At 44.8% G+C, this 57,671-nt stretch carries 50 protein-coding genes, 2 tRNA genes and 1 pseudogene (1 of these 53 running past the window's edge); 34 read left to right on the top strand and 19 right to left on the bottom strand.

What is annotated here, in order from left to right; translation table 11 throughout:
* Positions 1-149: 149 nt before the first annotated feature.
* Entirely contained in the window at positions 150-4,556 is a 4,407-nt protein-coding gene (locus CIK98_RS09150; protein ID WP_094383936.1) for a GLUG motif-containing protein, read from the bottom strand.
* 492 nt (positions 4,557-5,048) lie between these two features.
* On the opposite strand from CIK98_RS09150, the gene CIK98_RS09155 reads away from it, so the two are divergent.
* The 13 genes and pseudogenes from CIK98_RS09155 to CIK98_RS18160 all read left to right on the top strand — a co-directional run bounded on the left by CIK98_RS09155 (position 5,049) and on the right by CIK98_RS18160 (position 14,577).
* Positions 5,049-5,390 carry a hypothetical protein gene (locus CIK98_RS09155; protein ID WP_094383937.1) on the top strand — a complete coding sequence of 114 codons (342 nt, stop codon included), beginning with the start codon at positions 5,049-5,051 and terminating at the stop codon, positions 5,388-5,390.
* A gap of 13 nt (positions 5,391-5,403) precedes the next feature.
* Positions 5,404-5,559, top strand: a complete 156-nt coding sequence (locus CIK98_RS18145) for a hypothetical protein (protein WP_172409885.1) — start codon at positions 5,404-5,406, stop codon at positions 5,557-5,559.
* A 114-nt stretch (positions 5,560-5,673) separates the two neighbouring features.
* Positions 5,674-6,957, top strand: coding sequence for an ATP-binding protein (locus CIK98_RS09160; protein WP_094383938.1), 1,284 nt, complete (start codon positions 5,674-5,676; stop codon positions 6,955-6,957).
* A 391-nt stretch (positions 6,958-7,348) separates the two neighbouring features.
* A complete protein-coding gene (locus CIK98_RS18150; protein WP_172409886.1) occupies positions 7,349-7,507 on the top strand; it encodes a hypothetical protein in 159 nt (52 codons plus the stop codon).
* Positions 7,508-7,620: 113 nt separating this feature from the next.
* Positions 7,621-7,728 (top strand): annotated as a pseudogene (locus CIK98_RS18705) (transcriptional regulator); the annotation flags it as partial.
* Positions 7,729-7,939: 211 nt separating this feature from the next.
* On the top strand, positions 7,940-10,078 hold the full coding sequence (locus CIK98_RS09170) for a rhamnogalacturonan lyase (protein WP_141210489.1): 2,139 nt from the start codon (positions 7,940-7,942) through the stop codon (positions 10,076-10,078).
* Between the two features lie 190 nt (positions 10,079-10,268).
* Positions 10,269-10,427: a DUF3791 domain-containing protein gene (locus tag CIK98_RS09175; protein ID WP_094383940.1), complete on the top strand. Its 159-nt coding sequence runs from the start codon at positions 10,269-10,271 to the stop codon at positions 10,425-10,427.
* Positions 10,428-10,664: 237 nt separating this feature from the next.
* Positions 10,665-11,513 (top strand): Rpn family recombination-promoting nuclease/putative transposase, encoded by an 849-nt coding sequence (locus tag CIK98_RS09180; protein WP_094383941.1) that lies wholly within the window; start codon positions 10,665-10,667, stop codon positions 11,511-11,513.
* 343 nt (positions 11,514-11,856) lie between these two features.
* The gene (locus tag CIK98_RS09185) at positions 11,857-12,072 is read left to right on the top strand and encodes a hypothetical protein (protein WP_141210490.1); all 216 of its coding nucleotides are present in this window, start codon (positions 11,857-11,859) and stop codon (positions 12,070-12,072) included.
* Positions 12,073-12,154: 82 nt separating this feature from the next.
* Positions 12,155-12,331, top strand: a complete 177-nt coding sequence (locus CIK98_RS18155; RefSeq protein ID WP_172409887.1) for a hypothetical protein — start codon at positions 12,155-12,157, stop codon at positions 12,329-12,331.
* Positions 12,332-12,522: 191 nt separating this feature from the next.
* On the top strand, positions 12,523-14,010 hold the full coding sequence (locus tag CIK98_RS09190; protein ID WP_094383943.1) for a hypothetical protein: 1,488 nt from the start codon (positions 12,523-12,525) through the stop codon (positions 14,008-14,010).
* Between the two features lie 165 nt (positions 14,011-14,175).
* Entirely contained in the window at positions 14,176-14,373 is a 198-nt protein-coding gene (locus CIK98_RS17680) for a hypothetical protein (protein ID WP_141210491.1), read from the top strand.
* 42 nt (positions 14,374-14,415) lie between these two features.
* On the top strand, positions 14,416-14,577 hold the full coding sequence (locus CIK98_RS18160) for a hypothetical protein (protein ID WP_172409888.1): 162 nt from the start codon (positions 14,416-14,418) through the stop codon (positions 14,575-14,577).
* Between the two features lie 78 nt (positions 14,578-14,655).
* On the opposite strand, the gene CIK98_RS09200 is transcribed toward CIK98_RS18160, so the two are convergent.
* The 6 genes from CIK98_RS09200 to CIK98_RS09225 form a co-directional block, all read right to left on the bottom strand.
* The gene (locus CIK98_RS09200; protein ID WP_094383945.1) at positions 14,656-15,420 is read right to left on the bottom strand and encodes an Abi family protein; all 765 of its coding nucleotides are present in this window, start codon (positions 15,418-15,420) and stop codon (positions 14,656-14,658) included.
* A gap of 63 nt (positions 15,421-15,483) precedes the next feature.
* Positions 15,484-15,678, bottom strand: coding sequence for a type II toxin-antitoxin system YafQ family toxin (locus CIK98_RS09205; protein WP_253249695.1), 195 nt, complete (start codon positions 15,676-15,678; stop codon positions 15,484-15,486).
* A gap of 237 nt (positions 15,679-15,915) precedes the next feature.
* Positions 15,916-16,914 carry an aminotransferase class I/II-fold pyridoxal phosphate-dependent enzyme gene (locus CIK98_RS09210; RefSeq protein ID WP_094383947.1) on the bottom strand — a complete coding sequence of 333 codons (999 nt, stop codon included), beginning with the start codon at positions 16,912-16,914 and terminating at the stop codon, positions 15,916-15,918.
* 50 nt (positions 16,915-16,964) lie between these two features.
* Positions 16,965-18,449: a cobyric acid synthase gene (locus tag CIK98_RS09215; protein WP_094383948.1), complete on the bottom strand. Its 1,485-nt coding sequence runs from the start codon at positions 18,447-18,449 to the stop codon at positions 16,965-16,967.
* Between the two features lie 30 nt (positions 18,450-18,479).
* A complete protein-coding gene (hisB, locus tag CIK98_RS09220; protein WP_094383949.1) occupies positions 18,480-19,550 on the bottom strand; it encodes a bifunctional histidinol-phosphatase/imidazoleglycerol-phosphate dehydratase HisB in 1,071 nt (356 codons plus the stop codon).
* A 20-nt stretch (positions 19,551-19,570) separates the two neighbouring features.
* A complete protein-coding gene (locus CIK98_RS09225; RefSeq protein WP_141210492.1) occupies positions 19,571-20,548 on the bottom strand; it encodes a hypothetical protein in 978 nt (325 codons plus the stop codon).
* 80 nt (positions 20,549-20,628) lie between these two features.
* Here CIK98_RS09225 and CIK98_RS09230 point away from each other — a divergent pair, with 80 nt between their 5' ends.
* The 12 genes from CIK98_RS09230 (at position 20,629) to CIK98_RS09285 (ending at position 29,436) form a co-directional block, all read left to right on the top strand.
* Positions 20,629-21,612, top strand: a complete 984-nt coding sequence (locus CIK98_RS09230) for a Gfo/Idh/MocA family protein (protein WP_094383951.1) — start codon at positions 20,629-20,631, stop codon at positions 21,610-21,612.
* A gap of 24 nt (positions 21,613-21,636) precedes the next feature.
* Positions 21,637-22,755: a DUF4421 domain-containing protein gene (locus CIK98_RS09235; protein WP_253249681.1), complete on the top strand. Its 1,119-nt coding sequence runs from the start codon at positions 21,637-21,639 to the stop codon at positions 22,753-22,755.
* Between the two features lie 28 nt (positions 22,756-22,783).
* Positions 22,784-23,641, top strand: coding sequence for an N-acetylmuramoyl-L-alanine amidase-like domain-containing protein (locus CIK98_RS09240; protein ID WP_172409889.1), 858 nt, complete (start codon positions 22,784-22,786; stop codon positions 23,639-23,641).
* 13 nt (positions 23,642-23,654) lie between these two features.
* The gene (locus CIK98_RS09245) at positions 23,655-24,038 is read left to right on the top strand and encodes a YkvA family protein (protein WP_094383954.1); all 384 of its coding nucleotides are present in this window, start codon (positions 23,655-23,657) and stop codon (positions 24,036-24,038) included.
* Between the two features lie 2 nt (positions 24,039-24,040).
* Positions 24,041-24,652, top strand: coding sequence for a ribosome biogenesis GTP-binding protein YihA/YsxC (yihA, locus tag CIK98_RS09250; RefSeq protein ID WP_094383955.1), 612 nt, complete (start codon positions 24,041-24,043; stop codon positions 24,650-24,652).
* Between the two features lie 2 nt (positions 24,653-24,654).
* On the top strand, positions 24,655-26,439 hold the full coding sequence (locus tag CIK98_RS09255) for an ABC-F family ATP-binding cassette domain-containing protein (protein WP_094383956.1): 1,785 nt from the start codon (positions 24,655-24,657) through the stop codon (positions 26,437-26,439).
* 4 nt (positions 26,440-26,443) lie between these two features.
* Positions 26,444-27,052 (top strand): recombination mediator RecR, encoded by a 609-nt coding sequence (recR, locus tag CIK98_RS09260; RefSeq protein WP_094383957.1) that lies wholly within the window; start codon positions 26,444-26,446, stop codon positions 27,050-27,052.
* A 21-nt stretch (positions 27,053-27,073) separates the two neighbouring features.
* A complete protein-coding gene (locus tag CIK98_RS09265) occupies positions 27,074-27,499 on the top strand; it encodes a hypothetical protein (protein WP_094383958.1) in 426 nt (141 codons plus the stop codon).
* Positions 27,496-28,692, top strand: coding sequence for a glycosyltransferase family 2 protein (locus tag CIK98_RS09270; RefSeq protein ID WP_094383959.1), 1,197 nt, complete (start codon positions 27,496-27,498; stop codon positions 28,690-28,692). Before CIK98_RS09265 ends, CIK98_RS09270 begins: the two co-directional genes overlap by 4 nt.
* A complete protein-coding gene (locus CIK98_RS09275) occupies positions 28,689-29,192 on the top strand; it encodes a GNAT family N-acetyltransferase (RefSeq protein ID WP_094383960.1) in 504 nt (167 codons plus the stop codon). The genes CIK98_RS09270 and CIK98_RS09275 overlap by 4 nt, the downstream gene beginning before the upstream one ends.
* 72 nt (positions 29,193-29,264) lie before the next feature.
* Positions 29,265-29,338, top strand: a tRNA-Asp gene (locus CIK98_RS09280).
* A gap of 24 nt (positions 29,339-29,362) precedes the next feature.
* Positions 29,363-29,436 (top strand) — tRNA-Asp (locus CIK98_RS09285).
* Between the two features lie 70 nt (positions 29,437-29,506).
* Here the strand turns inward: CIK98_RS09285 and CIK98_RS09290 are convergent.
* From CIK98_RS09290 to proS, 9 genes are all read right to left on the bottom strand, one after another.
* A complete protein-coding gene (locus CIK98_RS09290) occupies positions 29,507-30,217 on the bottom strand; it encodes a LytTR family DNA-binding domain-containing protein (protein ID WP_094383961.1) in 711 nt (236 codons plus the stop codon).
* Positions 30,192-31,256 (bottom strand): sensor histidine kinase, encoded by a 1,065-nt coding sequence (locus CIK98_RS09295; protein ID WP_094383962.1) that lies wholly within the window; start codon positions 31,254-31,256, stop codon positions 30,192-30,194. The genes CIK98_RS09290 and CIK98_RS09295 overlap by 26 nt, the downstream gene beginning before the upstream one ends.
* A complete protein-coding gene (locus tag CIK98_RS09300) occupies positions 31,249-32,487 on the bottom strand; it encodes an ABC transporter permease (RefSeq protein WP_094383963.1) in 1,239 nt (412 codons plus the stop codon). Before CIK98_RS09300 ends, CIK98_RS09295 begins: the two co-directional genes overlap by 8 nt.
* 2 nt (positions 32,488-32,489) lie before the next feature.
* The gene (locus tag CIK98_RS09305; RefSeq protein WP_094383964.1) at positions 32,490-33,242 is read right to left on the bottom strand and encodes an ABC transporter ATP-binding protein; all 753 of its coding nucleotides are present in this window, start codon (positions 33,240-33,242) and stop codon (positions 32,490-32,492) included.
* 24 nt (positions 33,243-33,266) lie between these two features.
* The gene (locus CIK98_RS09310; RefSeq protein ID WP_094383965.1) at positions 33,267-34,442 is read right to left on the bottom strand and encodes an efflux RND transporter periplasmic adaptor subunit; all 1,176 of its coding nucleotides are present in this window, start codon (positions 34,440-34,442) and stop codon (positions 33,267-33,269) included.
* Between the two features lie 40 nt (positions 34,443-34,482).
* Positions 34,483-35,862 (bottom strand): TolC family protein, encoded by a 1,380-nt coding sequence (locus CIK98_RS09315; RefSeq protein ID WP_253249682.1) that lies wholly within the window; start codon positions 35,860-35,862, stop codon positions 34,483-34,485.
* 138 nt (positions 35,863-36,000) lie between these two features.
* Positions 36,001-36,603 (bottom strand): riboflavin synthase, encoded by a 603-nt coding sequence (locus tag CIK98_RS09320; protein ID WP_094383966.1) that lies wholly within the window; start codon positions 36,601-36,603, stop codon positions 36,001-36,003.
* 286 nt (positions 36,604-36,889) lie between these two features.
* On the bottom strand, positions 36,890-39,505 hold the full coding sequence (locus tag CIK98_RS09325) for a two-component regulator propeller domain-containing protein (RefSeq protein WP_094383967.1): 2,616 nt from the start codon (positions 39,503-39,505) through the stop codon (positions 36,890-36,892).
* 74 nt (positions 39,506-39,579) lie between these two features.
* Positions 39,580-41,061: a proline--tRNA ligase gene (proS, locus tag CIK98_RS09330; protein WP_094383968.1), complete on the bottom strand. Its 1,482-nt coding sequence runs from the start codon at positions 41,059-41,061 to the stop codon at positions 39,580-39,582.
* A 223-nt stretch (positions 41,062-41,284) separates the two neighbouring features.
* Here proS and CIK98_RS09335 point away from each other — a divergent pair, with 223 nt between their 5' ends.
* From CIK98_RS09335 to CIK98_RS09380, 9 genes are all read left to right on the top strand, one after another.
* The gene (locus tag CIK98_RS09335; protein WP_094383969.1) at positions 41,285-41,983 is read left to right on the top strand and encodes an OmpA family protein; all 699 of its coding nucleotides are present in this window, start codon (positions 41,285-41,287) and stop codon (positions 41,981-41,983) included.
* A 13-nt stretch (positions 41,984-41,996) separates the two neighbouring features.
* Positions 41,997-42,716 (top strand): monofunctional biosynthetic peptidoglycan transglycosylase, encoded by a 720-nt coding sequence (mtgA, locus tag CIK98_RS09340; RefSeq protein WP_094383970.1) that lies wholly within the window; start codon positions 41,997-41,999, stop codon positions 42,714-42,716.
* A 354-nt stretch (positions 42,717-43,070) separates the two neighbouring features.
* Positions 43,071-43,580, top strand: coding sequence for a sigma-70 family RNA polymerase sigma factor (locus CIK98_RS09350; RefSeq protein WP_253249683.1), 510 nt, complete (start codon positions 43,071-43,073; stop codon positions 43,578-43,580).
* Between the two features lie 43 nt (positions 43,581-43,623).
* Positions 43,624-44,766 carry a FecR family protein gene (locus CIK98_RS09355; RefSeq protein ID WP_094383972.1) on the top strand — a complete coding sequence of 381 codons (1,143 nt, stop codon included), beginning with the start codon at positions 43,624-43,626 and terminating at the stop codon, positions 44,764-44,766.
* A gap of 139 nt (positions 44,767-44,905) precedes the next feature.
* Positions 44,906-48,436, top strand: coding sequence for a SusC/RagA family TonB-linked outer membrane protein (locus CIK98_RS09360; RefSeq protein WP_253249684.1), 3,531 nt, complete (start codon positions 44,906-44,908; stop codon positions 48,434-48,436).
* 45 nt (positions 48,437-48,481) lie between these two features.
* Positions 48,482-49,888, top strand: coding sequence for a RagB/SusD family nutrient uptake outer membrane protein (locus CIK98_RS09365; protein WP_172409890.1), 1,407 nt, complete (start codon positions 48,482-48,484; stop codon positions 49,886-49,888).
* Between the two features lie 21 nt (positions 49,889-49,909).
* The gene (locus CIK98_RS09370) at positions 49,910-50,794 is read left to right on the top strand and encodes a hypothetical protein (RefSeq protein ID WP_094383975.1); all 885 of its coding nucleotides are present in this window, start codon (positions 49,910-49,912) and stop codon (positions 50,792-50,794) included.
* A 26-nt stretch (positions 50,795-50,820) separates the two neighbouring features.
* Positions 50,821-53,445, top strand: a complete 2,625-nt coding sequence (locus CIK98_RS09375) for a zinc-dependent metalloprotease (protein ID WP_094383976.1) — start codon at positions 50,821-50,823, stop codon at positions 53,443-53,445.
* Between the two features lie 499 nt (positions 53,446-53,944).
* Positions 53,945-54,298, top strand: coding sequence for a hypothetical protein (locus CIK98_RS09380; protein ID WP_094383977.1), 354 nt, complete (start codon positions 53,945-53,947; stop codon positions 54,296-54,298).
* A gap of 477 nt (positions 54,299-54,775) precedes the next feature.
* On the opposite strand, the gene CIK98_RS09385 is transcribed toward CIK98_RS09380, so the two are convergent.
* From CIK98_RS09385 to CIK98_RS09395, 3 genes are all read right to left on the bottom strand, one after another.
* A complete protein-coding gene (locus CIK98_RS09385; protein ID WP_094383978.1) occupies positions 54,776-55,276 on the bottom strand; it encodes a hypothetical protein in 501 nt (166 codons plus the stop codon).
* 495 nt (positions 55,277-55,771) lie between these two features.
* Positions 55,772-57,511 (bottom strand): VapE domain-containing protein, encoded by a 1,740-nt coding sequence (locus CIK98_RS09390; RefSeq protein ID WP_094383979.1) that lies wholly within the window; start codon positions 57,509-57,511, stop codon positions 55,772-55,774.
* A gap of 3 nt (positions 57,512-57,514) precedes the next feature.
* Positions 57,515-57,671, bottom strand: partial view of a BT4734/BF3469 family protein gene (locus CIK98_RS09395; RefSeq protein ID WP_172409891.1) — the 3' portion only. Its footprint extends 503 nt past the window's final position; the window shows 157 of its 660 coding nt (coding positions 504-660); its start codon lies off the right edge, out of view; the stop codon is at positions 57,515-57,517.

Genomic DNA, 57,671 nt, shown 5'->3' on the forward strand with positions numbered 1-57,671 from the left:
GAAATACTGGAATGCGACGAGGAGACTGTACTCAAACAAGTCATTGCTGACAGTCGCAGAATGGCATTACTAAGCCAACTTGCACAGACGGCATAGAGTACTGAATTTTTACTTCCGAAACTTGAGTGAATTAAATTTTCAATTGATTATTACTTCACCAGTTTCACACCATTTTTAATATATATGCCCTTCTGAGGCTCGCGGCTCAACTTGCGACCCTGTAGGTCGTAGATAGCGGAGTTAGAATCAGCGTCGGCACATGACTCTGTGTTGACATATATTTCCTCTATGCCCGTTGTATCGCCGTCGCCTATCACGCCGATAGAGATGCTGCGCACCTTGGCATTGGAAGCGATGCTGCCGTTAGAGATGAGGGAGGTTGACAGATACCAACGCTGCGGAAGAAGATGGGTGTTAATACCGCCCCTATACAATATGCCGTTACTCAGCACATAGTCAGTGGCTTCATTAAATCCGTCCTTGCTTTCCAGCGTGCCAAGGAATTTATAATAGCTTGTCATACTTGCGCAGTCGATGTACTTTTGGGCTGCCGGCTCAAATGCGACATTTGTGAAGGTCAGGGTCTTTGAGGTTTCTGCCTCAGGCGCTGTCTTCATGCGGATGAGACATGGAGTGAGGGCCGGTATCGTGCCGCCGCGGGTCACACGCTTCACTTCCAGCACCACTTTATATGAACCGTCTTCCTGCTCGTATTCGTGGAAGTTGTTGATTACCGCCATCTCATACTCATCATCCAATATGTCGCAGTCGATGACAAACGGCACATAGACTGCCATCCATTTGTTGTCGGAGAATTTGCGGGTATAATTCAGTGTATCGACAGTGAACCTTGCCTTGCTGGTGTATGCCGTGGCATCGGTAATGTCAGCCTTCTCCACTACATATCCAGTGTTATTATCCCTATAAACAGCCGGCATGGTTCCGTCACTTTGACCGTAATAACCTCTATGTCCGCAGCCTGTTCTCCTGCAAGCGTTGGAGTATATCTTAGACGACTCAAAGAATTCAATTTTTGTCAAATCATGCCCGAGGGCAGGAGTGATGACCTGTTTATAGGTATCGGTGAAAGTTGCGCCTGTAAATGAGTATGAGGTTGTGTAGGTGTTCTGGGCATCTTTTGTACAAGTTGCCGTTGCATTGCTGTGTTCGGAGTCCGGCACAGCAGTCACCACCGGAGTTGATTCTTGATTACATACCTGGCAAGTGAATCGTGCCGTAACGGAAGCAGAGGTTTTTTCCGCATTGTCCGTCCACACAAATTTAGCCTCATAACTCTTGTCGTGATTGCCGCTTGCCTCATCTTCCGCAGTGGGGTCGTAGCCATGGGCATGAGGATGGGCGGTTGGGATTTTGCTATCATTATCGCAATAAAGCGTTGTCCCGCCATGGTCATATCCGCCATACACGGTATTGGTCTCTGTGCGTGTATACACAGGATAAGCATCGCCACCTTCAGCCGAGAGGTTCTGATACCAGATAAGAGGATTCTCTGCGGTTCCTGCTGACCTGTAGCCGTTAAGCATATAGCATACCTCGCCGTCGGCAAACTGCTCTTCAGTCTTGCTCTCTGTTTTTACGCCATCATTTTCGAAACCTATACCGCTATTGGCGGTACCGCTGAGGTAATAACAGTTTTTGATATTTCCTTCACTGTCCAGTCCGCAAATGCCGCCGACATTGGAAACGCCGCTGACCTGTCCTCTGTTAAAGCTGTAGGTGATGGTGCCGTAATAGTTATTTCCACACAAGCCGCCGACATAATTATCGGTTCCGCTCACCGCTCCTGCGTTATAGCAGTTAGTGACGGTTCCTCCGTATGATTCCGAGCACACTCCGCCGACATTATTTCCTCCACCGCAGACCGTGCCTTCGTTATAGCAATTGCTGATGGTGCCGTACATATTATATGCGCACACGCCAGCCACATGTTCATTTCCTTTGATATAGGAATCAACAACACCTACATTCTTTATTGTACCGCGACTGTATGCGAAAAAGCCAACAAAGCCAGTTTCCGTATCATTGATATAGAGTCCGCTGACGCTGTGGCCTGCCCCGTCGAATATTCCTCTGAAGTCGCTGGAAGAGTTTCCTATAGGTGTCCATACGGTGTAAGAAGTGCCGGCGTTCAGCTCTCCTTGTCCGTTCAGCACGTTGGCATTCACAATGATATCATTCATGAGCCTTGCATTGGCTGATCCGTCTGCCTCCGTCACGCCTTCAAAACCGGTGTCGCCATTCACAAGAGCCGCAAACCAATAAAGCTGACCGACGTTGGATATTTCATAGACGTTGTCGTTGGTGCCGTCGTTGTCGATGTCATACTTGTCTGTGGTCAGTGTAGCCGGCTTGTATGCGTGGCACGTGTTGCAGATGCCATTCTCACTATAGTCATGAGACGTGGGAGTTGTGCTTAGTTTGCTGTTTGAATATTGCTTAATGCAGGCTTCATATCCTTCATATACCTTTGCTCCGCCAAAGACAGGATAAGGCTCTGAACCTATGGTCTGTCCCCATACAGCTTCGCTTTGGTTTCCTTGCAGCAGATATGCCACCTCGCCGCTTGCAAACTCGGCTGTGGTCTTGCCAAGGGCATCCCCCGCAAGATATCCCCAATCACTCTCGATGGCTTTTCCCGGGAATAAGTCGATATTATGGTAACAGTTGGAAATGGAGACTGTATTATAGTAGCATACACCGCCAACATTTCCCGCATTTGTTTCATCGACAATCTTGCCGGAGAAATAGCAGTTGGAGAGATTGCCTTCGTTATATGCGCACACACCTCCTGCACGACTGGAATGAATCTCACCTATGCAAAAACAGTTTTTAATTGTTCCACTGAAATTAGATGCGCAAATGCCGGCGACGCGATACTCTGTATTAGTGGAAGAAAAACTGAAATCTACCACTCCGACGTTCTGTATTGTACCTCTTTCTAACTGGCTGAACAAACCGATGCCTTGCGATGCCGAACCCTCATAATACAAACCTTTGATAGTGTGGTACTGGCCATCAAACGTTCCTTCATAGCAATCACCTGATTCATCCCATCCGATAGGTGTCCAGATTCTCTTGTTATCCACAGTAATATCAGCTGTGAGGACTGCACTGGCAGCTCTGTTCTGCTTTGTTCCTGTTGGATTGTCCGTTTCATTATAGTCACACACCCTTGCATCACCATTCACAAGGGCTGCAAACCAGTATAGCTGACCGGCATTGCCTATTTCATACTTGCCGTTTGCGTTCAGTGTTGCCGGCTGATATACATGACAATCTTTGCAGAAGCCGTTGTCATAGTGATGAACAGGATTCTCGCTCAGTTCTTCCTGATTGTTAGAGTAGGTTATTTCAAGGCAATCCTTGTAACCACCATAAACCTTCTTGTTGCTGTCGAGCACCGGATAAATGTCCACTCCGATCTGCTGCCCCCATACGCCGTTTGGCGATGAGCCGTTGAGCAGATAGGCTGCCTTACCTGTAGCCAACTGCTTCTTGGTCATGCCCGTGGCATCGCTTTCTGTCACTGCGGAAGAAGAATAAATATAGCCAAACGCTTTGGCGGCCTGCTGCGTGGTGCCGTAAGATAAATTGGCCTCGCTGTTGTATATTACATTGCCCGATATGGTCACATTCTGGGTAATATTTCCCACTACAAGACCGGTACAAGTCACTGATGAAATAGTTACAATACAAGTTACATCTCCTGACGAGAACACATTCTCAATTGTTGTTTCGTCCGCCGATCCAGCTATTCCGCCAACCATGCGATTGCCTTTTACGTCGCCATAGTTGGCGCAGTTGGTGATAGAGCAGGAACCCTCGGCGGAACCAACGATTCCGCCGATATTAGTATTGTCGTCACTGCTGCCGCCAACGATGTCTATTTTGTTGATGCAGCCGGATAGCGATGAACCGCCTAAGTAGCCGACAATTCCTCCGCAGTATTCTGTTCCATTCACCGTGCCGCTGTTCACCGTGATGCCACTGATGTCTGTGTTTATTGCCTGCCCGGCAAGCACACCTAAACCGTACGCAGAAGAAGTGACACTTACATTCTCAAATTTGATGTTCTTGACAGAACCTCTCTCAGAAGCATCCTTATTAGTTATATAACCGAACAATCCGGAACGTTGTGCTGTAGTGTTGATGTAAAGGTTGGAGATGGTTTTGTTGTTGCCGTCGAAAGTGCCATACCAGAATTTTCCACTTGCACTCACTTTTGACCAATCTGATATCGGCTCCCAACTGAGTTCAGCCACACTTTTACTTTCATTGGCGGCATGACACACGCTGCTCATGTCGATGTCAGCCTCGAGGCGGGCGCAGGCTGTTGGGTTGCCTGCATTGACCCAGTCACGGAACCAGGCGAGTTCCGCTGCAGTTGTAATCTCATAAGGACTCATTGCTGAGCCATCGCCATTTTTGGGTTGGCTTGTAGTAACCTCCGCCCATGCCATCTTTGGCATGGCCATTGCCGCCACGAGCAGGAGCATCGTGGCGAGCCATCTGAATTGTGTAATTTTCTTTTTCATATATTTCTTTTTTTTAATTTTCTTGTAAAGTTACCAGGAAACACACAGAGCCTTCCGCCTGTGCCATCATCTGACACCTGCGGAAGGCTCTGTATCTATATGTGAATGAAGACGTTACGGCAAAGTCGATACCCCCTAAATCATTGTAGTTCAAGGGATTATAACTCGTATTCAATGTATGTTTCTTTATCTTCATATACTATTATTCTAATGTGGCTCATCGCCCGGTTGCGAGCGAATATACCGAGATGCGCTGCAAAGATACGAATTCTCTCTCAAACAAAAGTCAAAATGCTTAGAAATTTACTCGTATTTACAACAGTTTAACGTTTTAAGCCGCCTTTCGTAACTATTCAGCTGGTATAATTTTAACACAGAGACACAGAGGCACAGAGTTTTATTTCTTAAACACAAAGACACAAAGAGACTATGTACAATATTCATGAAGAAATTGCCTGATGAATTTGGTTGTTATTTGGCAATTTTGTAATCATGAAAAGTGACAATGCCAATTTGGCAAAGGCTGTGCTTGGTGCCTATAAAGACCGTCTGCATCTTTTCGAGGCTGGCGACACTCTCGAAGGTGGAGTGAAGTCCATTGCCGCATACGGACATACTCCTGGTCACACCGTGTTCCAGAAAGACAGCATCCTCGTCATTGCCGACCTTATCCATGGTGCTGCTCTCCAACTGAAGCATCCCGAATACTGTCCTTCATACGACATGGATCCTGATGCCGCACGCCAGTCGCGCCTGCGCATACTGAAATATGCACGTGAGAACAATCTCACTATGTATGGCATGCACCTGCCTGCGCCGGGTTATACAAAGTAAACTCCTTACTCACATGTTTCACCCTAATCTCCACGAGACAAACCCTCTACAAGCTGCTGCATTCGGAAACGTTGCGGTGGTGAGCGTTGACCATCTCACCAACCCTCTCGACAATGCCATCAACGAGAAATGCTCCCGTATAAAGAGAGCATTCCTCGGCATCTTGTAGTGATCAAGGCGCAACCTACGACTTAAAAATGCTTAAAAGCTGAGGAAAACCTTGTTTATTAAAATAACATTTTATACTTTTGCGGAGAAATTTAAAATAATATTTTAATATTATATGATAAAGAAGGCTCAACTTAAGCAAATTCTGCTCGACAATCGTCGGGAGATTGAAAGTTACCAGATTGTCCATAGGGACATTGTTACCGAGGGATTTAACTGCTATGTTTTTGTCGGAGTGCGTAGGGCAGGTAAGTCCTTCGTCCTTTACGAAAAGATGCAGCAATTACTTCGTGAGGGGCACGTATGGAATGACATGCTCTATCTGAGCTTTGAAGACGAGCGTCTGATGGGCTTCACTTATGAAGACTTCAATGCTATACTGGAATGTCATATAGAAATGACTGGCAACGCCAATCCGATGCTATTCCTAGATGAGATTCATAACATCGATGGGTGGGAGAAGTTTGCTCGTCGTATGGCTGACAGCAAACGGACGGTTTGGATCACTGGCTCAAATGCCAAGATGCTCTCCAAGGAGATAATGACCACACTTGGCGGTCGTTACATCCCTGTAGAGGTATATCCTTTTTGTTTCAAGGAGTTCCTTCGTTCACGCGATATTCCTTGTGACGAGCAGACGCTGATGAGCACAACAGGAAAATCAATGTTAATGCGTGAATATGCCGAATACATAAACTGGGGAGGATTACCAGAAAGCGTAAATCTCACCGTAAAGAGGAACTACCTGAGTTCTGTGTATCAGAAAATCTATCTGGGTGATATTTGCGCGAGAAACAAAATAAGCAACCCAAATCTCCTGCGGTTGATGATAAAGAAGATGGCAGAGAGTGTGAAACAGCCATTGTCATATTCAAGAGTCACCAAAATTCTGTCAAGTGTTGGTGGCAAGATTACCACTCCCACTACGAGCAGCTATATTGAATACTGCGAAGACGCATGGCTCCTAATCAGATTGCACAATATATGTGCTGCATTTGCTGAACGTGAGACTAATAGCAAGTACTATTTCATTGACAACGGTTTGTTGAGTCTTCTCTTGGTTGATCCAACAACGACTCTGCTAGAGAATAACGTCGCACTTTCTCTTTTCCGTAAATATGGAAATGACAAGGACAACGAGCGAGTATTCTTCTATAACCAAAATATTGAGGTTGACTTCTACGTCCCCGAAGATGAACTTGCCATACAAGTTTCATACTCTATAGAGGGCTCTGATGAGGCAGAAAAACGAGAAGTCGAAGCCCTGCATAAGTTGCCTAAAGCCCTGTCATGCAAGCGAAGAGTAATCATAACCTACGATGAGGAAAAGACCATTAAAGACGAATATGGGGTGATTGAGGTTATTCCATGTTGGAAATGGCTGCTCAAGGCGCAATAGACGACTTACTGACCACTGTCTTCGTCATTTAATCCCTTTATCATATCGCAATTCCCTCATTCATTCAATTATGGTTATTTGCCTAATTTTAGATTGATGGCAAATAAATATAAGGATGAATGTCGCTAAACCCCTACACTCTACATTGTTTCAGGATAAATACCTGTTACTCAGATATTTACAGAATGTAGAGTATGCCTCAACCCTACATTCACCCTACATTCACCTTACACAAATTGAAACGCCAATGAATTGATCGGGCTATCGAAATGAAAAAATCGGTCATCGCGGAAACGATTAACGAGACCATGAAAAAATTAATGTACGGATGATGTAGGGTTAATGTAGGGTTGAGAGGCACCCTACATTCATTAACCATCTGATTATCAAGATGCTACTACTAAATAATGTAGGGTGTAGGGTGTTTGCGGAGCTGGCTTATACAACACGAAACGAGATGTCTTATGGCAACTGCAAGCCTAATGTCTTAGCCAAGACTGTCACAGTTATGACAGCCGACTGTCGTAGTTATGACAGCCGTCTGTCGTAAGGTGACAGTGCGCCCTTTGGTTAAATGCATTAGAAGAATGAAAAGAATAGGGGCACAGGGACAGGTACCTTGGTTCACTCTTTCGTGTCGACGAACCTGTCTCTGTGATTCTCGGAAAGAGTGTCATCACCTTGCCTACAATGAGTCGTATATTCAAAGCTCTCGGTGTCTCTTCCGCAACTCTTGATTTAGGCAAAGGCGGCAAGGTGGCTTTATGGTAAATCCTGTGACATTAATAATTATCCCCGAAATCTGAGTACAAGCGGTTTCGGGGATTTATTGTAATTATGCACTTGATAGTTGAGTCCGCGCGTGGATGGAAGCACTCCTAATGATGGTTAATATAATGTTAAATATATAAACACTGTGTTAGTATAGCGTATTTTCATGTAATTTTGCAGCCTATAATTATTCATCTATAAAAACAAAGAAATGAAACATCTTATCTGCACATTAATGCTATCATGCGCTACAATGGGCATAAACGCGACGGAGGAACATGACTCCAATCACTTCTTCACTCCTGCCGAACAGATGGAATACCTCGATCGCGCACCCGTGGCCCTGCCCGCAACAGGCGGCAGGGGAATATTCCTGAGCTGGAGAATCTTGGGCACTGATGAACCAGGCATCCTGTTTGACATCGTGAAAGACGGCACTACTATCAAGAGCGACTCGAAAGTGTCGAACTTCACTGACACCAAGGGAACCAAGACAAGCAGCTATGAGATTGTAGTGAAGAGGGACGGCAAGGAGGTGGAGCGCACAAAGGCATTCACTCCCTGGAGCAAGACCTTCCTCAGACAAACCCTCGATCGTCCGGCTGACGGAGTAACTCCTGCCGGCGAGAGCTACTCTTATACCCCGAACGACTGCTCGGTGGGTGACGTTGATGGCGACGGGCAATACGAACTTTTCGTGAAATGGGACCCATCAAATTCCAAGGATAACTCACAAGCGGGATATACAGGAAATGTATTCATCGATGCATATAAATTAGACATGACATCAGAGCAGCCCACCCGACTATGGCGCATAGACCTCGGTGTGAACATCAGGGCTGGAGCTCACTACACACAGTTCCTCGTTTATGACTTCGACGGTGACGGCAAGGTGGAGATGATATGCAAGACAGCAGCAGGAAGCAAGGACGGCAAAGGCAACTACGTCAGCGATGCTGCCACCGACGAGAGTATCAAGGCAGTAGATAACACCAAGGACTGGCGAAACTCCAGTGGCAAGGTGACAGGCGGACAGGAATGGCTAACGGTGTTCAACGGCGAGACGGGCGAGGCCATACACACCATTTATTATAATCCTAACAGAAACGGCGGTGTAGGAGGCGAAGCCGGATGGACCAAAAACTGGGACGACCGCTCAGGAAAGACCGACAAGGATTATGGCAATAGAGGAGAGCGCTATCTTGCCGCTGTGGCATATCTTGACGGTCCGAAGTCTAATCCTTCGGCAGTAATGCTTAGAGGATATTACACATATTCTTATATATGGGCTGTGGATTTCGACGGTAAAGAACTTGCGACAAAGTGGTTGCATGCTTCGGACACCAAGACTACATACACTGTGACCAACGGCGATGGTACGTCAAAGACTTACACAGCTCCATTGCCGACGGGAAGAACAAGCGGCAGCAGAACAGCCTACGGAAATGGTAATCATAACCTCAGCGTAGGTGACTATGACGGCGACGGATGCGACGAGATTACCCTCGGAGCCTCAGCTATCAATAACGACGGCACCCTGTTCTACTCAACAGGATTTGGACATGGCGACGCATTGCATGTTGGCGACATCGATCCCGACCGCCCTGGAATGGAGGTATTCACCGTGCATGAGGAGTCGCCATACGGATGGGACCTGCACGATGCAGCCACAGGTGAGATAATATGCAGTGCGGAAGGAGGAAAAGACAACGGAAGAGGTATTGCATCGGATATTATCGGTGCAAACAGGGGATATGAGTTCTCGTCGTCCAATGACCGCAACCAGCGCAATGCTGCCAACGAGGTGGTGAGTTCCAAGAGCACATCGCTCAACTTCCGCTGCTATTGGAACGGTGACCTGCAGGACGAACTTCTCGACGGCAACATTATGGACACATGGAACGGAAGCAGCGTGACACGACTGTTAACCCTCTACGACTACGGCAACTCCTCCACATGCAACAGTACGAAGAAGACTCCCAACCTCACTGCCGACCTTCTCGGCGACTGGCGTGAGGAGATCATCCTTTGGGACTCAACAGACGGATGCACACTGAATATCTTCACGACAAACATTCCGACTGAACATGCCATACCGACACTTATGCACGACCACACCTACCGCATGGGAGTGGCATGGCAGAACAGCGGATATAACCAGCCTCCACACGTAGGTTATTACCTGCCCGACTATGCCGAATATCTTAAGGCGCAATCAACTGGTATCGACAATATCCGTGAGGATGCCATGGGCAATGACGATGCCTTCTACACCTTGCAAGGTATTAAAACTAATGGCAAAAAAGCGGGAGTATATATTAGGGGAGGAAAAATTCGTGTTATAAAATAATGCCTCTATTTCCAAAGTGTCAGAGGGCCAGTATCTTGATCCATTGAAGTTGGGTCAAGGTACTGGCCCGCTTTTCCCTCAAAATAACAACAAAACTCCCTGTTTTTCCACAAAATATTTGGAAATCCCAAGTAATATTATTATCTTTGCACAAAACAGAAATGTGACAATAAATAATCAAGGATAGACAATGGAAAAGAAAGATAAAGACATTGCACTATTTGTAGCTTTCTGCATCGAAGAATACGGCGCATCCAAAGGAATGGCAGGCGAACAAGTTCTTGACTTGTTTTCGCAATATGGTGTGATAGATTATCTCAGTAATTGTTTCGAACCATTGCATACCTAAGGGCGCCAATGGCTCATAGCAGAGATTGATGAATAATATACATAAATAAATATTATATTCACTCTTTCGGGTCGATTCTGTCCCTGTTTTTATATGATAAAGATGCTTATTGAAGAAATCTCCTTTTCTCAGATTTGAACGGTTAATAAATGAAAAGAAATAGATATTCCACTAAACGTTTGGCAGTTTCAGAAAAACTTTGTACCTTTGCCAGCGAAGATATAAAAACATACGCTTATGGAAGTGAATAACAAGTATATCCGATTTGACTGGGCAGTAAAGCGAATGTTGCGCGACAAGGCCAACTTCGCCGTATTGGAGGGACTGATCACGGTTCTGACGGGCGAGGTTGTGAAGATAGAGGAACTGCTTGAGAGCGAGGGCAATCAGGAAAGTGCCAGCGACAAATTCAATCGTGTTGATATCAAGGCTAAGAACGTAAAAGGGGAAATAATAATTGTAGAAGTGCAACTTACTCGCCAGTTGTATTTCCTTCAGCGAATGCTATACGGCGTATCGAAAGCCATAACAGAGCATATAGATATAGGTCAGAAATATGACGAGGTGAAGAAAGTGTATTCTATCAACATCCTCTACTTCGACCTTGGTAGAGGTAGCGACTATCTCTATCATGGCAAAACTGTCTTCACCGGTGTCCACACCAACGACCTGCTTGAGGTGAATATCAAGGAGGCTGAGGAGCTCCGTATGCGTGTGCCCCAGGACATATTCCCTGAGTATTATATCATACGTGTGAACGAGTTTAACAGCGTGGCCACCACCCCGATAGAGGAATGGCTCGATTATCTGAAGAACAACCGCATCAAGGATGACACCTCTACGCCAGGACTGAGGGAAGCACGCCAGAAACTTCTTTATATGACGATGAGCGACAAGGAACGTCGGGCTTATGATGAGCACATGGACGACATCATGGTGCAGAACGACGTGCTCGACACCGCAAAAATGGAAGGTCGTGCTGAAGGTATAATGTTAACAGCTAAAAATTTAAAGGCAATGGGCTTAAGTGTAGCCGATATAATAAAGGCAACAGGACTGTCGGAAGATGACATTATGAAGTTGTAATCATGACCCGCTGCCCCGTGCTGAAGGAATTTATAGTCAAGGGATTTTTATACCGTTATTCCTCTTTTTCACCCTTATCTCCACGAGTCACAACTCCCGAAGTGACATGGAGGCAATGATGCAATGCGAGCTCAAATCCATGCATAAGCTGTTGTGCCTTTCACCTCTACAGTATGATACTCACATAAATTCTTCATTTTCGTATAAAAAACATAAGGATAATTTTGTGTTTTAAATAAAAAGGTGTATCTTTGCCTACGGAAATTGTCGTAGTGGCGCAAAACAGTGCGCACCCACGACACTGTAATAATCAGATATGTAAATATTTGGAGATATGACAACAATGACTTTACAGATTGACAACCCCTCCATCTTTGAACACCTCAAAAGTGTTTTGGGGTTGATGAAAGGAGTGACAATTGTTGGTATGACCGATAATTTGGATGTCGATATACCAAATGAGACTCCACTCTCAGCTATGAATGAAGCTGAGAGTGGAGAAGATGCCGGCATTGTCAATATTGACAGTGTGGAAAGTTTTATTGCTACAATGAGATGATGAAATAGTAGGAACACGTATTCACTCCTGCTACCTATTTATAATATAGGGACATAGACAGAATACAATGTTGAATTAAAAAGTGAACATTAAGAAACAGACATTAAAGGAAAAACAGAAACGCGAGCAGGACATCAGAGCCAAAGGCATCCTGACATCCCCAATGAGAGAAAACAATCACGAGGCACAAGCCTCAAAATCATCAACTCGGCGTTTCCGTTCTGAAAACTTGATAAAGGACATAAAAATAAAATATTGAGCTTTTAGCTCTTGTTCTCTTTCGATTGAATACCGCCAATATTCGCATACATAGGACAAGCAGACTGAAGGTTCACGCTTATAAGGCGTGGACTATTCTGTGCTTGTTTGTATGCAGGTCACTTGGCGGTAACCAAATCGAAAGGCAGGCAAAAGAATGGTTGCACGCCTTTTTTAATACTTAAAAGTAATATGAATAGAAATTTTTTAATTAAAGTTCTTTTTGCAGCAATTTTACCTCTTTTCATCTCTTGTGAAAATAAGGATAATCCTTCAAACGAAGACATTAATAACAACAATGGAAATCAACAGCAAAATCCAGTTGAACTAGTAATGAATGTTGATGACCCTGAAATACTTGCCTTACAAGTTGCAGATGGTACCAGTGTACATTATTATGGAGAAAAAAACGATGATGGTACACCAAAATCAATTCAACAAATTTTTGTAAAGGATAATATTGATGGGAATACTATAATTGATGTAGATGAAAAATTGAAACCAACAAGAATTGTTACTTATACTGGAGTAACTTATGATATAGAGTGGTCAAGTGATACGGAAGGAGTCATAAATGCTTATGAGCCTGTATCTAAAACAACTGTTTGTGTCAATTTTGATACTAAGACAGAAATAGGAATCTTAGACACACCAAAAACTTCAATTAAGAAAGCTTCTAGAAATGGTGAGTTTAGAACTTCTATTGTACCGAATAATACATCTATCAATAACAATTATTATGTTCAAAAAAAAGTACGTTCGGCTGCTGATGGCAATCAAAGTGTTTTAGTAACATTTGAGAAGTGTGATGATTTTTATGATCCAACCTCAATATATTTAACAGTTCTTGGAGAAGATGGAAGTTGGAGGGGTGAACTTCATCAATACGAGAAGATTGCAACAGGAAAATATTTGTTTCAAATCCCATCTAGTAAATATTCCTCTATTGATATGGAGCAGTGGGTTGATGCAATCAACAATGTCTTTAGTGCAGTTGGCTTTGTGAGTGAATGTTTAGTTGCTGTTGGTGGTGATTATGTCCTGTGTGCTGCTGTTTCTGCAGGATTGACGGCTTTAACTGAAGGCGCTTTTATAGCTGCTGCCCCAGGTTTCACTGCTGGATGTACAGCTGCAATAAAAGGATTGGCTGCTGCATCATTAATAAATGGAGTCGGATTATCTGGCGTTCCTGCTTTTGGCGCAGATAATACTCCAACTTTATCAAATGCTTTTATTCAAATGCTCAAAGATGCAAATCTGCTAAAAAAAATATATACTGACAATATCAAAATTGGATGTGTTGTTAATGGTACTGCTGGAGGTTGGCCTGAAGTGCTTATGACTCCAGATGATTTATCAAAGGTTATTCCTATTGTTACAGAAGGAACACCTCTGATGCAGCGCTTCTATTTGGATCCGTCCTCGCCTGTAGCTTATCAAGGTTATAACGCATATGCCGTTTTGCATTGTATGGAAAAAGGAACAAAGGTAACTATGCATATTGAAGGAACAGATGGATACAAAAAAACTCAAGAATATACAATAACATCAACTAACTCAACAATATCTATGTATGTTCCTGGTGCAGAAAAAGGAGTTCAAGATATAGTAACTATTGATATCAGAACTTCAACTGGTGATTTCCTTCAAGGCTCACATGCATACTTGTGGTTTCATTAGACTGTTAAACAAGATGTGGACATCGTTAGAAGTGAATCACATGAATCACTGAGGCTGGTATCACTGATTCGCACCTAACGAAATAGGCGTGAACCGGGGACAGACACCGTTCATGATAGGAATGTGTGCTTATATGATATTTTCACATTGGGCAGTTTGCCCAATGTGAAAATATCACTGTCCTTCAATAACACGCAATGCTTCTGTTCCCCAAAGGATGATGATTATCCGTGCAGATACACCATCAAGAAATATCATAGCGAGAAGATTGTCACCGATGAGTCTTGGGAGCATGAAAAGATGGAGCTTCTTCCGAATAATACTGATATTTATGATAAGATTATTAACCTTGCGCCACAATGAATAATAACCTTGTGGCGTTAAGGTTAATAAACTTATCGGATAATGAAAGCATTTACTGCATATCGGGGAACGTTTTCGTTAAGCCAGATGAGCAATGTTGAGCTTGCTCAATCTATGCCATGCAAGGAGGAAGAAGACGAAGTCAAGGTGAGCCTCGACAAGAAAATCCAGGCAGTCAATCTTACCGATGGGGTGTTTGGGTAATCAGCACAAACAAAAAAACAAGGGGAAGAGAGATTCTCTTTTCCCTTTGTTTGTAATAAATTCAGCATACGGACAATGCTATTTCCATAAGGGATTATTATCCCACCCTCTCGTAAACCCTATCATGAAGACGGGGACATCAGGCATGGAACAGAACAAATCCTTTATGTCATCCTTGACAGTATTGTCTGGCTTTATGGCGTTGCAAAGATACAGCAGGCAGGAAATGACCCCAAAGGCACGTTTCCTTTGATGCTCTGTCATGTCTTGTACCATCCACTTATAACGATGTCCTCTTATGTTGGTAGGTTTCTTAGAGAATATCCTGTACCAAATACGAGAGTGATGTGCAATGGTGTTTCTCAACACGGATATGGCTTCCAGCCAACTTGACAGGTCCCTTGCAGAGTAGAGTCCGAGTTCATTAGCAATCCTCGACTTCAGCGGAGATTGGTTTTTGAGATTCTTATACATCTTTGAGAGTGTTCCAAAGGTGGCTGTCTCAAAAATAATCCATGCGTCGGGATTGTCACCGCTGAGCGAATTCTTGTCCCAATTGGGATGCTCATCAATGTATTTGCGGACAAATGGATCTGAGTTTCGTCCAAATTCTGTTTTCATGTCCAACACGACACTTTCATGAAACTGTCGGTTGTCAAACAGTGACGAGTCAAGATACCACAGCCCTGAATTAGTAGCCAACGATAATGTGGTTATGAATTTGGTGCGTAGTCCAACTTCCAGAATCTCGATTGCGGCAAATAGTATGCTCCTTAGCCTTTTGTCAAACTCATACCGTTGAATGACAGTGTCAAAACTTGCATCATCAGAAAAACGGGTCAGAGGGACAGGTACATTGGTTCACTCTTTCGGGGCGACGAACCTGTCCATGTGATTCTGTGATTCTCAAAATATGTCTGAATGAGTTCCTGTATCAAGGAAGAGAAGTGTCATCGTGTCGTTTTCCTGAATCCAAACAAGAAGCCAGTCGGATTCAATGTGACACTCCCATTTCTCTGACCCGCCTCTGACCCGTTGTAAATGTATAAAGATAGTCGGATAGATGTTTGCATAATACCTTGTTTTAATGTATCTTTGCACTGTGTTCGGTTTATGTTCCGCACTGCGGAACGTACGTTCGCCACTGCGGAATGTATGTTCACCACTGCGGAACGTAGAAACCGCACTGCGGAACATAACATGATAGCCTGTCCTGTGGAAATGTAAACAGGCAATGCGAAAGAATTACAACAGTATATAATGAGATAATTACAACAGATATATTGTCGTGACTGTCATTGTCCTAATGTCCAGTGATTTAATAACCATTTAGTCTCCTCACTCCTCTATCCATTGTCTAATAGCGTGGATGAGTGAGTCGTTTTCTTCCTTGCTTTGCGCTGCCACGCGAAAATGGCGGGGAGTGAGGGTGGGGAAGTTGGAGGCGTCGCGGATGAGGATGTGGTGTTCTCGTGCAAGCCATTGTTTCAGTTGGGCGGCAGTGCCAACAGACAGTTCGCAGAGCATAAAGTTGGTGTCGGTGGTCATTACTGATATGCCTTCTATCGCGTTGAGGCCGTCGCGCAGTCTACGGGCTTCCGCGAGATAATTGCAGGGGTTTGTGACTGCCTTGAAACCATTGTCGAGTATAAAATGTCCGGCTGATATTGCGAGGGCGTTCACGCTCCACGGACGTATGCACTTCCTGATGGCATCGGCAAAGCGGCAGGAGGTGACGATATATCCTAGTCGAAGACCGGGAATGGCGCAGGTCTTTGTCATGGAATGTATCTGTAGGATATTTCCTGCGTCGACGGCTTCCCGGGCTGTCATCATCTTTATTGAGGTGAAATACTCGTATGACTGGTCGATAATCAGGGCTTGGTATTCCCTTGCCAACAACATCGTTCCGCTTGCATCTACCGCCTCGCCAGTGGGATTGTTGGGATTGCATATCCACACGACGTTGGTGACATAGTCTGCTTCATCTTGGACGATAAGTCCTGCATTGCGACAGGCGTCAGCATATTCCGAAAATGTTGGTTGGATGATGTGATGATGCGACAAGCCGAGGTTGCGGCAAGCCTCGGCAGCGAGATAAATGGCTTCTGTCGCTCCGTTGGTGACTATGACACATTCGGCGTCGATACCCTCCTCTGCGGCTATCTTTGCCTCGAGTGTCAGTGCCTCAGGTTCTGGGTAATTGCATATCTTCGCCATCTCACCTCGTAAGTGTTCCACAAGCGGTGTGATGTCTGCATGGGAATAGATGTTCGAACTGAAGTTTATCCGAATATCATCATAACTGTATATGTCGTCTCCGTGGCCGGTGATCATCTGAGATGAAATTAAAAATTAAAGGATTAAAAGATTAAAGGGTTAAAGGGTTAAAGATCATTTGCACTTAGGAATTCATACACTTTTGCCATGTCAACATGCTTCCTGACATGGTCGGCAAGGCGATCAAAGTGTTGTTCCTTGTAGGCGGCGAAGTCGAATGGGGTTGTGGCGCTTTGGCCGAGCAGGAAGTCGACCATGGCGGCATTGTCGAGACAACCATGGAGATAGGTGCCCATGCAGTGGCTGTCGGCAATGCAGCCTTCGGGAGTGCCGTCGGCCTTTATGGTCAAAGGTTTATATGTTTCTTCGTCGATAGGGGTGGAAATGCCTTGATGGATTTCGTAGCCTCGCATCTTTTCGCTTCCTGAGACGAGTGTGAACTCTGTCTGGCATGTGATTTTCTTCTCGCCCATGACGGTGCGCATTGGAAGAAGTCCTATACCTTCGATGTGTATGGCGTCGCCCTCCGTGCACCGCGGGTCATCGATGCTCATGCCGAGCATCTGATAGCCTCCGCAAATGCCGAAGACGGTTGTGCCTTGTCTGTGAGCTTCTCTAATAGTGTCTGCCACACCCTCTTTTTTCAAATGACGCAGGTCGTCGATAGTGGCCTTGCAGCCTGGAAGAATGATGATGTCGGCCCTTAGCAACTGCTCTCTTTCTGTGGTGTAATACACATTGAGGCGATGGTCTTGCTCAATGGCGTTGAAGTCGGTGAAATTGCTCAGATGTCTGAGTTTTACCACGGCAACGTTCACCTTGTTTTCCTTGGCGTGGCGTTGTTTCTTGTCGAGCACCACGCTGTCTTCGTCATCCACACCGATGTCTTCGAGATATGGCACTACACCAAGTACAGGTACCTCGCATAGCTCCTCAATTATCCTTCGCCCGTCGTCAAAAAGACGTAGGTCGCCGCGGAACTTGTTGACAATGATTCCCTTAATGCGACGACGGTCGTCAGGAGACTGGAGCATTACGCTGCCGTAGAGGCTGGCGAACACTCCGCCACGGTCGATGTCGCCCACGAGAATCACGTCGGCATCGGCATGTTGTGCCATAGGCATATTCACGATGTCCCTGTCGCGAAGGTTCTGTTCAGAGATGCTTCCGGCACCTTCCATGACGATGGGGGAGAAGCGTGAAGCCAGTCGGTCGAAAGCCTCGCATGCCTCGCGCCTGAGCCAGTCCTTGCCCTCTCCGCGAAAATAACTGTAAGCGTCGCGGTTACCTATCGGCTTACCGTTTAGCACCACTTGTGAAGTGTGGTCTGACTGCGGTTTGAGCAAGATGGGGTTCATGTCCACATGACACGGTATCATGGCAGCCTCGGCCTGTGCAGCCTGCGCCCTTCCTATTTCCAGTCCTTCGGGCGTGGCATACGAGTTGAGTGCCATGTTCTGGGCCTTGAACGGAGCCGGGTGGAAGCCGTCTTGTCTGAATATTCGACAAAAGGCGGCAGCGATGACGCTTTTGCCCACATCGCTGCCCGTTCCAACAAACATTATGTTTCTAAGTCTCTTTACTGTTTTCATCGTCTTTGGATCAATGGGTCCCGCTTGGTTTTACAAGGCTCCCTTGGTACTTGGCAGTTCGTAGTGATAAACATCGCGCCTAACAGCCATTTTTATGCTTCTTGCCAAAGCCTTGAATATGCCCTCAATCTTGTGGTGTTCGTTCTGTCCCTCGGCCTTGATGTTGAGGTTCATCATGGCAGAGTCGCTAAGGCTTTTGAAGAAATGAAGGAACATCTCGGTGGGCATCTCGCCGATTTTCTCACGTTTGAACTCTGCGTCCCATACAAGCCAGGGGCGTCCGCCGAAGTCGAGTGCCACACTGCATAGGCAGTCGTCCATGGGCAGTGAGTATCCGTAGCGTTCAATGCCTCGCTTGTCGCCGAGTGCCTTTTTCAGACATTCGCCTAAGGCGAGTGCCGTATCTTCTATGGTGTGATGCTCGTCAACTTCCAGGTCGCCTTTTGTCTTTATGGTGAGGTCGATCATGCCGTGCTTGCCAATCTGTTCGAGCATATGGTCGAAGAATCCCAATCCTGTTGAGATGTCGCACTTGCCGTGTCCGTCAAGGTTTACGGCCACAAAAATGTCGGTTTCTTTTGTCGTTCGTTTCACCTCTGCCTGTCGCTCGCCGGCAAAAAGCAGTTCGGCAATCTTGTCCCATGTCATGCCGTCGCGTCCGAGGATGAGCGATTTGCAGCCGATGTTTTCCGCAAACTGTCTATCGGTGTCGCGGTCGCCTATCACGTAGCTTTCGGCAATGTCGTATTCTGGGTTGTCGATATATTTTCTCACAAGTCCGGTGTTGGGCTTACGTGTGTCGGCGTTGTCTTCGGGGAAGTGTCGGTCGATAAGTATCTCATCGAATGTTATGCCTTCACCTTCAAGCGATTGCAGAATGAAGTTATGTACGGGCCAGAATGTGTTCTCGGGGAATGATGATGTGCCGAGTCCATCCTGATTGGAAACCATCACAAACTCAAAGTCGAGCTTTGACTTTATGAAAGCAAGGTTTTTGAACATACCTTGTGTAAACTTCAGTTTCTCGAAAGAGTCAATCTGCTCGTCGGCTGGTTCTTCGATTAGAGTGCCGTCGCGATCAATAAATAGTATTCGTTTCATTATATAATGTTATTGTAGATTTATAATGTATCTTGTATGTCTTTGTTGAATTTTTTCTTCTCTTCTTCCTGTACTTCTATTGAACCATAGGCATAGTAGCCCGTATAGAAGACCACAAGGCGTGTCATAACCTCCACGAAACCGGCAAAGGCCATGACGACTGCTGTGAGCGGAATGATGTATGAAGGCATGCCGAGAGGGTCGCCGTATAATAATCCGATGTTGGCCTGGAAGTTTGCCGTTGCAACGACAATGGCCGGGAATGATAGTATCGACGACACGATAATGACTATGACAAATGCCATAAGCAGCACGACTATCAGTTGTCCGCAGTGGCGCAGTCCAACCATGTAGCTTGACACTGCTGAAGACCAGAATTTCACGTTTGTGTCAAGAATATATTTCGTGTTCATGTAAAGAAGTGGCGGAAGCAGACCAAAGAGTGTGAGCAGTGTGGGAATCCAAGTCAAGGAAAGAGGGATCAGATCCTTTCCACCCACCTTGTTAATGAAGGTCAGGAGCGCGTAATAGAATAAAGCTACAATGGCCGTGATAACCACTGCCGTCAGAGCCGTAGAGAGGAATCCCTTCAGTGAGCGCCATGCCCATTGCCGTGAGAAAGAGAAAAACGATGTAGGCTGGGGGATAGTGGATGTCTCGCGGTGACGGTCGAGCAGTCTGAACGAGCAGGAATAAGTAGCCACTTCCATAAGTCCGCCAATGAGAAATGCTAGGGCAGAAATGGTAAATACCGCCAAATAGTCATCAAATAATGCAGGCATTTGTTGAGGATGCACGAAAGCATTAAGGTTGAGACGCGGATATTGTATGACTGCAATGGTGCCGACGACGCTATTGCAAACGGCGAAAAGCAATGCCGGAATCCATGATGACTTTAGGATTCTCCGAAAGTTAGATAAGTACAATCTGCAGCCCATTCTTACGCAAGAACGTGAGCTACGACCCCTAAAAAGGGCTTCTTCGTTGTTATTTTCCATTTTTTTATGTTTTTATTTTCTTTTAGAGTTGCAAAGATAGTGATTTTTTGTTATCTTTGCCAACATTATTAATACTTATTATGAAAATATTGAAGTGGGGCTTCATCGGATGCGGTGAAGTGACAGAGAAAAAAAGCGGTCCGGCGTTCAGTGAAGTGCCTGGATCTACTGTTGAGGCGGTGATGAGCCGAAGCGAGAAAAATGCCCGACGTTATGCTGAGAAACACGGCATCAACAAGTGGTATACCGATGCTCAGGAACTTATCGACGACCCCGACGTAAATGCCATATATATAGCGACTCCACCGTCGAGTCACGCCACCTTCGCCATAATGGCCATGAAGGCGGGCAAGCCTGTATATGTAGAAAAACCGCTGGCTTCCACCTATGAAGACTGTGCCCGCATCAATCGTGTGAGCGAGGAGACCCATGTTCCATGCTTCGTGGCTTATTATCGTCGCTACCTGCCATATTTCCAAAAGGTGAAGGACATAGTTTGCAACGGTACCATAGGCAATGTGATGAACGTGCAGGTGAGATTTGCAGTACCACCTCGTGACCTTGACTATACTCATTCCGAAAACCTTCCTTGGCGCCTTCAGCCCGACATTGCCGGTGGAGGATATTTCTACGACCTGGCCCCTCACCAGCTTGACTTGCTACAGGAGATGTTTGGCGTGATTGTGGAGGCCAACGGTATATGTGCCAACCGTGCAAACCTTTATAAAGTGGAGGACTCGGTGAGCGCATGCTTCCGGTTTGAGAGCGGACTGCCAGGAAGTGGGTCGTGGTGTTTCGTGGCTCATGAGTCGGCAAAGGAAGACAGAATAGAAGTCATCGGCGACAAGGGGCAGGTGAGCTTCTCGGTGTTCAACTACGACCCCATATATCTGCATACTCTTGATGGAACAGAGGCCATCACGGTGCCTAATCCGCCTTATGTTCAGTATCCTCTGATAAAGAGTGTGATAGAACATCTGCAGGGAATAGGTGTGTGTACGTGTACAAGTGTGTCGGCCACTCCCGTCAATTGGGTGATGGACAGAATATTAGGTAAGTTCTGATGTAAAAGAGTGGTGGTTTTGACAATGGTAACGAAAGGTACTTCTACGCTATGGCGCGTGATGATTATGATGTGCTTTTGTATGGTGTCGGCTATTGCCACGGCAAAGTCTGCCGACACTACAAGGGTAGAGACTTCGTCTACCATAGGTTCAATTCGCAAGACCGTTCGTGGTTTCAGTGCCATCGACACTGCCTATATAGAGCCTCAGCATTATAATTATGCTCTTATGGTGCAGACAACCTATAATCTCGACATGTATTGGCTCAGGAGCGGCAACGGACAGGAGGTGATGCTTTCGCCTGATGTGGTCATGAGGGTTGGACCTTATTTCGGATGGCGATGGCTGTTTCTTGGATATACCTTCGAACTGAAGAACATTGGCGTGAAGGACAACAAGCTGAAAAAAGAGTTCGCTCTCAGTCTATACAGTTCGCAAATAGGCGTCGACCTGTTCTATAGGCGTACAGGTAATGACTACAAGATAAGGAAGGCTTGTTTCGACGAAGGAGTGGACGTGTCGAAACTGAAGAATGTGGAATTCGACGGATTGAACGTGGGTATCACAGGATTCAACCTCTACTACATTTTCAACCACAACCGCTTCTCATATCCGGCGGCGTTCTCACAGAGCACAATACAGAAGGTCAGTTGTGGATCGTGGCTTGCCGGTATAGGATATACAAAGCAGAGCCTTGACCTTGACCACGATAAGTTGAGTCGTGTGGTGGAAGACAAAGTGGGCATAGATAACGTTAGGATAGACAGTTCGCTGATGTTCAATAGTGTTAAATATTACGACATTAACATGTCTGCAGGCTATGCCTATAATTGGGTGTTTGCCAAAAACTGGCTGTTCTGTTCCAGCGTGTCGGTTGCACTTGCTTACAAGAAGTCGACAGGCAATGTGGGTGAGGACGATGAGTCGGGATTCACGTTCAACAACTTCAATCTCGACGGCATAGGCCGATTTGGTCTCGTGTATAACAACATGAGGTGGTATACTGGTGCAAATGTGATACTCCACAGCTACAATTACCACAAGTCTCGATTCTCGGCCAATCATATATTCGGGAGTCTGAATATCTATCTCGGAATGAATTTCGGGGTGAAAGACAAGTATCGGAAAAAGAAAACGAAATAATAGGATGCGAAACTATATATATATAATAATGTGTAGTCTTCTGGTAGTACTATGTAGCCAGAAAGTGTTGTCAGCCGAAAGGAATGCAGTATACGCTCCAGCCGACAGCGTCCTTGTGGAGCGTCTGCTGAGAGAGTCAAAGGCTCTTAAGGCTAGCGACAATAAGGTGATTTTTTTCGCCCGCAGACTCATAGGTAAACCTTACGTGGCTCACACGCTTGAGGTGGCCGATCCTGAGCGCCTCGTTGTTAACACGCGCCAGCTTGACTGCACCACACTGGTGGAGAATGTCACTGCCCTGGCTCTTTGTTCAGCCAAAAAGAAATATCGCTTCGGCGACTATCTCTCGCTGTTGCGTACCATAAGGTATCGAGGAGGTAAGATATCTGGCTATACAAGCCGAATACACTATTTCTCAGAATGGATAATCGACAATACAAGGAAAGGAATAGTGGAAGAAGTGGAGCATGCCGCCGCCCCATTTATGGCAAGACAGACACTGCGTCTGCGCTTCATGGGCGACAACTCCAGCAAGTACGCCATGCTGGTGAAACACCCGGAGATGGTGGCCGAAATACGTCGACACGAAAGACTGTTGGACGGTATGGAGGCATACTACATACCAAAGCATCTGGTGAAGGACTCGCCGGAGACGAGACGGGCAATATCCGACGGCGACATCATTGCCATCACCACATCAAAGCAAGGCCTTGACATAGCACATGTGGGGTTTGCCATTTGGAAGAAAGACGGGCTACACCTTCTGCATGCTTCCATGACAAAGAAAAAAGTGGTGGAGGACACAGAACCTCTCGGGGCTTATCTTGCAAGGCATAAGACCTTTACAGGCATTCGGGTGGTAAGGATTATGAATGTTGAATTATAAATAAAATAAAGTTATGGAATTACCTGATTTTATGAGTTATGCCAATAAGTTCTCGGCAAGCGATTTCGTTGACAAGATCTCACGAATAGCAAAGAGAGCTGGCGCAAAACTGGTTTATGCGGCGCTGATACTTTACTACACGCTGCAGAGTGATAAAGTTTCAAAGACGGACAAGGCACTAATCATTGGTGCGTTGGGATATATGATAAGTCCACTGGATGCCATACCCGACGCCATACCAATCGTAGGCCTTACCGACGACCTTGGCGTGCTGGTTTATGTGCTGCGCAAGGTTTGGGTGAATGTGGAGCCGGAGATAAAAGACCGTGCCAAGGAAAAACTGCAGAAGTGGTTTGATGAGGATGAGATAAAGGAAATAGACGATTTGGGTATCTGATTATGGAAGTAAAGACAGCTGAATTTGTAATCTCTGCCCCTGTCGTAAACATGTGTCCAGCCGACACAAAACCTGAGTATGCCTTTATCGGACGCTCGAATGTAGGCAAGTCAAGCCTGATCAACATGCTCTGCCGAAATAAAAAACTGGCAAAGACATCAGCCACGCCAGGAAAGACATTGCTTATCAACCATTTCATTATCAACAAGGAATGGTATCTTGTCGATCTTCCTGGATATGGATATGCCAAGCGCTCAAAAACCGAGATTGCAAAGCTCGACAGAATGATAAGGGGATACATACTACAGCGACATCAACTCGTGTCGGTGTTTGTGTTGGTTGACGTGAGATTGGAGCCTCAGGCCATAGACGTGGAGTTTATCAACTGGCTCGGACAAAGTGGCGTGCCTTTCTGTATCGTGTTTACAAAGGCCGACAAACTTAGTCAGGGAAAGGTGAACACTAACGTGGAGGAATACAAGCGAAAACTCCTTGAGACGTGGGAGGAACTGCCACCATACATAGTCACGTCGAGCGAAAACAAACAGGGACGTGACGAACTGCTCGAATACATAGAGAAAATAAACAAGGAGCTGAAGGAGGGCCAAGACTGACAATGGCCCAGGAAACTCCTATGCTTGAAGTGCGTAATCTGACAAAGTCGTTTGGCGCCCTCTTGCTTTTCGAGAATATATGCTTCAGCGTGGCGCAGGGACAGAAGGTGGGTCTCATTGCCAAAAACGGCACTGGAAAGTCCACTCTCCTCTCGGTCATTGCCGGGACAGAGGGGTGTGACAGCGGAAGTGTGATATTCCGTCGTGACATAAAGGTGGGCTTTCTCGTGCAGACTCCTCATTTCGACCCGGCAGAAACGGTGATCGACGCATGCTTCAACCATAATGGTGAGGATGAGAAAGTACTGCGTGCCAAGCAGATACTCACACAGTTGAAGATAACAGACCTCACACAACCTATGGGACAACTGAGCGGCGGACAACAGAAACGCGTCGCACTGGCAAACGTGCTGATAACGGAGCCAGACCTGCTCATACTCGACGAGCCTACCAACCATCTTGACCTTGAGATGATAGAGTGGCTCGAAGGTTTTCTCAATCGTGGCAATAAGACGTTGCTCATGGTGACACATGACCGCTTTTTCCTCGATCGTGTATGCTCTGTGATAGTGGAGCTCGATGACAGGACTGTCTATACCTATCGTGGCAATTTCTCCTATTACCTGGAGAAACGTCAGGAACGCATTGACGCTAAACGTGCAGAGATAGCCCGGGCCAACAATCTCTACCGGACGGAGCTTGAATGGATGAGGCGGCAGCCACAGGCACGCGGACACAAGGCAAGGTATCGCGAAGAGGCTTTCTATGAACTGGAAAAGGTAGCACAACAGCGCATTGAAGAACGCCAGATGCGACTGAAGTCGTCAAATGTATATATCGGAAGCAAGATTTTCGAGTGTCAGTATATCTCGAAAACCTTTGAGCCCGACAAGGTGATAGTCAGAGATTTCTACTATAACTTCAACCGATATGAGAAAATGGGCATCGTGGGTAACAACGGTACAGGAAAGTCTACCTTCATCAAGATGCTGCTCGGACATCAGAAACCCGACACTGGCAAAATAGTGGTGGGCGAAACCGTAAGATTCGGGTATTTCTCACAGGAAGGACTACAGTTTGACGAACAGCAAAAAGTGATAGATGTCGTTACGTCCATAGCCGACTATGTAGACTTAGGAGGAGGGCGGCATCTTACAGCCTCCCAACTGCTTCAGCATTTTCTCTTCACCCCTGAGCAACAGTACAACTATGTTGCGAAGCTCAGCGGTGGCGAGAGGCGAAAGCTCTATCTTTGTACGGTGCTCATGCGTAACCCTAATTTCCTCATACTCGATGAGCCCACCAATGACCTCGATATTACCACGCTGAGCGTGCTTGAGGAGTATCTTCAAGATTTCCCGGGATGTGTGATAGTGGTGAGCCACGACCGCTTCTTTATGGATCGCGTCGTAGACCATCTGCTTGTGTTCAAGGGAAATGGAGAGATACAGGATTTCCCCGGCAATTACACGCAGTTCCGTGATTGGTCGGCACTGAAGTCAAAGGACGAAAAGATTGAGGGAAGTCCGAAAGAGAAAAAAATGCCTGCTGCCTATCGTAAAGACACGCAACGAAAAATGTCGTATAAGGAGAAAAGGGAGTTTGAACAGCTCGAAAAGGATATAGCAGACTTGGAAGAAGAGCAAAAACAGATAGAAGAACAGCTGTGTAGCGGCACATTGTCAGTGGACGAACTGACAGAGAAAAGCCGCCGCCTGCCTGTATTGAAGGAAGAGCTGGAGGAAAAGGAGATGCGTTGGTTGGAACTAAGCGAAATAGAGTCGTAGGCCTATGGAAAGATACCCGTCATCGCTATTGGAAAAGGCCGTAGGCGAGATTTCCCGCCTTCCAGGCATAGGGCGCAAGACAGCCCTTCGATTGGCTCTTCATCTCCTCCGCCAAGACACCGACACCGCAGACTCACTGGCAGAGGCCATAATTAGGCTGCGACACGACGTGAAGTACTGCAAGGTGTGTCATAACATTAGCGACACCGATGTCTGCACGATGTGTTCCGACCATAGTCGAGATACTTCTGTGATATGTGTCGTGGAGAATGTGCAGGACGTGATGGCAATAGAGAATACACAGCAGTTTCATGGACTATACCATGTGCTCGGTGGTATCATCTCACCAATGGACGGCATTGGACCGTCAGACCTGAATATCGACAGTCTTGTCGAGAGGGTAGGGCAGGGAGGTGTGAAGGAAGTCATTCTCGCCCTTTCATCCACAATGGAAGGCGATACCACAAGCTTCTATATCTCCCGCCGTCTTGAGAAACATGATGTATCGGTATCTGTGATTGCCAGAGGAATTTCCGTAGGCAATGAACTGGAATATACCGATGAAGTAACTCTCGGACGCTCGATATTGAACAGGACACCGATGAAGGGATGACGATACAACTTTGAAAAAAATATGAAAAGAACGAAGAAAATACTCCATTTGTTGTTTTGGCTTCCGATTGCAGCCGCATTGATAGTGGTGGCTGTTTTTGAGACCAATGTAATCCTGCCAGGTACTCTTGCCGGCAATGAGGTGACAGAATACTATGTGACAATGGCGCTCGAACTACTCACTGTAGCAGGACTGCCACTATCACTACGCCTCTTTAAGTTTCCTGCAGTCATACGTAATCTGCAGGCCGATAAAAGCCGATACACAGGTTTTGCATCGCTTCGCCTTTGTGTTGTCTCAGGCCTCATGCTTGCCAATACCTTTTTGTATTACCTGTTTATGCAGACAACCTTTGGTTATTTGGCCATCATTTGTCTCATCACCATGGCATTCGTTTTCCCAAGTGAAAGACGCTGCCAGACAGAATCCTCAGAACTGCAGTTATGAAGCTATCTGTTGTTATCGTAAACTATAATGTAAGCCATTATCTGCTTCAGTGTGTCGATAGTCTCAGTCACGCTTTGAGAGGAACAGACAGTGAGGTGATAGTGGTTGACAATCATTCGCGCGACAATTCAGTGACTTTGTTACGCCAGTACCATCCTGAAGTAAGAATAGTGGAGAATCTCCATAACCTCGGCTTTGCCAAGGCCAATAATATTGCCATTCGACAGTCGCGTGGCGAATATGTATTGTTGCTCAATCCCGACACAATAGTGTCAGAGTCTGTCGTGAAGGGAGTGATAAGTTTTCTCGATAGCCATCCTGAGGCTGGGTCGGCGGGTGTGAGGATGCTGAATGCCGACGGTACGGTGGCTCCTGAGTCGCGACGTGGTGTGCCGACTCCCATGACTGCCTTTTACAAACTCAGTGGTTTGTGCGGGATGTTTCCAAATAGTCGTCGTTTTGGACGGTATTACCTTGGTCATCTGCCATGGGATTCTCCACAGCAGATAGAGGTGGTGAGCGGAGCCTTCTGTATGTTGAGGACAAGCGTACTGAAAAAGGTAGGACTGCTCGACGAGGATTATTTCATGTATGGCGAGGACATCGACCTTTCTTACCGCATTTTGAAATCAGGCGCCACCAACTGGTATGTGCCTGAGACCATATTGCACTATAAGGGCGAGAGTACCCATAAGTCTTCGTTCCGTTATGTCCATGTGTTCTATCAGGCCATGCACATCTTTTTCAGAAAGCATTTCTCCCATCTCGGACTGTTTATCTCCATTCCGATAAAGACAGCCATCATAGTGAAAGCATCGTCTGCATTGCTTCTCATGCTTACCGAGCGTATGAGGATGTCGTTGGGCTTTGCCCGACGAAACAATGGCTTGACCGCAGGTCCAATGCTATTTGTCGGTTCTGGCTCCATGGTAGCCACTTGTCGTGAGATAAGCAACAAACACGGCCTTGAGGCCACACTGTGCATCTGTTCCAGTCTTAATGAGGTGTCGTCTTATGTAGACAGGCTCAGCGATGAAACCGGAAAGGCATTGACCGTGGTGTTTGACCCCGAGAAGTTTGACTATGGCTCTATGCTCTCTTTTGTCAGCGACAACCATATGAGAAACATTTCCCTTGGAGTATTTCAGCCATCCACATCTTCCATAATAACCCAAAGTGAAATAATAAGATGAAGAAAGTTACATTACGTGCTATAGAACCCGAAGACCTCGATGTATTGTATGAGATAGAAAATGACCTCGACCTTTGGACTGTAGGTTATAGCAATTCGCCTTATTCCCGATATTTACTCCATGATTATATAGCAAACAGCCAGTGCGACATCTATGCCGACCGCCAGTTGCGTCTAATAGTTGAAAACGAGGAAGGAGAGGTGGTAGGCATAGCAGACCTCAACGACTTCGAACCACGCCATAACAGGGCGGAGATGGGCATTGTGGTGAGGAAAGGCTTTAGGGGAGAAGGTTATGCCCGGGCGATGGTGATGCACTTGCTCGACTATGCGAGGAGCATCATACATCTCCATCAGATTTATGTGGTAATAGCAGAGGACAATCATCAAGTGCTCGACATGTTCCGCTCAATAGGTTTTACAGGCGAAAAAATGCTTGACGACTGGCTTTTTGATGGTCAAAAATACACAAATGCGGTGTTTTTGCAGTTTTTTCTGTAATTTCTTACAAAAAAATTTGGTAGAATGAAAAAAAGTCCGTACCTTTGCACCCGCAAATAAGAAACCAACCAAGGTGCGTTAGTTCAGTTGGTTAGAATACATGCCTGTCACGCATGGGGTCACGGGTTCGAGTCCCGTACGCACCGCAATTTTTTTTATGGGTAAACATTGGTGCGTTAGTTCAGTTGGTTAGAATACATGCCTGTCACGCATGGGGTCACGGGTTCGAGTCCCGTACGCACCGCAAAAAAGTGAAGCATTGCGCTTCACTTTTTTTGTTTCCGTCTTTCATTTTCAAAGTTTTCCCCTTATTCTTATACCAAGGTATATTTGTCAAGAATGTCGCTCACCGCATCTTTATATCTGTCTGATACAGGTATGTAAGTGTCGCCGAAGACAAATCTCATTCTGTCAACGAGTTTTACCTTGTTGGTGTGTACGATATACGAGCGGTGTGTTCTCATGAACTCAGGAGCCGGCAGGAAGTCCTCGAGAGTTTTCATGTTCATCAGCGACATGATTTTCTCTCCGTTTTCAAGGAATATCCTCACGTAGTCTTTCAGTCCCTCAATGTAAATGATGTCGTCGAAGTCAACCCTTATGAGTTTGTAGTCGCTTTTTACAAACATGAAGCGATCGTTGCGGTAACTATTGATTTTCTGTATTTTAGTATACCAGTCGAGTCCTTTCTTTGCTACGTTAAGGAATTTCTCGTAACTGATAGGTTTGAGCAGGTAGCCCAAAGCATCGCTTTCATATCCTTCGAGGGCATATTCGCTGAAGGCTGTGGTAAACACGATTCGAGTGTCCTTAGGCAGTATTTTTGCAAACTCCAGTCCGCTTAGCTCTGGCATTTGTATGTCAAGGAAAAGAATGTCTACCGGTTTCTCCCTTATTTCTTTCATAGCGTTAATAGCACTGTTGTATCCTCCTGTAAGATTAAGGAAGGGAGTACGTTTCACGTAGCTTGCCAATAATTCCACTGCCAGTGGCTCGTCGTCAATAATTGCGCAGTTTAGTGTCATATATTATTATTTTTGAATTATACACGTTGTTGTCTGTCCATTTTTCCCATTTATACTTGTCCTTGTATATCAGTTCAAGTCTTTTTCCCACTTGTGTCAGTCCTATGCCATGGCCGCTATGGTCGTTTTGGGGCTTGGGGAAGTTACTGTTTCTTATGTGGCACTCTATTTTATTGTCGTCGGCCTTGATATCTATTCCGATGAAGCTGTCTTGCGTTGCACTAATGCCATGCTTGAATGCGTTTTCCACGAGCGAGATGAATATCATGGGCGCTACAAAAGCTTGGCATTTCTCGTCAATATGGATGTTGAATTTGATGTCCACGTTTGCAGCCACCCTGATTCTCATAAGGCTTACATAGTCGCTGATGAACTTCACTTCTTCAGAAATGCTTACAAACCCTTTCTCGTTGTCGTAAAGCACATGTCTTAAAATCCGGCTCAGTTCGTCAATGGCCTTTTGTGCCCTTGGGGTATCGAAAGCCGTGAGGGCGTAAATATTATTGAGTGTGTTGAGCAGAAAGTGAGGGTTTATCTGTGCCCTTAGGTTTTTTAGCTCGGCTTCTGTCTTTGCGTTCTCTGCCTCTCTCCTTGCATTCTCTGTCTCATGCAGCCGTTTAGCCATTAGAATTGTTGTGGCCACCACACATGAGAGAGTCATGTTGAAAGAGTCTTTGAGCGAGAATACCCATGACCCCAATATAGGTCCGGAGCCCTTAGCCTTTCTTGAGTGTGCAAAGTCCTCGGGCTTAAACAAATCAATGCAATAGTTCATCCAGTAGTGTACTGCGAACCCCAGTGCAATGATGAGTATTGTGTTGATGATGACAAATTGTTTTTTCTTGTCGTTGAGAAAATAGGTTTCTATGAGATGAAAATAGTTGAGGTAGAAGACAATGACGAGAGTCAGAGGTGCGACGCTAAAGAAGATATAGCGTCGCACGTCAAACGTTACGTCTCGTCCTGTGAACATCAATGGTGTGGAAAAAATTATCATCCATGCAATGATGTGTAAGGCTATTTCTGTTTTTTTACTCATATCTCAATGCTTCTATTGGGTCGAGTTGGGCAGCTTTTTTTGCAGGATACCATCCGAAAAAGACTCCAGTAAAAGTGCAGACGGCAAAGCTCATGAGAATGGTCCAGCCCTCTATTGCTATAGGCCAGTGAGCCATGGTGTTAATGCCATAGGAAGCGGCCAATCCAAGTGTCACTCCTATCAGTCCGCCTGTTACGCTGAGCAAGATGGCTTCGATGAGAAACTGGTTGAGAATGTCGATGCCTCTTGCCCCGACACTCATTCGCAGTCCGATCTCCCTTGTTCTCTCGGTAACGCTCACATACATGATGTTCATAATGCCTATACCGCCCACGACGAGGGAGATGCCGGCCACGCATCCGAGCAGTATGGTGAGCATGTCGGAGGTGGATGTCATCATCGACGAGAGTTCTTCCTGCGACCTGATGTTGAAGTCATCTTCGTCGGCAGGCGTGGTGTCTGTTGCGTCCTTAAGCTTATGGTTCCTTCTGAGAATGTTGGTAATCTGCTCGGTGGCTTTCTCTGTCACCCCTTCTGTTATGGCAGAGCATTGTATGCCGCCGAGATATGTCTGTGCAAGTATTCTCTTCATTACGGAGGTATATGGAGCAAGTACGAGGTCGTCCTGGTCCATACCCATAGAGTTGTAGCCTTTTTTCTTCAGCACTCCCACCACGCGGAATGGTATGCTATTGAATCTCACCACTTTGCCAATTGGGTCGCCGCCATTAGGGAAGAGGTTGTCTACCACTGTCTGTCCGAGCACACACACTTTTGCGCTAGTCTTGATATCAGCATCGGTGAACATCTCTCCGTCGGCCACGTTCAGCTGTCTTATTTCCATGTAGTCTTGGTTGATGCCATAAATGGTGGAAGGCGTGTTTTCGTTGCCGTAGATAAACTGTCCGCTTTTGTTTACTACGGGACTGATGGCCTTGATGTATGTACACTCGTCTTTAATAGACTCGTAGTCTGTCATCTTTAAGGTTTCCATCGACGATGCGTCCTGTCTCACTCCACCTCTTCTGTCGGCTCCCGGTCCAATCATGATCATGTTCGATCCCATTTCGGCAATGTTAGCCTGTATGCTCATTTTGGTACCCTGTCCTACGGCAAGCATAGTGATGACCGACGCGATACCGATTATTATTCCGAGTGCCGTAAGGAACGACCGTGTCTTATTTGCAGCGATGGCCCTTAGTGCAATTTTTAAAAGATTGGTATAATTCATAGTTATTCGTCAGTTGAAGCCGGCAACGCCGCTAATCCCTCTGCTGCCGACATAATGTTGTTGTTTACTTCGTCGCTTATCACCTTTCCGTCCCTAAGCATAATGTTGCGGCTGGAATAGTTGGCGATATCAGGGTTGTGGGTGACAAAGATGATGGTTCGCCCTTCAGCGTGCAGTTTTTGAAACAGCACGAGAATCTCAAACGACGTGCGTGTATCGAGGTTTCCTGTTGCCTCGTCGGCGAGTATCACGGCGGGGTTGTTTACCAGTGCGCGAGCTATTGCTACACGCTGCATCTGTCCACCCGACATCTGGTTAGACTTGTGATAGAGTCTGTCGCCGAGTCCCACGGCCTTGAGTGCTTCGATGGCTCTATTGTGTCTTTCCTGTGCGCTCACGCTCGAGTTATACATCAAGGGCAGTTCCACATTCTCCACGCTGGTGGTTTTTGCCAGCAGGTTGTAGTTTTGGAAAATGAAACCAATTTTTCTGTTTCTCAGCACTGCTCTTTGTGATCTCGACATTGTCCTTACCGGTACTCCGTCGAGAATGTATTCTCCGCTCGACGGAGTGTCAAGACATCCCAATTGGTTGAGTAGCGTAGACTTACCTGAGCCGGACTTTCCCATGATGGTAACGAACTCACCTTCGTATATTTTGAACGACACGCCTCGGAGAGCATGAACGGTCTCTTCTCCCACAAGGAAGTCTCTCTTGACGTTCTGCAGTTCTATAACAACTTTCTTGTCTGTCATAATTTATTCCGTCCTTTCCCGTATTTATTTTTTCTTTCTTCCAGGAGGTCCAGGTGCGAATGGCGACCTTTCCTGTTGTTCTCCCATGTCTTCAGACTGTTGGGCCATTTCTTCCATTCCGGTTACAATAACGGTGCCCTCGCTGATGCCGGATAGCACTTCGGTGTTGATACCGTCGCTCATTCCAATCTGCAAGTTGTGTGCTTTAAGGGTGTTGCCTTCCTTTGTCCACACTTTGTTTTTCCCATTGGTGTCTTGTATCTTCATATTACCCACAGTCTCTGGGGTAGGGGTGAATCTCAGAGCTTTGCTTGGTACGCAGAGCACACCTTGTTTTTCGGCTGTGAATATTGTCACGTTAGCCGTGAGTCCCGGTTTCAGTTTCAGGTCGTTGTTTGGAGCGCTTATCACCACTTCGTATGTCACCACATTGTTAGTGGTGGTGGCTTCTTGTCTCACCTGTGTCACTTCGCCCTCGAAAGTGTCGTTAGGGTAGGCGTCGACCGTGAAGGTTACTCTTGCACCTTCCTTCACTTCGCCGATATCTGCCTCGTCTACATCAGCAATCACCCTCATGTCGGTAAGGTTTTGGGCAATGTTAAAAAGTTCTGGAGTACTGAAGCTTGCAGCCACTGTCTGTCCTTCCTCTACCGATTTGGAGAGTACCACGCCGTCTATTGGTGATGTGATGGTGGCGTATCCGAGGTTTGTCTGAGCCTTTGCCACCGACTCTTTTGCCGTTGCCACGGTTTGTTTTGCCTTGTCGTAAGAGAGTTTAGCCGTTTCATATTCGTCGGCGCTTACGAGTCCTTTGTCAAACAGTGTCTTGTATCGATTATAGTTGTCGGTTTCATATTTCAGCGATGATTGTGCACTTGCGAGGTTAGCTTTCGACGTGTTTAGTTCGCTTATGAGGTTTGTCTTGTCGAGTTCGGCTATTACCTGTCCTTTTTTCACCACGCTGTTATAGTCAACAAACAATTTGCTCACAATACCCGAGACCTGTGTTCCCACGGTCACCGATGTCACAGGTTCAATAGTACCTGTAGCCGTTACGCTATTTTGAATATTCGCTTTTGCGGCCTTTTCTGTTTTAAACTGTATTTGGACGTCTTTTTGTTTTCCAGAGAGCATCCATGCAGCCACTGCCACAATGATCACTGTAGCTGCGATATACCATAATTTGCTTATTTTTTTCATATTGTATTAATGTTTTTTTTCTAATGTTGCCCTTAACTCCTCAAATCTCCTCTCCTTTATAGAATTTCAACAGCTGGATGTCAAGTATAGTCATATACTTGCTTTGTAACATGTTTTGTTGGGCTGTAACGAGATTGTTTTTTCCGGTCATGAGTTCCACAATGTTTTTCAGTCCGAGTCTGAACTGTTCGCTCAGCAAGTCGTAGCTTGCCTGCATGCTCTCTACACTGGCCTGTGCTGCCTTGAATTTTTGTTGGTTCGTGTTAGCGTCTATCCAGTATCCCTCAATAGTGCTATACAGTGTTTTCCTTTTGTCCTGTAGGTCCAGGTCTGCGTCAATCACTGCGAGTTTAGCCTTGTTGACGTTAGTTTTTGTCGTCCTGTTGTCGAATAAAGGCAGGCTGAGTGAGAGTCCGAGAGAAGCGTCGAAATTTGTCTTTAGCTGGTAAGAACCTCCATGGTTGTTCATCGATGTGGTACTTGTTCCCATACCGCCAGTCAAGTTAATCTGTGGCATTTTTCCCGCCTTTGCAATTTTTACTCCTATTTTTTGGCTTTCAATGTTCAGCAGGCTTCCCGCAATTTCCGGTCTTGATGCCAGTGCTTGTTCATAGACAGTTTGTAGAGCAGGAATGTTTGCCAGCGCCTCATGGTCGTTTTTTTCTGGTATCACGATGTCGAAAGTCATGTCACCTTGTAGTTCAAGAATCTGCTTTAGTTGCATCTTCGCTTTTTCGGTCTCTGCCTGTGCGTTCACAATGTTATACTCGTCTTGCTTTGTTTGTGCAGTGAGTTGTGCGAGATCTGCCTTCGACATTTTTCCCACTTCCACCATCATCCTTCCCCTTTCCTCGTTTTTCATGCTTGTGGCAAGGCTTTGTCTGTTCACTTCTATGGCCTCATTGAGGTAAAGGATTTGCACGTATAGTTCTGCAATTTGTTCTTTCAGTGCATTGGCGTTGGTTGCAGAGTCGAGTTCGGCCTTATTTGCCTCTAATATGTTTTGCTTTAGTGTGTTACGATTTTTGTTTCCGTTCCAAAGCGTCCATTGTGCGTTCAGGGCGTAATTGCCGTTGTAGTACGTCTTGCTCACTTTGTTTACTACGGTGCCGTTGGCCACTGTGCTCACTCCCGCCTCGTTCCATGGTCTCCATCCGATAGACTGGTTTGTTGACGCGCTGAGAGAAGGCAGTAGTGCAGCCTTGGCCTGTTCCACATCCTCTTTTGATGAGAGTATGGCCACATTGTTTTTCTTCAGAGTAATGTTGTTGTTAAGAGCATGTGTTATGCAATCGTGGAGGGTCCACTTTCTTGAAGTGTCCGCATCTCTTGCCGTGGTCATGTCCAGTATGTTCTCTTGAGCATTGGTCATGGCCGGCGGCAATAGTAGCGACAAAATAAAAAGATACTTTTTGTTCATGATTTATTCCTTTTTTATTGATGCAAAATTCGGAATAAATCGTGAAATATCCAAATATAATCGATATTTTCTGTATCTTAGTAGAAATTATCCATTGTTTTCCCTCGTTGTATTATAGGAGCTTTAGATTTATTAACCTTAGTCTAACTCCTTCAGTCTTGCGATATATTTCCCGAGGATGTCAAATTCAATGTTCACCTTTGTTCCCACGGTTATGTCGTGGAAGTTTGTATGTTCAAAGGTGTAGGGGATTATTGCCACCTGAAACGAGTCGTTGGTAGGATTGCACACGGTCAGCGAAACTCCGTTCACTGTCACGCTTCCCTTGTCCACGGTGAAGTATCCTCTTTTTGCCATATCCTTTTCAAATTCATATTTGAAGGTGAAGTACTTGCTTCCGTTAGCGTCTTCCACGTTGGTGCAGATAGCTGTTTGGTCTACGTGTCCTTGCACTATGTGTCCGTCGAGTCTGCCGTTCATCATCATCGACCTTTCCACGTTCACCCTGTCACCCTTCTTGAGTAGTCCGAGGTTGCTTCTGTCCAAGGTTTCTTTCATGGCGGTCACCACGTAGTTGTAGCCTTCTATTCTGACCACTGTGAGGCATACTCCATTGTGTGCCACGCTTTGGTCAATTTTTAGCTGGGGAGTGAAAGAGCATGTTAGTGTGATGTCGATGTTGTCTCTGTCTTGTTTTACGTCAACAACGGTTGCATATTCTTCAATGATTCCGGAAAACATAATATTCTATAATAATATAATAATGTGTAAAGGGGTAAAAAGAGACCGTACCCGAAGATGATGAAAACTCCTTAACGAATAAGGTTTGAGTGACTCTCCGCCTTTGTAATCCACCGGCCTTAAGGCTTTGTCGTTTCCGACTTATTGTGGCCCGCCATTGGCAGGAGAAATCATCTCGTGTTTTCTAAATTATTTGATGAGTATCCCTATCTTTCAGATACGGTCCGTTAATTTGAGTGCAAAGTTAATGTATTATTGTTGTATATGCAATAGTTTCTCGAATTTTTTACGATTTATTTGCACTCATAACTTCGTTTCTTATCCTTTTTTGTCTCCAAGCCATAAAACCGATGCCCAATGCGGCTCCTATCGCCATGTATATCCAGAAAGCTGCCGTAGAAAAGAAGAATGTGGGAGGCACGATGATGGTGATGGCTTTCTCCTCAAACTTGTCGGGTGTTTCGTGTAGCGAAACCTTCACCCTGAGCGTGTATGTACCTGATGGAAGGTTGGCGTAGCTTGCCATCCTTTCCTTGGTGGCCGTATGCCATTGCTCGTCGTGTCCTTCAAGCATGTATTGGTAGTGTACTCGATGTTGAAGTTGGTAGTTGAGCGAAGCAAACCTGAATGCAAACATGGAGTTGTGTTCAGGCAGTTTCACCTCTTTGGCGTCTGGCACATAGTAGTCATACAGGTCTGAGAATCGTGGCGATATCAGTTCATCGTTGATGAAGAAGTCGGTGAATCTCAGTTTCAGCGTACTCTTTCCCGCATTTGTGAGTTTGTGCTTGTCCACGAAGTAGTATCCGTCAAGAGTTCCGAATATTATATTGTCTCTTATTGTGGTAGCAGCAGCCCCTTCCGAACAGATGCAGTCGTCTACTCCGTCTTGTATTGAGAATGTGCTGAATATCTGTCTCTTTTGGTCGTAAGAGCAGAGGGTGTGGTCAGTTGCAAACCATACGATGTCTTTTGCGTCAAAAGTGATGCTCTTTATCTCTTCCGAAGGCAGTCCGTCGGCGTTGCCGTATGTTTCAAACTGGAAGTCGCTGTCGGCGTTGGTGTTGAGACATTTGCTCAGTCCGCCGCCGTTGGTGCCTATCCACATGGTGCCTTTTCTGTCGCATTTGAGTGTAATGATATCCTTACTGTTCATGTTTTTCTCTGCATCCTTTGTGTCTTCCACCGGCAACATCTTTATATTGTGGTTTTTGAGCGAAAGGATTATCACTCCGTCTGTAGTTCCCGCCCAGACCCGTCCTTTTTTGTCGAGTGCGAGTGTTCTTACCTTTTTAAATTCGTTGGCAGGGTAATGTTTCATCATGTTATTGCAGTTCACGACAATCTCAGTACCGTTGCGGTCTTTTGTTATCACGTTCACTCCTCCTCCATATGTGGCCACCCAGATGTTACCTTCGTTATCTTCTATCGAGCAGTAAGTGTTATCGTCGTTTAGGCTATAGTTGTTTCCTTTTCTGTATCTCTTGTAGCTGTAACCTCCTTTTCCGTTAGGAGTCATTTTTATGAGTCCCGTACCTTTAGTGGCTATCCAGTAGTTGCCCTTTTTGTCTTTGTCAATGCCATAGACACGTCCGAAATCACCTGTTTGGTCAATGGTGTTGAAGTATCTTTTGTTTACTCCGTCGGTCATCATGAGCGTACCCTTTTTGTTGGCCATGAGCAGCATACGTCTTTCCCTGTCGTAGTATAACGCTCTGATTTCATTTTGGTTACCTTCTTCAGCTCCTTCGAAGATAGGAAATCTCTTAATGTTCTTTTTCAGGATCTCGAGCTTTTCGAGTCCTTTTCGACTTGTAGCCTCCCAGATGATGCCTTCAGGCAGGGCGAGGAAGGATGCAAGTGTATTTGATAGTTCCCATGGGTTTAGCGGGTTATTGTGGAAGTATTCGATAGAGTCATTTTGTCTGTTGAAATATCCGAATCCTCCGTGGTTCATGTTTACCCATACGGTACCTCCCACTTCCGACACTTTTGCTATGTGCTGGTCATATTCCGGCACGACCACTGTCTGCTGGTAGTCTTTTTGCTGGTTTGTTGTGAGGTCAAGTCTTGATATTCCCTGTTTGTCTGTTGCAAACCAAATGGAAGCCCTTGAGTCTTTGAATATGGTGTAAATAGGCATTTTCACGTCTGCCAGCAGTCTTGGCTCCTCACCGTAAGAACACTCCATGATTTTTCCCGACTGTGTTCCGGCGTAGATGTTATATCCGTTTGAGTAGAGGCACAGTACGGTCTCGTTTGCGAGTATGCCTTCAGTGTCGAGGCTCTCGCTGCTTGAGTTTATTTGGAATATACCCTTTTCTGTGCCCACCCAGATATCGTCTTTGTATCCTTCAGCAATTGACAGTGGTTTGGCTTTTTCTGTAGTGATGAGTTGTTTTGAGATGCCGTTTCTTGAACTGCGCATTCGGTATATTCCCACTCCGTCCATAAGAATGAGAATGTCACCATTGTGTGTTGTAGCCAGTTTGTGTGTCGACCTGAGGTCTTTATATCCGTGTACATCGGCAAAAGGGTTAATGATTTTGTCAGACTTTCTGTCAACCATAAACACTCTTCCGTCATACATTCTCAACCATACATTTTGCATGGCATCAATCTGCATGTCGCTTATTCGGTTGTGTAGCAGTGGAACCCGACTTTGTCCTCCTGTCTTGTAATTATAAAAATCATATCCGTCGAATCTTGACAATCCGTTCCATGTAGCAATCCAGATATATCCATATCCGTCTTGCTTAATGTCCGATACGGCATTAGAGCACAATCCGTCGTCGGTGGAATAGTGTGATAGCGAAGCCTGTAGCTGTTGTGCCACGGCTGAAGACGTGATATTTATGGCTATAGCCAATGTGAATATTAGTTTTTTAGTTATGGTGGTCATGATGTTAGGTTTTATCGTGGGGAGAGACGAGTGGGGAGAGGGGAGAGAGACGAGTAGTCTCCCTCCTTTTTCTATCAATAGCTTCTTGCGATTATCACTCTGCACTTAGCAGGCTTACCGCTCACCATATCCACTCCTGGAGTCTGTTCGTATGCAAATGGGACGCAACGTATGGTGGCTTGTGTCTCTTCCTTTATCTTTGCCTCGGTTTCGGCAGTGCCATCCCAATGGCAGAGGAAGAAGCCTCCGTCCTTGATTTTTTCCTTAAACTCTTCGTAGTTGTCACATTCATATACTCTCTCGTCGCGATACTTGCGTGCCTTCTCGAAAATGTTTTCCTGTATCTTCTCAAGCAGTTGCTCCACGTAGTCTGCAATGCCTTCCAGAGCCACTGTCTCCTTCTCCAGAGTGTCGCGGCGCATCACCTCTATGGTGCCGTTTTCCAGATCGCGTGCTCCAAGCACCAGTCTCACCGGTACACCTTTCAGTTCATAGTCGGCAAACTTAAATCCAGGGCGCTTGTTTTCCGCGTCGTCATACTTCACGCTGATGCCCTTCTTTTTCAGTTCGTCAACAATAGGCATCACCTTCTCGCTAATCATTTGCAATTGTTCGCCACCCTTTGAAATAGGTATTATCACCACTTGGATTGGAGCCAGACGAGGAGGCAGTACGAGTCCGTTGTCGTCAGAGTGAGTCATTATTAATGCACCAATAAGTCTTGTCGAAACACCCCATGAAGTGGCCCAAACATATTCAGGCTTGTTGTCCTTGTTAAGGTATGTCACGTCGAAAGCCTTGGCGAAGTTCTGTCCAAGGAAGTGGCTTGTTCCGCTCTGCAGAGCCTTGCCGTCTTGCATCATGGCCTCGATAGTGTATGTGTCGAGAGCGCCGGCAAAGCGTTCTGTTTCGCTTTTCACACCTTGCAGCACAGGTACAGCCATCCATTTTTCAGCAAAGTCGGCATACACTTTCAGCATCTTCTGTGCTTCCTCTTCAGCCTCCTCGCGTGTAGCGTGGGCAGTGTGTCCTTCCTGCCAGAGAAATTCGCTTGTGCGCAGGAATGGTCTTGTGCGCATTTCCCATCTCATCACGTTACACCACTGGTTGCACATCAGAGGCAGGTCTCTCCACGACTGAATCCAGTTTTTGTAAGTGTTCCAGATGATAGTTTCTGAAGTAGGTCTTATTATCAGTTCTTCTTCCAAGCGGGCAGCAGGGTCTACCTCCACGCCGCTTTTGTCCTCCTTAGCCTTCAGACGATAGTGGGTCACTACGGCACATTCCTTGGCGAAGCCCTCCACATGTTCTGCTTCTTTTGAAAGGAACGACTTGGGAATGAGTAATGGGAAGTAGGCGTTCTGAACTCCAGTCTCCTTAAACATCGAGTCGAGCTGTCGTTGCATCTTTTCCCAAATCGCGTAACCGTATGGCTTTATCACCATACATCCCCTTACTGCAGACTGTTCTGCCAAATCGGCCTTTACAACCAGGTCGTTGTACCATTGGCTGTAGTTATCGGCCCTTTTTGTCAAATCCTTTAATTCTTTTGCCATTTTTTTTGGTGTTATGTTCGATATTTCGTGCAAAGGTACAAAAAAATATATAAATGCAATCATTTATAGACTAATTTTTTCCTTTTCACATTATTAATGTATAAAAAAGAAAAAAATCAAGATGATTTTATGTCATTATAGAAAAAAAGCATTATCTTTGCAACCCGAAAACCAAAACCTGTTTGGTAAATCAAAACTTTAACTATTAAAAATATTTTTAGAAATGAAAAAGATTAAGGTATTTTCACTGGCTCTTTGTATGGGCCTCATCCTCTCTGGATGTACAAACACACAAAAGGGTGCCGCCATTGGTACTGGAGGTGGTGCTTTGCTTGGCGCAATAGTAGGTAAATTGGCTGGTAACACTGCTGTAGGTGCTGCCGTCGGTGGAGCTGTAGGTGCTGGTGCTGGTGCTCTTATAGGCAAGAAGATGGACAAGGCCAAGGCTGAGGCTGAGGCTGTGAAGAACGCACAGGTAGAGTCTGTAACAGACAAGAATGGTCTGCAGGCCGTAAAGGTCACTTTCGACTCTGGTATCCTCTTCACTACAGGTTCGGCAACACTGGCTTCTGCTGCCAAGACTTCTTTGCAGGAGTTCTCAAAGGTGCTGAAGAACAACACCACTTGCGACGTAGCCATTCAGGGCTATACCGACAATGCAGGATGGAAGAACTCTACTGCCGCTCAGAGCGTAGAGAAGAATAAGGCACTCTCACTCGACCGCGCCACTGCCGTTTCTTCATATCTCCAGAGCCTCGGAGTTTCCAGCGCTCAGATAAAGAGCGTTGAAGGTCTTGGCGAGGAAAATCCTGTTGCCGACAATTCAACAGCAGCCGGCAAGGCACAGAACCGTCGCGTAGAGGTATACATGTATGCAAGCCAGGAGATGATTCAGGCTGCTCAAAACGGTACACTGCAATAATACAATATTCCTGATGATTATTACGAAATTCATACTGCGCAGAGTAAGAATTGTCATACAATGGATGGTGGTAGCTTTTTTCGGCTCCACCATTCTTGCTGTTGTGGCGTTACGTTTTATTCCCGTTTATTTCACTCCCTTGATGTTCATTCGTCTTGCCCAGCAGGCCAGTGAAGGAAAGACACTTAAGATGCACCACCACTGGGTGTCGCTCGACGACATCTCGCCGTCTCTTCCCGTGGCGGTGATAGCCAGCGAAGACCAGCGCTTTCTCGACCATCATGGCTTCGACTTCAAGGCCATTGAGCATGCTGCCAAGCGCAATATGACGCGTAAGGACAAACCCAAGCTCGGAGCCAGTACCATCTCTCAGCAGACTGCCAAAAATGTGTTTCTTTGGCCTGGGCGAACATGGGTGAGAAAGGGGCTTGAGGCTTATTTCACCAGTCTAATAGAGATAATGTGGAGCAAGCAGCGCATCATGGAAGTTTATCTTAACTCCATAGAGATGGGCGACGGCATTTATGGGGCCGATGCAGTGGCCGAGCGTCATTTCGGCTGTAGGGCCAAGGAATTGTCCCGCTCACAATGCGCCCTGATAGCCGCCACTCTCCCCAATCCGCGCCGTTTCAGCTCTGCCTCTCCCTCGCCCTACATGAAAAAGCGTCAATATCGCATCATGCGCGAAATGAAACATATCCCCCGCTTCCCTAAGGAAGGAGAGGACAAGTGAGCTCCCACCTCTCTTTATACTCCTCCCATCTCTTTCCTCCTATAATTCCTTTCTTGACAACTATACTTTCTTTTTAAGAAAAAAGTCTTTTCCCTTGTTGTTTTACAAAATAATGCTTATCTTTGCACCGATATTCATCGAATGCACCCCAAAAATTATATGCATCTTAGATATGGAAGAAAGAAAGTCAAAACGAATACCTCATGGCATGATGAACTTCGTGGTAGTGCACGAAGATGAAATATACTATGTATACAAGACTCTCAGAAAGAGCCTAACCATGTCCATGATCCGTCATTATAACAACATAAATGCAAATGGTGGTTGTGATGAAACATTTTCACGGTAAACAACATGAATTATATAGAGAAAAAAAGCGTATTTGACAGGCTCTTCCGAAGTTGGTATCTTGAAATGGTGTATTTTGCATGCTATTTTGTAAAAGACAAGGAAACTAGTAAGGATATTGCAAGTGATGCTTTTGAATATCTTTGGCGTAACTATGAGAAGATAGATGAAAGTACTGCCAAGTCTTATTTATTATCGTTTATAAAGACCAGGTGTATTGACCATATACGCAAACAAAACTCGCGCAAGGACTATGCAGACTTTGTCAGGCTCATTGCGGGACGTCTTACCGAAGATACAACAAAGGACAAGGAGATGCGGTATGAAAAGATACAAAAAGGGATGGAATTATTGACAAACTATAATCTTTCCATACTAAAATCGTGTTATTTAGAAAGAAAGTCATATAAGGAAGTGGCAGCTGAATTAGGTGTAAGTGTCTCGGCAATACACAAAAATATTGTTAAGGCATTACGCATTATAAGAAAATATGTAGCTTCGGAGGGTGACCAATAAAATACCTATTCCGTATTATTATTACATTAAACAACTATATTTTATGGAGATAAAAGACATTGAAATATCAGTTTCTGAGAAAGAAGCATTGGACATTATGGAGCATGACAGTGCTCTTTCAAGTGTTTTGACCGATGATGACTTTATCGACGATTGTGCTGATATTGCAGGCATAACTATAGGGCTTATGAAACGTGATAATCCTCTTGATATTGACGTTGATTCAGACCTCGCGAAAATCCATGGTCGTCTTGACATGCACAGGGCAACCGTACGTCGTTTTTGGCCATGGATTGCCGCAGCAGTAGCTGTTATTATGGTTATCTTTTATGTTGCGACCAAACCTTTATTTATTAATAAGGTGGATGTGATGCAACATTACGTTCAGGTGTTTCAGGCATGCGAAACCGATACAGCAGTCATGATTCGTGAGTTTGGACAAGAAGAATCCGTCCCCCTTGCTATGGCATGTAAAAACGCTCCGTTAGTCTATGATGCATCAAACCATGAGGCGAAATACAGTTCAGACAATGACCGTAACGCGAAATACTCGTCAAAACGGCATAGTCTAAGTGTACCAAGAGGAAAGTCGTTTAAGGTTATCTTGTCTGACAATACAGTAGTGTATGTCAATGCCGATAGCCGTATTGTCTATCCTATGGCTTTTGGTAATAAAGAACGTGTGGTTGAGCTTGAAGGAGAAGCACTGTTCAAAGTAGCTAAGGATCCTACTAGGCCTTTTATCGTTAAAAGCCGTGGAGTGGATGTATTGGCTTTGGGCACTGAATTCAACGTAAGAAACTATCCCTCTGAACCACTAAAAGTCACTCTTGTATCAGGTAGCGTAGAAGTGAGCAATGCCAACAATTGTAACAAAAAGCGATTATCACCGGGACAGCAGGCTTCGGTGGACAAGACCATGGATGTAGAGAATGTGGATGCAGAAGGAACTGTGTTTTGGAAGGATGGACTATTCTATTTCGACGGTGTAACATTGAAGGAAATGATGGCTGAGATTGGGCGATGGTATAATACAGACATATATATTGAGAACGATAATGTCGCTAAGTTACAACTGCATTTCTATGCAGACAGAAAACAGGATATCCACCATTTCATAAAGATACTTAATCGCACTGAGCGCATACATGCTGTCTACAATAATGGGAAAATCATGATTAAATGATGTTTTTTTACTAAATAAACGACAACTTGTATGTTTTTCCTCTTTTTTTGCGAAAAAAATGCATCTTTAGGGTAGCCATTTCGTAATGGTCTCGTATAATAAGAAAATTGAATTATTAATTATTTAGATTTTTTTGTATATGAGAGAAAGACGATTACGATTTCGCGTTGCCACCTTGGTAGCGTTTTTTCTCCTGCTTGCTTTGCCTTCCATGTCGCAAGGCACAAAGGAGAAAGGTATCACCATGGAATTCAGAAACGAGGACCTGCCGTTACTTTTCAAACGTATTGAAAAGGCTTCTGACTTCCGTGTAATTTTTATCTATGAAGACGTAAGCAAATATCGTTCGACCGGGAAGATAACGAATGCTAGTGTCGACAAGGCTATGAAAGCCATCATTGGGAACCACCCTTTGAAATACCATATCGATGGCAAGTTCATAAACGTGAGCCGTAAGCAGGTAAAGATGCTGAAAGAAGTTAAGGGTATGGTATTGTCAGACAATGACGGACATCCCGTGCCTGGGGCTACCGTTGCAGTTGAAGGCACACAACAACAGACAATCACAGACGCAAATGGAGTCTTCAACCTGTCAAATGTGTATGAAGACATGGCTGTGAAAGTTTCATTTGTCGGAATGCTTCCTCAAAGGAAGAAGGTTTCAGCAAACATGACTATTATGTTGAAAGACGATTTTGAACAGCTCAGCGAAGTTGTGGTCACGGGTTATGGTAATACTGTAAAAGGTAACTTTACAGGTGCTGCCACCACACTCAAGGCTTCTGAACTTAATCTAGAATCGTTTTCGTCAGTAGACCAGATGTTGCAGGGATTGGTGCCGGGCATGATGGTAAAACAGACAACAGGTATGGTTGGCGCATCTCCCAAAATTCGGGTGCGTGGAACATCTTCATTATTAGGAAGCCAGAATCCAGTTTGGGTTGTTGACGGTGTTGTGCAACGTGACCCGCAGCCATTTAATTCAGAGGAAAACACAAAGTTTTCTGTGGATAATGATGATATCACCCAACTTGCAGGAAATGCAATATCATGGTTGAACCCAAGTGACATCGAGACTATCACAGTACTAAAAGACCCTTCTGCTACAGCGATTTATGGTTCAGAGGCAGCAAACGGAGTAATCGTCATCACCACCAAGAAGGCAAATAGCGGAAAGTTGTCTGTTTCGTATAACGGCGATTTCACAATAGGCCAGCGTCCAGGTTATGGCCTATATAATCAGATGAACTCTCAAGAAATCATGCAACTTGGACAGGAAATGTATGAAGACAGGGTCTCGTATCCGTCAAATATCCTGCCTGTGGGTTATGCTGGACTGCTTCAAAGCTACCTCAACAAAAACATTAGTAAAGAACAGTTTGATTCGGAATATTACAGAATGTCCAATCTAAATACCGATTGGTTTTCTGCCTTGTTCAGAAATTCCTTCAGTCACAAGCATAATGTGAGCCTCAGTGGTGGAACAAATGTAGTACAAAATCGTACATCATTAAATTTTACGGAAGAGAATGGTGAAGCTAAAGGTAATGACAACCAACTATTCTCCGCCACATCAAATACAACGATGAATCTTCTTAACGACAAACTGAAGGTTAACCTTCTTCTCACTGGCACTTACAGAAAGACCACAGGCTTTGCCTATGGCGTAGACCCTTTCAACTACGCATACGGAACAAGTCGCGCAATACCTTTATATAATGCAGACGGAACCCTTTATTATCATGAGAAATGGGCCGATGAGACAAGTACAGTTATCGATAATAAGAACAGTTATAAATACAATATTCTCAATGAACGCAATAATACAGGAAGCCAAAGCATTACAAAGAGATGGGGCTCTACACTTAGCGTGAACTGGAATATTTTGCCTGGCTTGGAATATCAGGGACTCTTCTCCTACAGCAGCTCGTCTACTGATACCAAATCATACGCAACCGAACGGTCGTTCTATGCCACATCGCTTAGGGGATATGAATACGGTGCGTATTCGAGCTCATCTCAGGAGATAGGGTACTCAAGAATGCCATTCGGCGGACTTCTTGAGACTGGTTTCACGGACATCACGACCATTACAGTGCGCAATGCACTTGTATATGACAAGCTGATAAACGACGTACATAGAATTACAGCCCAGATAGGCATAGAGACCAATACAGTGAAAACAAGAGGTACTACAAGCAAGCGATATGGCTATCTCAAGGATAGAGGCGAGACTTTTGCCAATCTGCCTATTCAGTATATTGACCTAATATGGAATGAACCAGAAGAAAACCCTTTTGTTAGGGGAGAAGCTACTGTGCTGAATAAAGTTAACAATAAACTTAGCGAATACGCCATATTGGCATATACATACGACAATAGATATGTAGTTAACCTCAACGCGCGTCTTGATGCGTCAAACCGATTCGGACAGGACAAAAACAAAAGGTTTGAGCCTACATGGTCGGCAGGAGCAAAATGGAGAATAGGCTCTGAAAAGTTTGCAAATAACATCAGTTGGATGAACAACCTTGACATCATCGCATCTTATGGATACCAGGGTAACTCTGTGGAAACCGTATCTCCATATCTGATTGCAAAGGATGGAGGAGTAAATGAGTACTATAACGACTATATACTGACAATAAGTTCGCTGCCATATCCTGATTTAGGATGGGAAAAGACAAGAACCTACAATTTCGGCATCGACGCCACCTTTTTCGATGGTAGGTTAAACATGATCGCAAACTATTTCCGCAAGGTCAGCAACGTGCTTACATCACGCAACGTACCCTTCGAGAATGGTGTTCAAAAAGCTATTGTGGGTGGTGGCGAAATTACTAATAGTGGCTACGACTTCGTGGTCAACGTAGTGCCTATTAGGACAAGAGACTTTTCATGGCAGGTTTCATTGAATACCAGCGTGACCAAGAACACCCTTGAGAAGAACCAACGTGTCAACACCCTCAATGACTACATTAATGGAACAGCTGGTATAAATGGCGAAGCATACTCCACTTTTTATTCATATAAGTTCAAGGGGCTGAATGAGTCAAACGGTCAGCCTGAGTTTGAAAACATGGAAGTAGAGAACGGAGAAGACCCAAGGGCTTATCTTGTTAAGTCAGGTAAGTTCCTTCCCGACTTTAATGGTGGTCTTAACATGCAGTTCAAGTATAAGGCATTCACACTCTATGCCTTGTTTAACATACAATGGGGAGGACATGGCCGACTTCCAAAACTCTATGACACGTCAAGCAATTATGGTATACCAACTCCAGAGCAAAACGTGTCACGTGACATTATTGGCAGATGGCGTAAGCCTGGCGACAATACTCTCATACCTTCAATACCAACATCCTTGGCTTATATACAGTTGCCCTCTACAGGCTCTGTAGAAAGTAGCGAATCTTGGTTATATGATATGTATAATAACTCAGATGTAAGAGTGGCAAAAACCGACTTTATAAGATGCAACTCTCTTTCTCTTGCATACGATTTCGATGAGAGATTTCTATCGAAGATATACGCAAAGCGACTGCAGTTGAAGTTCACCCTCGCCAATCCTTTTTTATGGGTGTCTGACAGCAAATGGAATGGCATAGATCCTGAGACAGGAAACTGGCCGGCAAGACGAATGGCAACAATGTCGCTGAAAGTCATGTTCTAAATGAATAATAAGTCTTACACAAATAATAACGAAATATTCGAAATTATGAAGAAAAAACATATACTAATACTATTCTTTGTTATTATTGGAATGGCATCATGTTCAGATTTCCTTAACGAGGAATCGGGCGACGAGGTAATAGTCAAAACCGTGTCGGATTACAAGGAACTTCTTCTCGGTTCGGGCTATCCCTCGCCCACAGGTAAACTATATAACACGCTCTATCTGCTTGATGACGACTATATGCTTAACGAGAAATCAATGTGGGATCCTGACAACGATTATGAAGGAGCGGTAAGTGCATTCCCTTTCTTCACATGGCAACCTGACATGTGGGAGAACCAGAATGTGAACAAGACATATTATGACGACTGCTATGCCATGACATACGAACGGATAGTAGGAGTAAATGCTGTTCTCGATGGAATAGAAGAAGCCGTGGGAGGAACACGCCAAGATATGGATATTGTTAAGGCTGAGGCACTTGCACTTAGGGGATATTACTACTTCATGCTTGTTAATATCTTTGGCAAACCATATAAAACAGACAAAGAGTCGTTGGGTGTGCCATTGAAACTTAATGCCGACATGAATACGTCTGGACTTGATAGAAATACCGTCGCAGAGGTATATGCCCAGATTGTGAGAGATCTTGAAGAGTCGTCGGAACTGTTTTGTAAATACCCCAAAACGCGCGGAGATTTCCGATTCAACATCCCTTCGGTAAACATTGTTCTCTGCCGAGTGTATTTGCAGATGGAGAATTGGGACAAGGTTATTGAGGCTGCAACCACTGCCATCGACAATGGCAACCCTATCACCAACTACACTCTTCTTCCTGCAAAGAACGGTACGATGGCAAGCTACGACTATTCTGAGGTGGAGCTTCTCTATGGTAATGGATATTCAACTTGCTCGCTTCCTGGATTCAAGGTGTCAGATGAACTTATTGGACTTTTTGACGACAATGATATGAGAAAGGTCCTTTGGTTTTATAACGGCAACGTGTATAAGAAGCGTTTAGGAAGCAAACGAACACCGACAAACGCCATTAGGATTTCTGAGGCTTATCTATGTCGCGCTGAGGCTTATGCTAGAAAAAACAATGATGACGCCGCATGGAAGGACCTTACAAAACTGCGTGAAAACAGATATAAAGACTATGTCCCGCAACGTCCAACAAGCAATGAAGCCTTGATTAAGGATATTGTCAAAGAGAGAAGGCTCGAACTGTGCTTCGACGAAGTGAGATGGTTTGACCTTAGAAGAAATGGAATGCCGTCAATAGTGCATTTATACAAGACAAAGAGTGTGGACGAATGGCAGAAATACGTGCTGAAGGATAACGATCCGATGTATACACTGCCTTTGCCTAATGAAGTGATACAGGAAAATCCCGCTTTAAGGCAGAACGAGTCGGCCGCAATGCCTAAACGTCCTGCAAGTGTATGACATTAATTAAATGAGAACATTATGAAAACTATAAGAACATTGAAATATTTTTATATACTTATTGTTGCTGTTGTAGCATTCACAGCTTGTAACGACGATAATGAACTTGGAGAAGTAAAAGTGCCTGGGTCTGACTACACCTTGCCCCAAGGTGGAAATAATGAGGCCGACGCAAAGATAATGTCGCTTTATGATACTTATGGAAGTTACTTCCTGTATGTTTTCAGCGAAAAGGACTTTAAGTGGTCTCTTGTTGAAAACAATGGCACAGAATACCAGTTTGAGCCTATAGAACCTGAAAGGGTAAATAATTTGCTGGACATAATACAAATAACATGGCTCGATTTGTACGACACGTCATTCTTGAAGAAAAACATGCCAAAATTTGTCATGCTCACCGGGAAGTTGCAGACCTTAGTGGAAGACTGGTGGTCGTCATCATGGGTAGACGTACCGGCTCGATGTATCGACAATCAGATTGCAATATCCGACATAACTAAAAATGTAGGAGAAATGACATCTGATGACAAACGTTCATTCAAGAATTATCTTCAAGCTGTTTTCCTCAATTATTGTATTACAACAGGGGCTGTAGAAGTACCTCAGGAGTTTTATACAGTAAGCGACTATACTGCCGACTTGTATTGGGAGTCAACAGAGAAGGCAAGGGAATACGGATTTGTTTACAATCCTCAGACCGACGAGGAGTGGAGCACTGTATACTGGTCATTAAGTCAGTCACTCGACATAAGTGCATATGTCGCGTCTTTAGCTTACCGCACAGAGAGCGAATGGACAGAGGACCTTGAATATCCTCTTGTTAGGAAGAAGTACGAACTTCTTGTAAATGCATTCACAAAGGCAGGAGTAGATATAAAGAAGATAGGAAATAAAGACTTCAAATAATTATTAATAAAAATAAAACTAATGCAATGAAAAGAAACAAATTAGCATTGGTAATACTTGCTGTCGCGTTATTGTTAAATGGCGCGACAGCAGTAGATGCCAAGAAGAAAGAAAAGCACAGGGAAAAAAAAGAAACAGTTCAAAAAACTCAGTACCAAAAATTGCTTGACAAGCCAGGGAAAACTACTGCCGAGGGGGGATTTGTGACTCTACACAAACTCAATGGGAAGTTGTATGCAGAATTGCCGGTGAAATATCTCGGGCGAGACGTGCTTTTGTCGTCTACAATAGCTGAAACAGGCAACTCAAGAATAGCTACTCTTGGATACAAAAATACCGATCCGTTACACATCAGGTTCTGCCGTCTCGACAGTTCTGTAGTCATAAAGACTGTTAATTCGCTCACAGAAGGTGACAAGGAACTCGCGACAGCAATAAAAAGGAGCTACAACGAGCCATTCTTCAAAAAATACAAAATTGAGGCATGGGGCAAAGACTCTGCAAGTGTCGTGTTTGAGATGACAGACATTTTTATGGGCGATGAGGCTCTGTTGAAACCTCTTGTAGATAAATTCAGCATTCTTGACGTTAAGTCTACCCATAAGCCTGCACTTTGCGCACTCGGAAACATAAAGTCGTTTGATGATAATGCCACGGTAGAGTCATACCTTACTTACGATTATTCCATAAACTTTATGACAAGCGAAGTGGCAAAAAGCAAGATTACAGTGAAGGTAAACCGCACTCTGCTTCTGCTGCCGGAAGAATTGATGAAACCAAGGATTGCCGACACAAGAATAGGAGTGTTCCTCACACAAAAACAAAACATTACCATGAAACATGACGGAATTGAAGACTACGCACTGGCTAACAGATGGAGACTCGAACCGTCAGACATGGAAGCGTGGAAAGCTGGAAAGCTCGTTGAACCTAAGAAACCTATTTTGTGGTATATTGATGATGCGTTTCCCGAAGATTGGAAACAACCATTGAAAAAGTCAGTAACCATTTGGAATAAGGCATTTGAGAAAATCGGTTTCAAAAATGTAATGCAGGCAGTGGATTTCCCGAAAGATGACCCCAATTTTGATCCAGACAACCTCAAATATTCTTGTATTAGATATGTACCAATAAGTGTTGAGAATGCCATGGGACCTTCATGGGTAGACCCTCGTACAGGAGAGATTATTAATGCGACGGTACTCGTGTATAATGACGTAATTAAACTTATTAATAACTGGCGTTTCGTGCAAACTGCTCAGTTAGATCCTGACGTGAGATGCAAAAAAATGCCAAAACGAATCGTTTACGAGTCGCTTGCTTATGTTTTTGCCCATGAGATAGGTCATACTCTTGGCTTGATGCACAATATGTCTGCGTCGAGTGTATTTCCTGTAGACTCATTGAGGTCGGCCTCTTTTACCCAGAAATATGGAACCACCCCCTCTATAATGGATTATGCAAGGTTCAATTATGTTGCACAGCCAGGAGACAAGGGGGTAAGATTATCACCACCAGATATGGGCGTGTACGATGAATATGCCATAAAATGGTTGTATTCACCAATCCCGGGGAATCTCTCTGTAGAAGAGGAGGCGAAAGTATTGGAAAAATGGATTGATGAAAAAGCCGGAAATCCGCTATATCGATATGGTAGACAACAGGTTTACTCTAGGTACGATCCAAGTGCACTTGAAGAAGACCTTGGTGACGATGCTGTCAAGGCTGGCGAATATGGTATCAAAAACTTGAAATACATTCTTAAAAATCTTAATAACTGGATTGATGACGACGAGTCGACAGCACACAGACAGGAACTATATGAGGCTATTTGCTCGCAATACTTGAGGTATCTTAACAATGCTTTGATTAACGTTGGTGGAATCTATCTGACGGAAATAAAGGATGGGACACCTGAAAAAAGATGGAAGCCTGTTGACAGGAAGAAGCAGCACGAAGTACTTATGTGGGTTATTGAACAGATAAAGAACAGCGACTGGCTTGACGACAAGAATTTGACACAGAACTTCCCATTGGCGCTTAACAAGTCGCTTACCATGAAGGGAAACATTGGACGAAAAATATTCGGGCTCGACAATAAAGTGCTATTGTGTTCACACATCAGCAACGACCCATACACACAACGTGAATACTACGATGACCTCTTTAATGCCATTTGGCAAAACACAGAAGGCAAAAACCGCCTAACCGCAGGAGACAAACTCCTTCAGAGGCTATCTCTGCAAGAAATGTCTAAAGCAATGAAGAAGATTACTGGCAAGGGTGCATCCTCTCTCGCTGAAGGTGCATCTGTATATGCTCCATCTGTTGATGAAATAGCTCTCTATGGTCTTGACAAAACAGGAACTGTAGAACGTCATATTTACGACCTGACGCTGTTAGAGGAAGAAAAAGGGCGTGGATTTGTTTCCACACTGCTTAAGCCATCAAGGAATTTTGGTGACAAATCCGACTTTGGACTGCAATCAGAGATCAACACCGATGCTATAGATGAGTCTTCTGCATATCGTGCCATGATGGTTGACAAGATAGAGACTTTGGTGAGAAAACGACTACTCAACGCTCATCCTGACGACAAAGCTCATTATAAATCAATTATTCTGATAATAAATTCGCTGAAGAACAAGTAATTGAAAATATTATTGTCAAATACCGCACTGCTCATGTGGTTGGATAATTATCAGTTCCGCAGTGCGGTATTTTTTTATATCCTCACTCCGTCCAGCATTTCAAAAAATCTCATTACTTTTTACCCCTGTTCGGGATAAAAATATACTTTAGAAAATTTGATAATCTCATTTTTTTTTTTATTCTCGTATCTTTGTAGGTGATAATCAAATAGTTACGAATAATAAAAAGAGACTACCAAATGATTTCAAGGGACAAAGTTACAGAAATTTTCTGTATTATTGATGAGTTGTGTAAAATTTTCGAGGCTGAAAATGCTGAAAAGTTGTTATTTTCCAATCCGCCAAACTTTTCGCCGATTATTTGCATTTCTAAGCGGCCATCATCTTCTTCTCTACTGCATAGCGTCAGATGTCATATGGATTTTGGGGAAGAATTCACCCCAGTTCTTGTAGTAAATCAGCCGTTGTCCTCGTCTAACGTGCAAAAAACAACAAATTAATGATTGAGATTATGATACAGGAATTCTTTTTTGCAGCATGGCCCTTGGTGGCTTGCGCACTGATGGTGGCTTTCGTATGCGTAGGTATTCACAAAGCAAAGAAACTGAGAGAACAGGGGGATGAGGCTAATGCCCACCGCCAACAGGGGATAGGCTTCTATATGGCATCCGTCCTGATGTTTGTGACATTCATTATCATGCAGATGGATAAGGGACACAGCACTTCCGACTGCGTCGTGTGGATGAGTATCGGTTCGATGTTCCTTTGCCTCGGATCTGTGGAGATGAACAAGATGAGGAATACAAACTGCATGGCTGACCGACGACATAAATCTGAAAAAGGAGAAGGCTGACTGCGAGGAGGCTCTGCGTAAGGTGGAGGAGAAAACACCTCATTCATCGACGCCATCAACAATGACAGTGAGCAGACGAAATCAGTGTGCTCAACCAAAACTACGGATACAGGTCATCCAGGACGGCAACAACTCCAGTAGCCGCATCCAGATTGTGTGACTTCTGCGCCCCGAAGCCGTATGTCCGTACGCCAAAAGCCCTTCCGGACTACGCTATAATTTATAAATAATGTGCAAGAATAATATGACTCAACTTTTGAAAAGAGACAAAAGAAGATAAATGACGTATGTTTAAGCCAGGCTTTTACTATTGGCCTTTTAACTCCCCCTTATAACTCCCCATTTAACTCCCCCTTTAACTTCCTTAACTTCCCCCAAAAAAGCACATTCGAAACTTGGGTTTTAAAAAAAAGGAAGCTGCAACCGTCCTTTGTAAAGACGCATTGCGGCTTCCTAATAAGAGAGTTTAGCCAAGGGCTATTGACCAAGGTCATCATCCGGCTGAGTGCCTGGGTCAACAGGCTCAGTGCCCGGAGTTTCCGAATCACTTCCGGTGGAACCGGCTTGCGTGCGAGGCGATGAGTAGCTGCTGCTTTCACGCAACTTCGCCGCCTTTGTCAACATCGACTTCGAAAACTCCCCTACGCCGATTGCTTGCAACACCACTGATTCAACATTTTTCGCAATGCTGAAATCGTCTGCAGTGGCGGCACCCGCCTTGTGTTTTACAGAGAGTCCGAACGACACAAGATTGTCAAGAATAACTCTCTTGCCGTCGAGCGTTAACTCATTGATGCAACTGACAGCATCCTTCAGCACTGCCTCCAGGAAGCCCTTGCTCAGCGGTGTGTTGTGACTGGCCATGTGTTCAGCGAGTTCCGGAATATGAAAGGTCTCGCTGCTCACCACTCGGCAATACCATTTGCCAAACGAAGGACTGTCCTTCAGCTGGCTCTGATAAATCTGATAGCTTAGCATAAATGTAAATAATTATTAAGGTTAAACAAAAAAGTAAAGAACGCTTAAGATTCCACCAATATTAGCTTCATCTTTCTGTATACAAAGGTACAAAAAAAATCTCAAACTGCCAAACTTTTTCACTACTTTTTTTCATAAAAAACTCACTTTTTTCGCGTTGTAAATGCAACGTGGCAGTAGTGTAAACGCAACGTCAAAGATGGGAAAACGTAACGTCTCGCTTGTTAATAGGCAACTTTTGCTCATAGGTTACAGATCGACAAACCTTGAAAATAGTGACACGGTGACACCTTTTATATCATTTTCTTAAAAATCGCGGAAAAAAATAAAAAAAGGATAGAAGAAGCAGGGTGTAGAATATTTGATTTATTTTATAAAAGTTTGGGGAAATAGCACTAAACGTGTCACCGTGTCACTCTTTCGCCGTAATAATAAAAAGGGCATCCCCATAGAAAGGAATGCCCGATGAAAGGTAAGAGACATAAAACAGTGTGCTTAGAAAGGCTTGCCATTGTCTTCGTCGGCATCTTCCACCACGTTCTTGCCAATGTCATTTATATTTACTTGTACCACTAGATAGAAACGGCCCTTATTGCTACGTTTGCTCTCATAGCCCAGTTTTTTCATGGCTAATCCAATCTTGGTCGAACTGGTGAGAATGTTCGATGGAAAGCGGCTCTTTATATCGGTTGAGGTGAGACACTGTGGAGTGTCGGTGTCGGATGGCTTACGGAAATGAGTTAGAATATATTCATATGTCTCGTCAGTCTGCTCGAACTCCTTGTTCCGCTCATTTATAAGCGTTATCTCTTCGTCAGAAAACCACGTTTGGAATGTGCTGTTTACGAGGCTAAACACCTGAGAATAAATACCCTCATAGTTAATGTTCGCAGTATGCGGATTGTCGATTGATTCTACATTGGCAACAATCCAGCGTCGGTTGCCGGTAGGGTCTATAAGGAACTCGGCTTCGTTTCCAGTGGCAGCCAATGACGCGCGACGCGGCAGGAGTTTGGGGTAACGGTCGTAAGGAGCGCGAACGTTCACGAACTTCTGCGTAACCACAGCCTTCAACTTGTTTAGATTCTGGCGGCTTAAGGCTTTCATGTCATCGAAATTTATCAACAAATTCTTTGCCAGTCTTAGTTCGTAGTCCTTGTCTATAGCGTCTATGGCCTTCTCCTCAAAATAATATTTTCGGAGTTCTGGGGGCAGCAGAATCCGGAAGAACGTCGATTTGTAGCAACCTTGTTTTCCTAAGAGAGTCAGTATGGCTTCATTGATATTTTCTGTCGAAAAATATCCCTTGAATATACCAACAAACCATTTTTTGAACACCAAATAAAATTCCTCCGGCGACATGTTGCTGCAGTGAACCATATTTGCCAGTTGGCGGATATGGTCAGTTGTACCGTCCCAAGTCGGCAGGGATTCTAAATACGATTTCACGGGATCGAAGTCATCAGTGAAGTTTGAATTGATGAGCGAGTAGATCTCGTTCAGTCTAACCTTGATTCCCGCCAGTCGCAATTCTCGCCAAATGGTGTTTGCCGCCGTGTCGTCCAAGTCGTGGAAAGCCAAATTCCCATCTTCTACAAGGGCAATTTCCAACATTCCCGTAAGAATATTTCGGCGGAAAAGCCAACGGCTGACAATAAATGACTCAATTTTCTGAAGCTCATCAGCCTTTTCCTTCTCGTTCTTCTTGGGTCTGCCACGCTTTTTCGTCACTTTTTCCTTGGGCGTATCGTCAAGCGATGGTTTCTCATTCACAAGTGTATCTACTATAGGATGTGTTTCTCTATATGCGGCACTGAGGTCGATGCCCGCCTCCTTAGCCTTCTGAAAGAAAGTGCCAATAGTAATCTTGCGACCCGAAGGCGGCATGCGAAGGCAGTGGTCAAACTGCTTGTCAGTCTCACTATAATTATAGTTAGGATATAGGGAAGAGAGCTCATGAAATATTGGACGAGCTTCCTCTCCGATACCATCAGCCAGGGCAAAACCAACGTCACGCCAATCTGGGTATAGACTCGTTATGTCCTTGCCGCGGGCACAAAGCATCTTCGCAACCAACTCAACCTGATGATAAAGTTCATCCAAGGTCTCGGTTTTTGAGTTTTTTTCCTTAGCCATCTCGACATGTTTATATTCGCGGCTGCCTAATTCTGCAACCTTTGGCTTGCCAGTCTGATTGGCACAGGCAAGCTCTAATTGTTTTTTAATATCTATCATGATTTAAAACGGACATATTTGTGGTGATACATAAGCATGGGGGTCGTGGCAGAGGAAACAGGCTCGGACAATGTCCTTACACGCCTCGTCGATCACTAGTCCATGCATTGTTTTATAATAATAGCGCAGGGCCTTGAAATTATCCAAATGTGAAAAGTTA

The sequence above is a fragment of the Prevotella sp. P2-180 genome, from assembly GCF_002251435.1.
In the GTDB taxonomy this organism is placed as follows: Bacteria; Bacteroidota; Bacteroidia; order Bacteroidales; family Bacteroidaceae; genus Prevotella.

Bases quoted from the DNA above. Each gene is read 5' to 3' on its own strand.
- CIK98_RS09150 (WP_094383936.1), bottom strand. From the start codon at position 4,556: ATGAAAAAGAAAATTACACAATTCAGATGGCTCGCCACGATGCTCCTG.
- CIK98_RS09155 (WP_094383937.1), top strand. From the start codon at position 5,049: ATGAAAAGTGACAATGCCAATTTGGCAAAGGCTGTGCTTGGTGCCTAT.
- CIK98_RS18145 (WP_172409885.1), top strand. From the start codon at position 5,404: ATGTTTCACCCTAATCTCCACGAGACAAACCCTCTACAAGCTGCTGCA.
- CIK98_RS09160 (WP_094383938.1), top strand. From the start codon at position 5,674: ATGATAAAGAAGGCTCAACTTAAGCAAATTCTGCTCGACAATCGTCGG.
- CIK98_RS18150 (WP_172409886.1), top strand. From the start codon at position 7,349: ATGCTACTACTAAATAATGTAGGGTGTAGGGTGTTTGCGGAGCTGGCT.
- CIK98_RS09170 (WP_141210489.1), top strand. From the start codon at position 7,940: ATGAAACATCTTATCTGCACATTAATGCTATCATGCGCTACAATGGGC.
- CIK98_RS09175 (WP_094383940.1), top strand. From the start codon at position 10,269: ATGGAAAAGAAAGATAAAGACATTGCACTATTTGTAGCTTTCTGCATC.
- CIK98_RS09180 (WP_094383941.1), top strand. From the start codon at position 10,665: ATGGAAGTGAATAACAAGTATATCCGATTTGACTGGGCAGTAAAGCGA.
- CIK98_RS09185 (WP_141210490.1), top strand. From the start codon at position 11,857: ATGACTTTACAGATTGACAACCCCTCCATCTTTGAACACCTCAAAAGT.
- CIK98_RS09190 (WP_094383943.1), top strand. From the start codon at position 12,523: ATGAATAGAAATTTTTTAATTAAAGTTCTTTTTGCAGCAATTTTACCT.
- CIK98_RS18160 (WP_172409888.1), top strand. From the start codon at position 14,416: ATGAAAGCATTTACTGCATATCGGGGAACGTTTTCGTTAAGCCAGATG.
- CIK98_RS09210 (WP_094383947.1), bottom strand. From the start codon at position 16,914: ATGATCACCGGCCACGGAGACGACATATACAGTTATGATGATATTCGG.
- CIK98_RS09215 (WP_094383948.1), bottom strand. From the start codon at position 18,449: ATGAAAACAGTAAAGAGACTTAGAAACATAATGTTTGTTGGAACGGGC.
- hisB (WP_094383949.1), bottom strand. From the start codon at position 19,550: ATGAAACGAATACTATTTATTGATCGCGACGGCACTCTAATCGAAGAA.
- CIK98_RS09225 (WP_141210492.1), bottom strand. From the start codon at position 20,548: ATGGAAAATAACAACGAAGAAGCCCTTTTTAGGGGTCGTAGCTCACGT.
- CIK98_RS09230 (WP_094383951.1), top strand. From the start codon at position 20,629: ATGAAAATATTGAAGTGGGGCTTCATCGGATGCGGTGAAGTGACAGAG.
- CIK98_RS09235 (WP_253249681.1), top strand. From the start codon at position 21,637: ATGGTAACGAAAGGTACTTCTACGCTATGGCGCGTGATGATTATGATG.
- CIK98_RS09240 (WP_172409889.1), top strand. From the start codon at position 22,784: ATGTGTAGTCTTCTGGTAGTACTATGTAGCCAGAAAGTGTTGTCAGCC.
- CIK98_RS09245 (WP_094383954.1), top strand. From the start codon at position 23,655: ATGGAATTACCTGATTTTATGAGTTATGCCAATAAGTTCTCGGCAAGC.
- yihA (WP_094383955.1), top strand. From the start codon at position 24,041: ATGGAAGTAAAGACAGCTGAATTTGTAATCTCTGCCCCTGTCGTAAAC.
- CIK98_RS09255 (WP_094383956.1), top strand. From the start codon at position 24,655: ATGGCCCAGGAAACTCCTATGCTTGAAGTGCGTAATCTGACAAAGTCG.
- recR (WP_094383957.1), top strand. From the start codon at position 26,444: ATGGAAAGATACCCGTCATCGCTATTGGAAAAGGCCGTAGGCGAGATT.
- CIK98_RS09265 (WP_094383958.1), top strand. From the start codon at position 27,074: ATGAAAAGAACGAAGAAAATACTCCATTTGTTGTTTTGGCTTCCGATT.
- CIK98_RS09270 (WP_094383959.1), top strand. From the start codon at position 27,496: ATGAAGCTATCTGTTGTTATCGTAAACTATAATGTAAGCCATTATCTG.
- CIK98_RS09275 (WP_094383960.1), top strand. From the start codon at position 28,689: ATGAAGAAAGTTACATTACGTGCTATAGAACCCGAAGACCTCGATGTA.
- CIK98_RS09290 (WP_094383961.1), bottom strand. From the start codon at position 30,217: ATGACACTAAACTGCGCAATTATTGACGACGAGCCACTGGCAGTGGAA.
- CIK98_RS09295 (WP_094383962.1), bottom strand. From the start codon at position 31,256: ATGAGTAAAAAAACAGAAATAGCCTTACACATCATTGCATGGATGATA.
- CIK98_RS09300 (WP_094383963.1), bottom strand. From the start codon at position 32,487: ATGAATTATACCAATCTTTTAAAAATTGCACTAAGGGCCATCGCTGCA.
- CIK98_RS09305 (WP_094383964.1), bottom strand. From the start codon at position 33,242: ATGACAGACAAGAAAGTTGTTATAGAACTGCAGAACGTCAAGAGAGAC.
- CIK98_RS09310 (WP_094383965.1), bottom strand. From the start codon at position 34,442: ATGAAAAAAATAAGCAAATTATGGTATATCGCAGCTACAGTGATCATT.
- CIK98_RS09315 (WP_253249682.1), bottom strand. From the start codon at position 35,862: ATGAACAAAAAGTATCTTTTTATTTTGTCGCTACTATTGCCGCCGGCC.
- CIK98_RS09320 (WP_094383966.1), bottom strand. From the start codon at position 36,603: ATGTTTTCCGGAATCATTGAAGAATATGCAACCGTTGTTGACGTAAAA.
- CIK98_RS09325 (WP_094383967.1), bottom strand. From the start codon at position 39,505: ATGACCACCATAACTAAAAAACTAATATTCACATTGGCTATAGCCATA.
- proS (WP_094383968.1), bottom strand. From the start codon at position 41,061: ATGGCAAAAGAATTAAAGGATTTGACAAAAAGGGCCGATAACTACAGC.
- CIK98_RS09335 (WP_094383969.1), top strand. From the start codon at position 41,285: ATGAAAAAGATTAAGGTATTTTCACTGGCTCTTTGTATGGGCCTCATC.
- mtgA (WP_094383970.1), top strand. From the start codon at position 41,997: ATGATTATTACGAAATTCATACTGCGCAGAGTAAGAATTGTCATACAA.
- CIK98_RS09350 (WP_253249683.1), top strand. From the start codon at position 43,071: ATGAATTATATAGAGAAAAAAAGCGTATTTGACAGGCTCTTCCGAAGT.
- CIK98_RS09355 (WP_094383972.1), top strand. From the start codon at position 43,624: ATGGAGATAAAAGACATTGAAATATCAGTTTCTGAGAAAGAAGCATTG.
- CIK98_RS09360 (WP_253249684.1), top strand. From the start codon at position 44,906: ATGAGAGAAAGACGATTACGATTTCGCGTTGCCACCTTGGTAGCGTTT.
- CIK98_RS09365 (WP_172409890.1), top strand. From the start codon at position 48,482: ATGAAGAAAAAACATATACTAATACTATTCTTTGTTATTATTGGAATG.
- CIK98_RS09370 (WP_094383975.1), top strand. From the start codon at position 49,910: ATGAAAACTATAAGAACATTGAAATATTTTTATATACTTATTGTTGCT.
- CIK98_RS09375 (WP_094383976.1), top strand. From the start codon at position 50,821: ATGAAAAGAAACAAATTAGCATTGGTAATACTTGCTGTCGCGTTATTG.
- CIK98_RS09380 (WP_094383977.1), top strand. From the start codon at position 53,945: ATGATTGAGATTATGATACAGGAATTCTTTTTTGCAGCATGGCCCTTG.
- CIK98_RS09385 (WP_094383978.1), bottom strand. From the start codon at position 55,276: ATGCTAAGCTATCAGATTTATCAGAGCCAGCTGAAGGACAGTCCTTCG.
- CIK98_RS09390 (WP_094383979.1), bottom strand. From the start codon at position 57,511: ATGATAGATATTAAAAAACAATTAGAGCTTGCCTGTGCCAATCAGACT.